This is a genomic window from Kitasatospora sp. NPDC101108 (genome assembly GCF_055584725.1).
Map to the genome: position 1 here is coordinate 613,219 of NZ_JBVJLM010000002.1, position 55,911 is coordinate 669,129.

The following is a 55,911-nucleotide window of genomic DNA, read 5'->3' on the forward strand; positions in this document are numbered from 1 at the left end:
GGCGATCTGACCGGCGGTCACCGCGGCGCGCGGCAGCTCGATCATGGTGCCGAGCTTGATGTCCAGCGTGACGCCGGTGGACCGGGCGACCTCGGCGAGCACCCGCTCGCACTCGTCGCGGACCAGCTCCAGCTCCTGGACGGTGCCGACCAGCGGGATCATCACCTCGGGGCGCGGGTCCCCGCCGGCCAGCTTGCGCTCGGCCGCGGCCTCGGCGATGGCCCGGACCTGCATGCCGAACAGGCCGGGGATGACCAGGCCGAGGCGCACGCCGCGCAGGCCCAGCATCGGGTTCTGCTCGTGCAGCTTGTGCACCGCCTGGAGCAGGCGCAGGTCGTTCTCGTTCGGGTCCTTGCGGGCCTCGGCGAGGGCGACGCGCACCGACAGCTCGGTGATGTCGGGCAGGAACTCGTGCAGCGGGGGGTCGAGCAGGCGGACGGTGACGGGCAGGCCGTCCATCGCCTGGAAGAGCTCCAGGAAGTCGCCCTTCTGCAGCGGCAGCAGGGTGGAGAGGGCGAGCTCGCGGTCCTTGTCGTTGTCCGCGAGGATCAGGTGCTCGACCTCCTTGCGGCGCTCCTCACCGAGGAACATGTGCTCGGTGCGGCACAGGCCGATGCCCTGGGCGCCGTAGCGGCGGGCGCGCGAGCCGTCCTCGGCGTTGTCGGCGTTGGCGCGCACCGCGAGGCGGCGGCGGCCGTCGGCGTGCGACATCAGCCGGTGGACGGCCTGGACCAGTCCGCCCTGGACGTCGGCGCCGGCGTGCAGGGTGCCCTCGAAGTACTCGACCACGGGGGACGGCAGCACGGGTACCTCGCCGAGGTAGACCTTGCCGCTGGCGCCGTCGATCGAGACGACGTCGCCCTCGTGGACCACCAGGCCGTCGGCGGTGGTGAACTTGCGGCCCTTGGTGTCGACCTCCAGCTCCTCGGCGCCGCAGACACAGGTCTTGCCCATGCCGCGGGCGACGACGGCGGCGTGCGAGGTCTTGCCGCCGCGCGAGGTGAGGATGCCCTCGGCGGCGATCATGCCGTCCAGGTCGTCCGGGTTGGTCTCGCGGCGGACCAGGATGACCTTCTCGCCGGAGCGGGACCACTTGACGGCGGTGTAGGAGTCGAAGACGACCTTGCCGATGGCGGCGCCGGGCGAGGCGGCCAGGCCCCAGCCGATCTGCTTGGACTCGGCGGTCGGGGCGAAGCGCGGGAACATCAGCTGGGCCAGCTGGCCGCCGGTGACGCGCATCAGGGCCTCGTCCAGGTCGATCAGGCCCTGGTCGACCAGCTGGACGGCGATCCGGAAGGCGGCCGCGGCGGTGCGCTTGCCGACGCGGGTCTGCAGCATCCAGAGCTTGCCGCGCTCGATGGTGAACTCGATGTCGCAGAGGTCGCGGTAGTGGTTCTCCAGCGTCTGCATGATCGCCATCAGCTCGTCGTACGACTTCTTGTCGAGCTTCTCCAGCTCGGACAGCTGCAGCGTGTTGCGGATGCCGGCGACGACGTCCTCGCCCTGGGCGTTGGACAGGTAGTCGCCGTAGACGCCCTGGGTGCCGGTGGAGGGGTCGCGGGTGAAGGCGACGCCGGTGCCGGAGTCCTCGCCGAGGTTGCCGAAGACCATGGTGCAGACGTTGACCGCGGTGCCCAGGTCGTTCGGGATGCGCTCCTGGCGGCGGTACAGCCGGGCGCGGTCGCCGTTCCAGGAGTGGAAGACGGCGTGGATGGCGAGGTCCATCTGCTCGCGCGGGTCCTGCGGGAAGGCCCGGCCGGTCTCGCGCTCGACGATGCCCTTGAACACCTCGACCAGTTCCCGGAGGTCGGAAGCGTCCAGGTCCAGGTCGTTGGCGGTGCCCTTGGCGTGCTTGGCCTCGTCCAGGGCCTCCTCGAACAGCTCGCCGTCGACGCCCAGCACGGTCTTGCCGAACATCTGGACCAGGCGGCGGTAGGAGTCCCAGGCGAAGCGCTCGTTGCCGGACTGGGCGGCGAGGCCGACCACCGAGGCGTCGGAGAGGCCGATGTTGAGGACGGTGTCCATCATGCCGGGCATGGAGAACTTCGCACCGGAACGGACGGAGACCAGGAGCGGGTTGTCGGCCTGGCCGAGCTTCTTGCCCATCTCCTGTTCGAGGGCGTCCAGATGGGCGCTGATCTCCTCGTGCAGCGAGGTGGGCTCGCTACCCGTCTCCAGGAAGACCTTGCAGGCCTCGGTGGTGATGGTGAACCCGGGAGGGACAGGGAGCCCCAGATTGGTCATCTCGGCCAGGTTCGCGCCCTTGCCGCCAAGAAGATCCTTGAGGTCCTTGTTTCCTTCGGTGAAGGAGTAAACAAACTTCTGCTGGGACGGCACGGGTCGGTCTCCTCGTACGCGGTTGCCCTGACGCCGGAGAACATACCCATTTCGAAGGCACTTCTCTGCCCTGAATAGGCCACACGAGGCCGGTACCGAGGGGTAACCCGCTAGATCGAATGCACATAAAGGCGTTCACCTCTGTTGGTGAAATCGTCCCCCTGACGCGAGGTGGCGTTCAAGTCTTGAAGACAACGACACGGGAAGATCGCCCGATCCGGACGCTGGGTAGCGGCCGTGGGTCGCCCGCGTTGCCCCGGCTTGATTTCCTGCAACCGGATCGGCCGATCCGCGGTGAACCGGCTTCGGGAAGCGATCCACCCTCGACCTGTCCATTTCGTCCACTGACCCGCCGTCAGCCCCGGCCGCGTGTGGCAAGCGTCACCAGCCCGCCTCCCGGCTCGAACGTAGGGCGCCTGCGCCAATCGTCGCACTGTGTCCAGAACCGTGCTCACCGAGTGAGGTCGATGGGCCGAAAAGGAGCCCTCTTGTCCAGGATGGACAAGAGGGCTGCGACCTGGTGGCCAGGGGGCCCGAAGGGCCCATTTAGCCGCTTCGGCTAGATCATCCGCCGGAGGTGTCCGATTCGGCGTCCTCGCCCGGACGGGCGCAGTCGTACGGATCGTCCAACCAGCCCTCGGGCAGGACGACCCGGCCGTTGCCGCTGGTGCGACCGCGCGGGCCGTCCGCACCGATCGGCCAGGTCTGGGTCTGCTCCACCTGGTCGAGGGTTTCGGCCAGTTCGGCCAGCGAGGAGGAGTTCGCGAGCTTCACCCGCAGCTCGGAGCCGACCGAGAAGCCCTTGGTGTACCAGGCGACGTGCTTGCGGAAGTCGATGACGCCGCGGGTCTCGTCCCCCAGCCACTCGCCGAGCAGCTGGGCGTGGCGCACCATCGCCCGGGCCACGTAGCCGAAGTCGGGACGGGCGTAGTCGACGTCGCCCTCGAAGATCGACACCAGGTCCTTGAACAGCCACGGCCGGCCCAGGCAGCCGCGGCCCACCACGACGCCGTCGCAGCCGGTCCCGCGCATCATCCGCAGCGCGTCGTCGGCCGACCAGATGTCCCCGTTGCCCAGCACCGGCACGTGGGCCGGGACGGCCTCGCGCAGCCGGGCGATCGCCGACCAGTCGGCCGTCCCCCCGTAGTGCTGGGCGGCGGTGCGGCCGTGCAGGGCGATCGCCGCCACGCCCTCCTCGGCGCCGATCCGGCCGGCGTCCAGGTAGGTGAGGTGGTCGTCGTCGATGCCCTTGCGCATCTTCATGGTCACCGGAAGGTCGCCGGCGTTGGCGACGGCCTCGCGCAGGATCTCGCGCAGCAGGTTGCGCTTGTACGGCAGCGCCGAGCCGCCGCCCTTACGGGTGACCTTGGGGACGGGGCAGCCGAAGTTGAGGTCGATGTGGTCGGCCAGGCCCTCGTCCGCGATCATCCGGGCCGCCTTGCCGACGGTCGCCGGGTCCACCCCGTAGAGCTGGATCGAGCGCGGCTTCTCGCTCGGGTCGAACTTGATCAGCTGCATGGTCTTGGCGTTGCGCTCGACCAGCGCCCGGGTGGTGATCATCTCCGAGACGTACAGCCCCTTGCCGCCGCTCTGCTCCCGGCACAGGGTGCGGAACGGGGCGTTGGTGATGCCGGCCATCGGCGCCAGCACGACGGGCGGCCAGACCTGGATCGGGCCGATGTCCAGCGGCGCGAACTCGGTCTCGGGCGCGGTGGGTGCGGGCGTGGCTGTCATGCGCGGCTGACCTCGGGTAGGGGGACGGGACTCTCCATTGTCCCCCACCCGGGTGAGCGGCCGCCGCCCCGGCCGCGGGGCGGCCCGCTACGGAGCCGGATTGATCGCGAGCGAGCCCGAGGTGACCTCGGCGTGGATGGTGTCCGGGCTCGTCGCGTCCGCCAGCGCCGGGTCGATCTGGCCGCTGCCGCTGCCGACGTCGCTGGAGAAGGAGTAGCGGCTGTTCCTCGGCACGCTCACGATCACCGAGCCGGAGGTCGCCCGGGCGTCCACCGCGTGCGGGGCCTTGGCGAAGTGCAGCTCCACCGAGCCCGAGCCGGTCGCCGCGGTCACCCGCGGGGCCCGCAGGCCGGTACCCAGCAGCTCACCGGAGCCGCTCCGCGCCCACACCTCGCCCGAGGTGCCCACCAGCGACAGCTGCCCGGAGGTCAGCTCCATCCGCACGCTCCCGCTCAGGCCCTCCACCGACACCGAGCCCGAGCCCACCGACCCGGTCACCTCGGTCGCGGCGGGCACCTCCAGATCGATCTCGGCGCCGCAGCCGAAGTCGGAGAACGGCAGCAGCACCTGCCGGCAGCGCATCCCGACGGTGAGCACGTCGCCGACGACGGTGCTCGACACCACCGGCTTGCGGACCGTCCAGTCCAGCCGCTGCGTGACCACCACGCGGCCCTCCCGGCCCGCGTGCACCCGCACCGCGGCGCTGCCGGTCTCCAGCCTGAGCTGGTGGACCACCACGTCGTACGGCTTGGTCGAGGTGGTCTGCTGGTGCACCACCAGCGACCAGGTCTGCAGCCCCGCGGCGAGCATCACCAGGACGACCGCGAGCGTCCCGGTGACCCGCCAGGCCTTCGCGCCGTCCACGGCTACCCGACCTCCAGGAACCGCAGCACGGCCATCACCCGGCGGTGGCTGTCGTCGGCCTGCGGGAGGTCCAGCTTGGTGAAGATCGAGTTGATGTGCTTGGCCACCGCGCTGTCGCTGACCACCAGCGCCGCCGCGATGGCCGCGTTGGAACGCCCCTCCGCCATCAGCGCCAGCACGTTCCGCTCGCGCGGGGTCAGCCGCTCCAGCGGATCCCGGTGGCGGCGCACCAGCAGCTGGGCCACCACCTCCGGGTCCAGCGCGGTGCCGCCCTCGGCGACCCGCTGCAACGCGTCCACGAAGTCGTCCACGTTGGCCACCCGCTGCTTGAGCAGGTAGCCGACGCCGCTGGTGTTGGTCGCCAGCAGATCCGCGGCGTAACGCTCCTCCACGAACTGGGAGAGCAGCAGCACCGCGACCTCCGGCCACTGCCGGCGGATCACCATCGCCGCCTTGACGCCCTCGTCCGAGAAGCCCGGAGGCATCCGGACGTCCGCGACCACCACCCCCGGGCGGTGCTCCTCAACGGCGGCCAGCAGTTCCTCGGCGTCCCCGACGGCGGCCACCACCTCGTATCCCACCGCCTCCAGGACCTTGACCAGGCCGACCCTCAGCAGGACCGAGTCCTCGGCGATCACAGCACGCACGGCAACTCCACGGTGATGGTGGTGGGACCCCCGAGGGGGCTGAGAACGGACAGCGTGCCGTCGACCGAGGCCGCGCGCTTGCGCAGACCGGTGAGCCCGGTGCCGCGCGAGGGGTCCGCGCCGCCCACGCCGTCGTCGCTGATGATCAGGCGCAGCCGGTCGCCGATGGTGCGCACCGACACGTCGACCTGCTCGGCCCTGGCGTGCTTGGCCACATTGGTGAGCGCCTCGGAGACGGTGAAGTAGGCGACCGCCTCGACCGTCGGGGCGATCTGCCCGGACAGCTCGACGTCCAGGCGCACCGGCAGCGGGGCACGGGCGGCGATCCCGGACAGCGCCGCGTCCAGACCGCGGTCCTCCAGGACGGCCGGGTGCAGGCCGCGGACCAGGTCGCGCAGCTCGTCGATGGCCGCCTGGGCCTCCTCGTGCGCCTCCACGATCACCTGCATCACCTCCGGCGGCACGTCCTTGAGGGTGCGCCGGGCCAGGCCCAGGTTCATCGCGAGGGAGGTCAGGCGCTGCTGGGCGCCGTCGTGCAGGTCGCGCTCGATCCGGCGGCGCTCGGCGTCCACCGCGTCGACCAGGCCGGCCCGGCTCTCCGCGATCTCCTCGACCCGCTGCTCCAACTGCTCCGCCCGGTTGGGACCGAGCAGCCGCCGCGCCGCCCACACCTCCAGCCAGGCCGACAGACCCGCCAGCCAGGGGGCCGCCGCCGCCAGCCCCAGGCCGGCGACGGTGAGACCGAGCAGCACGGGCCACTCCCCGCGCAGCCCGCTGGCGGGCGGCATCAGCCAGCTCCAGCCGAACACCGTGCTCAGCACCAGGGCCGCGCCCCAGGCGTACACCGTCGCCAGCGCGCAGAGCGCCAACAGCGGGCCGACCGCCAGGTGGTACACGGCCTGCCGCCAGGTCACGACCAGGCGCAGCCGGTCCAGCAGCCGGCTCGGGGACTCCCCGGGGCGCGGCGGCGGCACCTCCACCCCGTACAGGGAGCGCAGCCGGCCGCGCTGGGCGGCGGTCAGCGGGCGGGTGCAGACCAGCGCCGCCGCGAGGACCGGGAACAGCAGCTTGGATTCGGTGACGGCCAGCCAGACCGGCACGGCCATGGGCATTCCGGCGGCCGTGAACCGGGTGTCCCGCCAGGCCGCGGCCGACCACGGTGGCCGCCGGAGGCTCCTGACGAGCGCTCGGCGCAACGTGGTGGAGGGCATGCCGGACAGCGTAGGGCCCGGTGATCAACGTCCACCATGAAGGGGGGTACCGGGCGGGGGTGTAGCTGGATACACCCTCGATTCGGTGTGGAGCACCACCGACAACGGCCCCCTCCCGGCGGAAAGCTGGGGGGCATGACGAGCACCGCATCGCACTCCGCCACTCCGCCGCACGGGCGGCCCGTCCCCGGGGACCACGGGGGTGTTCCCGGGGGCGCGCTCCGCCCGGCGCCGGGGCCGGAGGGGACGCTGTCCACCGGGGCCGGCCCCTGGTCGGTCCGCAGCGTCGGCTCCGGTCGCGGCCGGGCCGCGTTGGAGCTGTACCAGCACGGCGAGCTGGCCGACGTCCTGGTCGCCGCCCGGCTCGCGCCGCAGCTGCTGCGCGGCGCGCGGCGCAGCCCGTCCGCCGGGCGCGACTCGCACGTGCTCGCCTGGGGGCGGCTGCCCGCCGACGGCGCGGCGCCCTCGGTGCTGTTCACCGGCGGGTGGCGGCCGTTCCGCACGTCCCGGGCGGCGGCGGGCGAAGTGGTCACGGTGGCCGGGGTGTTCTGGCTGGCCCGGGCCGAGGGCCCGTACGACACGGTGCTGGTCGAGCACCCGGCGGGCGGCGGCGTCGAGCGGCTGGCGCTGCAACGGGTGCGGGTGCCGCGGGTTCGGGTGCGGCGGGTGGCCGCCGTCGGGGGTGCGGCATGACCACGGCCGTCGTCTCCGGCGCTCCGGCGCTCGCGCTGCCGGAGCGGTTCCGGCAGCTGCCCCGGCTGGCGGCCTTCGGACTGCTGCCCTGGCTGATGGTCCTGGCCGTCAACCACGAGACGCCCTGGGTGGTGCTGGACCTCGCGGAGTTCGCCGCCCTGCTGTCGCTGGACTCGCTGCTGCGCCGGCGCAGTGGCGCCGCCCCCTGGCTGGGCGGGGCGGCGGCACTGCTGCTGGCCGGGGACGCGCTGGTCGACATCGCCTGCGCCGGGCCGGGGCACGCGGTGCTCGCCGCGCTGCTGATGGCCTGCTGCGTCGAACTGCCGCTGGCGGCGGTGTGCGTGCTGCTCGGGCGCGAGGTGATACGCGGCTGACGGCGCGGCCGCCCGGCAGGATCCGCTGGGCAGGCAGGCTCTAACGCCGAGCCGGGAGCTTGTCCATCAGGACGCGGGTCTCCTCGTCCAGCGGGGTGTAGCTGATCAGGCGCGTGCCGAGCCGGGGGCCGAGCCAGAAGTTGGTGTACTCGCAGCGCAGCAGGCCCACGCCCGGCACCTGGAAGCGCTTGATCCCGTTGCCCGGCCGCATCACCTCGTGCCGCTGCCACTCCTCCTCGAAGTCCGGCGAAGCCTTGCGCAGCCGGGCCAGCAGCGCCTTCCAGGCCGGCTCCGCGGAGTGGTCGGCCATCGCGGCGCGGAACCGGGCCACCATGCCGAGGCGTTCCGTCCGGTAGTCGATCAGCACCTCGCGGAAGCGCGACTCGGTGAACGCCAGCCACATCAGGTTCCGCTCCTCCGGCGGCAGTTCGCGGAGGTCGCCGACCACGGCGGTGTACGGCACGTTGTGCGCCAGGATGTCGTAGCGGGAGTTGACCACCGCGGCCGGGTACGGCGCCAGCTGCTCCAGCACCAGCCGCACGCTCGGGGTCACCGAGGGGCACTCCGTCACCGGCGCCGGGTCCTCCGCGCCGGCCAGGGTGAACAGGTGCGCGCGCTCGCTCGGATCCAGCAGCAGCGCCCGGGCCACCGCGTCCAGCACCTGGGCGGACACCTGGATGTCCCGTCCCTGCTCCAGCCAGGTGTACCAGGTCACCCCGACGGCGGCCAGCTGCGCCACCTCCTCCCGGCGCAGCCCCGGGGTGCGGCGGCGGCCGGTCATCGGCAGGCCCACCTGCTCGGGCGCGATGCGCTCGCGGCGGCTGCGCAGGAACGCCGCCAGGTCGTGCCGGCGGGCCTCGTCCGGGGTGCCGCGGTGCGGTCCGGCGAATGCGGGACGGCCTTGCGCGGCCGGGGTCATCAGGCTCATGCTCCCCAGCATGCGGCACGCCGCAGCCTGTTGCCAGGTACTTCTTATACCTGGATAACCACACTCTGGTACCAGGGTACGAAGCGGCGGATCGTATGACCCGTGACTCAACAACTCGCCGTCGCCCAGGCCCCGACCCGGACCGTCCCCGAAGCCGCTCCCCACACCCCCACCCTCGGCACCGCCGGGCTGGTCACCGTCCTGCTCGGCGCGTTCCTGCCGATGCTCGACTTCTTCATCGTCAACGTCGCCCTGCCCACCATCGACAAGGACCTGGCCGCCGGACCCGCCGTCCTGGAACTCGTCGCCGCCGGCTACGGCATCGCCTTCGCCGTCCTGCTGGTCCTCGGCGGGCGGCTCGGCGACATCTTCGGCCGCCGCCGGCTCTTCGTCGCCGGCGCCGCCGCCTTCGCCCTCACCTCGCTGGCCTGCGGACTCGCCCCCGACGCCTGGTCCCTGGTCGCCGCCCGGGCCGCCCAGGGCGCGTCGGCCGCACTGCTGATCCCGCAGGTGCTCGGCACCATCACCGCCGCCACCGACGGCGCCCGGCGCGGCCGCGCGCTCAGCGTCTACGGCGCGGTCGGCGGCATCTCCGTGGTGATCGGGCAGGTGCTCGGCGGGATGCTGGTCGCCGCCGACCTGTTCGGCACCGGCTGGCGCTCGGTCTTCCTGCTGAACGTGCCGTTCGCGCTGCTCGCCGTCCTCCTCGCCGTCCGGTACGTGCCGGAGAGCCGGGCCACCCAGGCCGCCGCAGTGGACGTGCCCGGCACCGCTCTGCTCACCGCCACCCTGCTCGCCCTGCTCGTCCCGCTGATGGAGGGCCGCGCGGCCGGCTGGCCGCTCTGGTCCTGGGTGCTGCTCGCGCTGTTCCCGGTGTTCGCCGCCGCCTTCGCCCTGGTCGAGCGGCGCGCCGAACAGCGCGGAGCCGTCCCGCTGGTGCCGCCCACCCTGCTGCGGATCCCCGAGATGCGGCGCGGCCTCGGCATCGCCGTCCCCTACTTCGCGGGCTTCGGCGGCTTCATGTTCGTCATCGCCGTCGCCCTCCAGCAGGGCCTCCGGCTGGGCGTGGTCGCGGCCGGCTGGGCGCTCGTCCCGATGGCCGTCGGCTACTTCACCGCCTCGCTCTCCGGCCCGCGGCTGATCGGCCGCTGGGGCAGCCGGGTGCTCAGCGCCGGCGCCGTCGTCCAGGCCGTCGGCCTCACCACCATCGCGCTGACCGTCCTCGCCGACGCGGACCACTTCTCCCCGCTGCGGATGGCGCCCGGCGTCGCCCTCGCGGGCATCGGCCAGGGCCTGATCGGCACCCCGCTGTTCCGGGTCGTCCTCTCCAAGGTGCCCGCCGCCCGGGCCGGCGTCGGCAGCGGCGTCCTCGCCACCAGCCAGCAGTCCAGCCTCGCCCTCGGCGTCGCCACCCTCGGCACCCTCTACCTCTCCCTCTCCCCCAGCCTCGGCATGGGCCGCGCGCTCGCCCTGTGCCTGGGCATCCAGCTGCTCGGCTCCTTCACCGTCCTGTACCTGACCACCCGCCTGCCCCGCTCCATCGGCTGAGCCCCCGGGCCCACGGGGCCCCGGGCGACGGCGAACGGCCCCGCGACCGGTTCCTCCGGTCGCGGGGCCGCTTCCTTCGGTGTCCCCTTCTTCGTACGGGCAACCCGTCGAGCCGGCGGCCGACGAACGCGACCTGCCGGTCACCGCGCCGGGCTCGCTGCCGGGCGCCGAGCCCGGCGGAAGTCCGGCACGGCAACCATCAGCCCGGTGTCGGGCCGTCGCCGCCCGCCAGCGAGCCGATGAAGCCATCCAGTCGTGCGACGACCTCGCGCAGGGTGTCGAGCGAGCCGATCGGGTCGTGGGGCAGCTCCAGGCCGTGGTCCGCGGCGGGGAGTTCCAGCACCTGGTGGCCGGTCGAGTCGGCGGTGGCGCGGTTCCACAGCTCGTCGGCGCCGCCGCCGATCAGGAGGGTCGGGGCGGAGGCGCGGCGGAGGGCCCGGGTCACGTGGTCGAGGGTCAGTACGGGGGTCAGCCAGGCGGCCGCGAGGTCCCGGTCGGCGGCGAGGCCGGCGGCGAAGCTGCCCAGTGACTTGCCGACCAGCAGTCGGCAGGCGCCGTGTTCGGCGTCGACCGCTTCGGCGACCTGCCGTTCGACCCAGTCGATCCGATCGTCCGTCGTGAACTCGCGGAAGGCGTCCGGAACTTGCCACCACAGTTCCTGGACCGTCCAGCCGTGCCGCTGGAGCACGGAGCCGGCGAAGTGCAGCAGCGGGCGGGCGGGCGAGTAGCCGACACCGGGGATGACCAGGGCGACCCGGTCGGGGTCGCCGTCCAGACGGGTGGGAAGGCCGAGGGCGGCGGGAGCGGACATGGGCGCAGGCTACCCGCCGAACCTTCCTGCCAGGCAAGCCTTTTGGCCCGTCACGCCCGACTGGCCCCGGGCAGGGCCGACCGGGGCCGGGTGGCGACCACCGCGAGGGTGCCGGCCAGGGCGATCGAGGCGAAGACCGCCAGCGCGCCGGTGGTACCGACCGCGCCGGCCAGTGCACCACCCAGCAGCGCGCCGACCGGCACGACCAGTTGGCCGATCGACCGGGAGAGGCCGAGCACCCGTCCCAACTGCTCCGGCGGGGCGAGCTGTTGCTGCAGGGTCACCCAACTGACGCCCCAGACCGTCGCGCAGAAGCCGAACACCAGCTGGTAGGCGATCAGCACCGGGAGCGCGGCTCCGAGCGAGGCCAGCGGGATCAGGAACAGGGCGCCGGCGGCGAGCGGGCCGAAGACCGGGATCACCCTGGTCAGGCCGACGCGCCGGATGACCCGCTTGGCGGTGAACACGGCTGTCACCGCGGCGACGCTGTAGACGGCCTGGGTCAGCCCGAGTTCGCCGGGGCCCAGGTCCACGACCTGGTAGGCGTAGTAGGCGAAGAGGCCGCCGAGCCCGGCCCCGCCGAGGTTGAGGGCGGCCGCGGCGACGGCGAGCCGGGCCAGCAGCGGCCGGTCGCGCAGGACGTCGATCCCCTCCCGCAGTGACTCGACGATCCCGGGGCGCGCGGCCGGCCGATCCGGTTCCTCGTCCCGCCGGAGCCGGGGGAGGCTCATGGCCAGCGCGGACAACCCGTAGCTGACCGCGTCCGCCACCATCGCGGTGGCCGCGCCCACCGCCTGCACCAGGGCGGCCGCCAGCCCCGGTCCGGCGATCTGGCCGACCGAACGGGCCCCGGCCAGCCTGGCGTTGACCGCCACCAGGCCGTCCTTGGGCACGAAGTCCGCCACCACGGTCGGCACCGCGATGGCGGACACCCCGCCCAGCGCACCGGAGACGGCCGCGACCGCGTAGAGCTGGACGAGCGTGAGCGCACCGGCGGCGTGGGCCAGCGGGACGGTGGCGATCAGCAGCAACTGGACGACGTCCACCGCGACCAGCAGCCGCCGACGGGAGGCGACCCGGTCGACCAGCACCCCGGCGAACGGCCCGGTCAGGCCCTGGATCCCGTACTCCAGGGCGAAGACCAGCGAGGCCGCCGGCGGCCCGGCGTCCAGCAGGAGGATCGCCAGCGTGGGCAGGGCCAGAGCCGTGACCTGGGTGCCCGCCACGCTGACGCCCTGGGAGAACAGCAGGGCGGGCACGGCGCCGCGGGAGGACGGAGGAGTGGCTCCGGGGCCGGCTTCTGAGCTCTCATCTGCCATGCGCCTCAAGCTACTTCATCCGCGCGAGACGCCGCAGGCCGTACCGCACCGCACCGGTTCGTGCAATGATCAGGCCCGGAGGAAGGCGAAGGGGGATTCCATGGGCCTCGTTCTGGTGTTCCTGGTCGCCCTCGTGGCCACCGTCGTCGGCACCACCCTGTTCCTGGTGCGCCGGGAGCGGGCCCGCCGGCGCTGGGCGGGCGAGACCGAGGGCCTGTCGGTCGAGCAGCACCGGACCGCCCAGGCCGCCCTGATGCGCAGCACCTACACCAGCGTGGCCGTCCACAACGGCCACGGCCTGTACACCGACGACCTGCACAAGCACCACCACTGAGGGCGCGCGCGGGGCACGGCACGGGGCCCGGCGCGGGCGGGCGGAAACCCGCGTGCGGTGGGCCGGTCGGCCCGGGGACACTGTCCGCATGACCTCCGAAGCCGTCCGGACGCCGCAGCAGCGGGCCCTCGCCCACGTGGCCGCGCTGTCCTCGGGCCCGCCCGTCGATCCGACCCTGCGGGTGACCCTCAACTTCCACCCGGACCGCTCCTCCCGCGGCAGGTCGATCCTGGACGCCCTCGCCGAGGGCGGCGTCTACCTCTCCCAGTTCGCCACCGGCACGAGCAACGGCGGCCTGACCGCTCACCCGGGCGGGGACCGGTGGCGGTGGGAGAGCAGGATCTTCGACGGCGCCTACGACGAGGCCCTGCCCGCCGAGCGGCCCGCCTACGGGGCGCTGAACTACCGCCGCAACCCGGTCGGCGCCGCGCCCCGCTTCGGCTCCGCCCACTTCCGGCTCACCGCCCCCGCGCTGGGGCGCACCACCTTCTGCTACCCGGACAGCTTCCTGGAGCCCATGGACTTCGGCACCTCGGGCCGCATGCGGCTGGTCGAACTCGCCCTGGCCGACCACCAGGACGCCCTCGACGACTACATCGAGGCGCAGGTCCACGGCCCGGTTCGGCTCGCCCACGACATCGAGGCGCTGGTGCTGGACCCCTGCTACCGGGGCACCACCGTCGAGGAGGCCGCCCGCCGCCTCCCCTGCCCGGTGGAGTGGCACCCCGGCTTCCGGCTCACCGTGCAGGAGCTCCGCCGCCATCCCGACTACCGCGGGCGGGAGTTCGTCGACCTGGGCGCCGCGATCGCCGTGGACGGCGTGCTCGATCCGGGCATCGTGGGCGCCGCCGCCGAGACGGGCCGCCACGACCCGCAGGCCGTCAAGAAGGTCTGGCACTACCTCGCCCGCTTCGGCTCTCCCGCGGCGCGCACCGCCGCACCGAGCTGAGCGGGCTCCACGGCGCGAGCGGGCTCCACGGCGCGAGCGGGCTCCACGGCGCGAGCGGGCTTCACGGCGCGAGCGGCGAAAGCGCCGCCGGGCGGACCGCGCCGGCGGCGGCCGAGCCGAGCAGCAGGGCGGCCAGGTCGTGCGGGGGCGCCGGTTCGCCGGTCGGGGCCGCCGCCGCGATGCGGTCCAGCCGGAAGCCCCGGCCGGCCTGCCGGGTGCGGCACCAGGCGATCAGGTACCACTTGCCCTCCGCGGTGAGCAGCCCGGCCGGTTCGACCATCCGGTCGCTCTCCCGCCCGGCCGCGTCCAGGTAGGACAGCCGCAGCACCGTGCTCTCGGTGAGGGCCCGCTCGACGGCCGTCCGGATGGACTCGGCGGTGCGGGTCGGCAGGGCGACGATCCGGGCGGCGAGCTGCTGGGCCGCCGTGGAGGCGGGGCCGGTCATCGAGGCCGCGATCTTCTGCGAGGCCGTACGGGCCGCCCCGGCGTACGGGGCGGAGGCGTCGGCCGCGGCCAGTGCGGCGACCAGGGCCGAGGCCTCGTCGGGGGTGAAGCGGATCGGCGGGAGGGTCATCGCCGGGTCGATCGACCAGCCGCCGCCGCGCCCGGTGGTGGCACGCACCGGGACGCCGGCCTCCATCAGCGCCTGGAGGTCGCGCTGCACCGTACGGGTGCTCACCTCGAAGCGTGCGGCCAGCGCGCCGACCGTCAGTGACCGGGGCGCCGCCGCGCGCAGTTCCTCCACCAGTGCGTAGAGCCGAGGGGTGCGGTCCATGCGGCCGACGCTACCGTCCCGCAGCGGCCAGGAAGTTCCGCTCGCGCTGGTGCTCGCGCTCGGTGACGGTCAGCGGGAACAGGGTGAAGCCGTGCATCGCGCCGGCCACGATATCCAGCCGGACCGGCGCGCCGGTCGCCTGCCACCGCTGGGCGAGGAAGCGCGAGTCGTCCAGCAGCGGGTCCTCGGTGCCGACGACCATCCGGGCGGGCGGCAGGCCGGTCAGGTCCGCGTACAGCGGGGAGACCTCCGGCTCGCGGCGCTGCTCGGGGGTCATTCCGGGCGTGAAGAGCTCGTAACTCCCGCGGATCGACTCGGTGTTGCTCAGCAGCTGCCGGGAGCCGAACAGCCGCTGGCTGGGCGTCATCGACAGGTCGTACGACCCGAAGGCCAGGTGGGCGGCCCGAAAGGCACCGGTGATGCCGTGCCGGTCGCGCAGGCGGAGCAGGGTCAGGACGGTGAGGTGGGCGCCGGCCGACTCGCCGCCGATCAGCAGCCGCCGGGTACCGAACTCGGCCTCCGCGTGCTCCACCAGCCAGCGGGCGGCCGCCTCGCAGTCGTCGGGTCCGGCGGGGAAGGGGTGCTCGGGCGCCAGCCGGTAGTCCACGCTCACCACGGCCAGCCGGGCTTCGGCGGCGAGGCGCCACAGCTTCTCGTCCTGTCCACCGGCCGAGCCGAAGGTCCAGCCGCCGCCGTGGATGTGCAGGTACACACCGTCGACGCGCTCGGGCACGAAGGTCCGGAGCCCGACCCCGTCCGGCAGGACCCGGTCGCGGCCCTGCGGCAGTCGCACCGGGGGCGTGTCGCCGCCGAGGCGGTTGGTCCGCAGGCGTTCGAGCGTGGCGGCGTCCACGGTCCGGGCGCGGGTCGGGCGCAGTGCGGCGGCGGCCTCGAACCGCTCGTTGAAGGCCAGGGTCTCGGCGAGACAGTCCTCGTCGGTGATCGTCATGGGTCCATCCTGGCGACCGTCCGAGACAACCCCGTGTCACCCTTTTCCGGTGACCCGCGTCACAGCGACCCCTTCGACTCCCCCGCCGGACTTTCGGCCACGCGCCGGAGCACGATCCGTCGCCGCCACCCGTCACCACCGCCCGTCACCACCGCCGTGGCCGCCGCCGCCACAGCCGACAAAGGGTTGGCGGGCGCCCGACCCTTCGTGTCAGAATGACGATTATGAGCAAGCAGCATGTGGGGGACTTCGCCGACGTCCGCGACCGCGAGGAGCTGGCGGCCCTGATGGCCACCGGGGCGCGGCCGAAGTGGGTGATGTTCTGGGGGCACACCGTCCGCAAGGGCGGCGCGGTGCGGCACGAGTGCCTGAGCCAGTGGTGGCCCGGGCGGTTCACCGTCGACGGGGTGACGTACGCCTCCGCCGAGCACTGGATGATGGCCGGGAAGGCCCGGATGTTCGGCGACGAGGACGTCGAGCAGCGGGTGCTGGAGGCCCGCACGCCCGCCGAGGCGAAGAAGCTGGGCCGACTGGTCAGGGGCTTCGACAACGAGGCCTGGGTGGCGGGCCGGTTCGACCTGGTGGTCGAGGGGAACGTCGCCAAGTTCGGCCAGGACCAGGCCCTGCGGGAGTACCTGCTGAGCACCGGCGGCCGCGTCCTGGTCGAGGCCAGCCCGGTGGACCGGATCTGGGGCATCGGGCTCGCCGCGGACGACATCCGCGCCGAACGCCCGCTGGAGTGGCGTGGGTTGAACCTGCTCGGCTTCGCCCTGATGGAGGCGCGGGCACGACTGGCCGGCTGAGGCCGCTCGCCGCACCGCCGGACCGCACCGCGGCGCCGCACCGTCGTTGGAGCGCGCGACCGGCGCACTTCGCTCAACGTCCGCCCCCTGCACGCTCCTTGACACCACTCGGGCACCGCTGGTCGCGCTGCCGTAACTCCTTCGCCACATTCCGACGCCAGGATGGCCCGCAGTCAGGGTTGAGATGGACAGGTTGGGGCGATCATGCGCATGCGGTCGACGGAAGAAACCGCAGGCCGGCAGTCGGAGGGCGAGCAACGGGCCGCCGAACTCCGGGCAGAACTGGACGAGTTGATCAACGCGAGCCGCTACGCGAGCCAACGCGAACGGCGACTGAACGAGGCGATACGGGCGGCCCCCGGTCGCCGGCGCCCGGACGGCGACCTGCTCCGGCAGCTCGCCCAGGCCCGCACCCTCCGCGAGGGCCTGGGCGCACGCTGCCTCCAACTGAGCGACGAACTCCACGCGTTGGAGGCCGAGCTCAGACAGCGGCAGCACCCGCAACCCCCACCGGAGCCGCACCCCCACCACACCCCGCCGCCCCCACCGCCGCCGCCCGCCCGGCCCGACCTCGGCGCCCTCACCGAGCGGATCACCGGCCTCCACCGGCGCGGCGCCTTCCCCGAGGCCGAGGAGCTGCTGAACCAGGCCGCCGCCCGCCTCGCCCCCGCCGACGCCGCGCTGCTGGTCGGGATGCTCTCCCAGCGCGGCCCGACCGGCGCCTCGCTCCACCTGGCCCGAACCGCCGCCGACGGCACCCCCGACCACGCGGTCGCCGTACTGACGGAGCTGCGCGAACTCGGCCTGGCCGAGGAGGCCGCCGAGCTGTTCCACGCGTTCTGGACCTACCCGGCGTCCGCCGTCCCGGCCCTGCTCACCGCCCTGGAGCGGGCCGGCCAGCACGCCGACTGCGCCACCCTGCTCTGGGAGTGGGGCTCGGCCCCGACGCCGGAGCTGACCTCCCTCACCGCCCACCTCCAGCAGCACGGCCGCCCCGCCGACGTCCGGACCCTGCTGCGCCAGGCCGCCGGGCGCCCGACCGCCGACCTCGCCGACCTCGCCACGGAGCTGCCGCCCGGGCTCGCCACCCAGCTGCTGCACGAGCTGGCCCCCCTGCGCCCGCCGCTCGAACTGGTGCGCCTGGCCACCGCGCTGGACGGCCGCCCGGACCTCTACGGGCAGCTGCTGGGCGCGCTGCTCGCCGACGGCTCCCGCCACCGCACCACCCTGGCCGCCCTGCGCAGCGCCGGACTGCCGACCGCCCCGCCGGGCGCCCAGCGCTCCCGCTGGGGCCGGCGCTGAGGCCCCGCGAAAGCAGGGAGCCCCCGCCCGTCCCCACGGAGGGGACGGCCGGGGGCTCCCGGAGCTCCGGACTCAGCAGCCGATCAGACGGGCCGCCAGGTAGCCCTTCACCTGGTCCAGCGACACGCGCTCCTGCGACATGGTGTCGCGGTCGCGGACGGTCACCGCGTTGTCCTCAAGGGTGTCGAAGTCGACCGTGACGCAGAACGGCGTGCCGATCTCGTCCTGGCGGCGGTAGCGCTTGCCGATCGCGCCCGCGTCGTCGAACTCGACGTTCCACGCGGTGCGCAGGTCGGCGGCCAGGCCGCGGGCCTTCGGGGAGAGGTCGGCGTTGCGCGACAGCGGCAGGACGGCGACCTTGACCGGGGCCAGGCGCGGGTCGAGCCGCATGCCGACGCGCTTCTCCATGACGCCCTTGGCGTTCGGCGCCTCGTCCTCGAAGTAGGCGTCGATCAGGAAGGCCAGCATGGCGCGGTTGAGGCCGGCCGCCGGCTCGATGACGTACGGGAAGTACCGCTCGCCGCTCTCCTGGTCGAAGTACTTGAGGTCCTGGCCGGAGGCGTTGCTGTGCACCGTCAGGTCGTAGTCGGTGCGGTTGGCGATGCCCTCCAGCTCGGAGAACTCGCTGCCGCCGAAGTTGAAGCGGTACTCGATGTCCACCGTGCGCTTGGCGTAGTGGGAGAGCTTCTCCTTCGGGTGCTCGAAGAAGCGCATGTTCTCGGTGCGCAGGCCGAGGTCCACGTACCAGTCCCAGCGCTGCTGGAGCCAGTACTCGTGCCACTGCTCGTCCTCGCCCGGCTTGACGAAGAACTCCATCTCCATCTGCTCGAACTCGCGGGTGCGGAAGATGAAGTTGCCGGGGGTGATCTCGTTGCGGAAGCTCTTGCCGGTCTGGGCGATGCCGAACGGCGGCTTCTTGCGCGAAGTGGTCTGGACGGCCTTGAAGTTGGTGAAGATGCCCTGGGCGGTCTCCGGGCGCAGGTACGCCAGGCCGGCGGCCTCCTCGGTGACGCCGAGGTGGGTCTTCAGCATGCCCGAGAAGTCCTTGGGCTCGGTGAACTGGCCCTTGGTGCCGCAGTCGGGGCAGTTGACGTCCTTGAGGCCGTTCGGCGGCGGGAAGCCGTGCTTGGCCTCGTACTTCTCCTCCAGGTGGTCGGCCCGGTGGCGCTTGTGGCAGGACATGCACTCGGTCAGCGGGTCGTTGAAGGTGGCGACGTGGCCGGAGGCCTCCCAGACCTCGCGGGCCAGGATCACCGACGAGTCGAGTCCGACGACGTCCTCACGGGCCTGGACCATCGCGCGCCACCACTGGCGCTTGATGTTCTCCTTGAGCTCGACACCCAGCGGTCCGTAGTCCCAGGCGGCACGCGTGCCGCCGTAGATCTCGCTGCAGGGGTAGACGAAGCCACGGCGCTTGCTCAGGCTGACGATCGTGTCGATCTTGTCGGCGGCCACAGTGCTCTCTTCAGTACGTACGGCACGGTCAGGGCACGGCTGGTTGCGCGTACCCGAATACCTCAGGTTACCGGCCAGACGGGTACGGGGTTCAAATCGGTATCGTCCGGCTCCCTCCAGCCCCGGCCACCTCCCGTTCACCCGTCCGAGTGATTTGACAATCATTTCCACTTCAGTTGAGAATGATTGTCATGATGATCGGACTGACTGGACGCCGGGCCCGTACCACCGCCGCCCTGACCGCCACCGCCATCGCGGCCTCGCTGGCCCTCACGGCCTGCGGCGGGAGCAGCAGCGCCAAGGGCGCGGACGGCAAGCTGAACGTCGTCGCCTCCTTCTACCCGATGGAGTTCCTGGCCCAGCAGATCGGCAAGGACCACGTCTCGGTCACCGACCTCACCGCGCCCCACGTCGAGCCGCACGACCTGGAGCTCACCGCCAAGCAGGTCGCCGGCGTCCAGAAGGCCGACGCGATCGTCTACCTCAAGGGCCTGCAGCCCACCGTCGACCAGGCCGTCGACCAGTCGTCCGCCAAGGCCAGGATCGACGCCGCCACCGCCAGCCCGCTGGTCGACCACCACCTCGACGAGGGCGCCGAGGGCGGGGACGCCCACCAGGCCAAGGGCCCGGCCGGCGACCCGCACATCTGGCTCGACCCGGCCCGCTACGCCGCGATCGCCAAGAGCGTCGGCGACGGCTTCGCCAAGGCCGACCCGGCCCACGCCGAGGACTACCGGAAGAACACCGACGAGCTGGTCACCAAGCTCACCGCCCTGGACCAGGAGTTCCAGGCCGGGCTGAAGGACACCAGGACCAGGACCTTCGTCACCAGCCACGCCGCCTTCGGCTACCTCGCCGACCACTACGGCCTCACCCAGGTCGCCATCAACGGCGTCGACCCGGAGTCCGAGCCCACCCCGGCCCGCCTGGCCGAGGTGCAGAAGGCCGCCAAGGACAACGGCGTCACCACGATCTTCTTCGAGACCCTGGTCAGCCCCAAGCTCGCCGACACCGTCGCCAAGGACCTCGGCCTCAAGACCGCCGTGCTGGACCCGCTGGAGGGCGTCGCGGACCCCTCCAAGGACGACTACCTCACCGTCATGAAGCAGAACCTGGCCAACCTCCGGGCCGCCCTCGGCGCACCGAGCACCACCCCCACCCCCGCGAGCTGACGGGACACACCGCCATGACCGACCCGATACCCCCGGCCGTCCGCCTCCGTGACGCCGTCGCCTCGCGCGGCGGCCGGCCGGTGCTGCGCGGTGTCGACCTCACCGTCCGACCGGGCGAGGTCGTCGCCCTGCTCGGCGCCAACGGCTCCGGCAAGTCGACCACCGTCAAGGCCGTGATCGGCTCCGTGCCGCTGGAGCAGGGCACCCTGGAGCTGTTCGGCACCCCGTACGGCTCCTTCCGCGCCTGGCACCGGATCGGGTACGTCCCGCAGCGCACCACCGCCGCCTCCGGCGTCCCGGCCACCGTGCGCGAGGTGGTCTCCACCGGACGGCTGGCGCAGCACCGGCTGCTGCCCTTCCGCCGCAAGGACCGCGCCGCGGTCGACCGCGCCCTGGACGCCGTCGGCATGCTGGACCGGGCCGGGGACGGCGTCGCCGACCTGTCCGGCGGCCAGCAGCAGCGGGTGCTGATCGCCCGCGCCCTGGTCGGCACCCCCGACCTGCTGATCATGGACGAGCCGATGGCCGGCGTGGACGCCGCCAGCCAGCAGGTGCTCGCCGACACCCTGCGCACCGAGGTCGGGCGCGGCGCCTCCGTCCTCCTGGTGCTGCACGAACTCGGGCCGCTGGAGCCGCTGATCGACCGCGCCGTGGTGCTGCGGGACGGCTGCGTCGCCCACGACGGCCCGCCCGTGCCCAACACCGGCCTGCACGCGCTGCCCGGCCACGACCACGTCCACCCGCACGCCGACCTCACCCCGCCGAGGCTGCTCGCATGACCGAGATGCTCTCCTACGACTTCATGCAGCGCGCCCTGCTCGCCGCCGTGCTGGTCGGGATCACCGCCCCCGCCGTCGGCATCTACCTGGTGCAGCGCCGCCAGGCCCTGATGGGCGACGGCATGGGCCACGTCGCGATGACCGGCGTCGGCCTCGGCTTCATCTTCCGGACCAGCCCGGTCTGGATGGCCGTGCTGGTCTGCGTGCTCGGCGCGATCACCATGGAACTCGTCCGTTCGCGCGGCAACCAGCGCGGCGACATCGCCCTCGCGATGCTCTTCTACGGCGGCATGGCCTGCGGCAAGCTGCTGGTCTCGATGTCCGCCCAGGCCGGGGCCGGCTCGCTGGAGAGCTATCTGTGGGGCTCGATCCTCACCGTCGCCCCCGAGGACCTGGTCACCATCGCGGTGCTCGGCGCCGTGGTCATCGCGGTGGCCGTCGGCCTGCGCCGCCAGCTCTTCGCGATCTGCCAGGACGAGGACTTCGCCCGGGTCACCGGCGTGCCGGTGCGCACGCTCAACCTGCTGCTCGCCGTGATGGCCGCGGTCACCGTCACCGTCGCCATGCGGGTGGTCGGGCTGCTGCTGGTCAGCGCCCTCATGGTGGTCCCGGTGGTCGCCGCCCAGCAGCTCACCCGGTCCTTCGCCGCCACCCAGGCCGCCTCGATCGCGCTCGGCGTGGTGGTCTCGCTGGCCGGTGTGACCGGCTCCTACCAGCTCGACGTGCCCTCCGGGCCGGCCATCGTGCTGCTCGCCATCGCGGTCTTCGCGGTGTTCAGCGTGATCGCCGCCCCGCTCGCCCGCCGCCGCCACCGCCGCGGCGGCGACACCGAGCCGGGACCGCAGGTCTGCGACGTCCGGCTCCCCGATCGCGCCCGAAGCCGAATCCCCGGCCAAATTCCCGGCCAAATCCCCGGCCAAGCCCCGGAAAAGACTTCCTCCGACACGACCACCCCGGAGCGGCGGGCCGGGCTGGCACAATGAGGTGCGTGACGCCCACGACCCCAGGAGGACCCACGGTGACCACCGCAGGCCCGTCGCCGCGCGCCCGCTCGACCCGGCAGCGTGCCGCCGTCTCGGCGGCCCTGGACGAGATCGCGGACTTCCGCAGCGCGCAGGAGCTCCACGACCTGCTCAAGCACCGCGGGGACTCCGTCGGTCTGACCACGGTCTACCGCACCCTGCAGTCGCTCGCCGACGCCGGTGAGGTCGACGTGCTGCGCACCGCCGACGGCGAGGCCGTCTACCGCCGGTGCAGCAGCGGGCACCACCACCACCTGGTCTGCCGGCACTGCGGCGCCACCGTCGAGGTCGAGGGCCCGGCGGTCGAACGCTGGGCCAACACGGTCGCCGCCGAGCACGGGTTCAGCGACATCGCCCACACCCTGGAGATCTTCGGCACCTGCGCGGACTGCGCGAAGAAGGACTGAGGCCCGTACCGGGGCAGCCGGTACGGACGAACGGGAGGGGCCCGCAGGAATCGTTCCTGCGGGCCCCTCCCGGTGCCTGGGTGGCCGTCAGCGCCGGCCGGCCGTCAGCGCTGGGCGGGCAGCGCGCCGGGCGCAGGCAGCTCGTTGGGGATGGCCCCGCCGAAGCGGCGGTCGCGCATCGCGAACTGCTCGCAGGCGCGCCACAGGTCGCGGCGGTCGAAGTCCGGCCAGAGCACGTCCTGGAACACGAACTCGGCGTACGCGGACTGCCAGAGCAGGAAGTTGGAGGTGCGCTGCTCGCCGCTGGGGCGCAGGAACAGGTCCACGTCCGGCATGTCCGGGTGGTACATGTACTTGGCGAGGGTCTTCTCGTTGACCTTCTTCGGGTCCAGCTTCCCGGCCGCGACGTCCCGCGCGATCGCCTGCGCCGCGTCGGCGAGTTCGGCCCGGCCGCCGTAGTTGACGCACATGTAGAGCGTCACGGCGTCGTTCTCCTTGGTCTGCTCCTGGGCGATCTGGAGCTCCTGGACGACGCTCTTCCACAGCTTCGGCATCCGGCCGGCCCAGCGGATCCGCACGCCCATGGCGTCCATCTCGTCGCGGCGGCGGGCGATGACGTCCCGGTTGAAGTTCATCAGGAACTTCACCTCGTCGGGGGAGCGCTTCCAGTTCTCGGTGGAGAACGCGTACAGCGAGATGTTCTTGACGCCGAGCTCGATCGCGCCCCTGAGGACGTCCAGCACGACGGACTCGCCCACCTTGTGGCCCTCGGTGCGGGGCAGCCCGCGCTCCTTGGCCCAGCGGCCGTTGCCGTCCATCACGATGGCGACGTGGTCGGGGACCAGCTCGCCGGGGATCTTCGGGGGCTTGGCGCCGCTGGGGTGCGGGGTCGGGGGTTCGTAGACCCGCTGCTTGCCGCCGCCGAAGAGCCGTCGCGCTGCCATGTGCTCACTTCTCCACGTATCTCATCGAGCGGATGCCCCGCTCCAGGTGCCACTGCAGATAGGCCGCGACCAGGCCGCTGCCCTCCCGCCAGTACCGCGGCTCGCAGGCGTCGGCCGTCCGCCAGTCCCCTGACAGCAGCGCCCCGAGCAGTACCAGTGTCTCAGGGGAGGGTACGGCACATCCGGGCACTCGGCAGTCCGAGCAGAGGACCCCCCCTGCGGGGAGGGAGAAGAAACGGTTCGGCCCGTCCAGGCCGCATTTGGCGCAGTCGGTGAAGCTCGCGCCGTACCCGTTCACCGCGAGCGAGCGCAGCAGGAAGGCGTCCAGCACCAGGTGCGACTCGTGCAGCCCGGCCGCCAGCGTGCGCAGCCCGCCCACCAGCAGCAGGTACTGCTGGACGGCCGGCTCGCCCTCGTTCTCGGCGAAGCGCTCGGCCGTCTCCAGCATCGCCGTGCCGGCGGTGTACCGGCCGTAGTCGGTGACGATCGAACCCCCGTACGGGGCGATGGTCTCCACCTGGGTGCACAGCGGCAGCCCGCGGCCGACCAGCTCGCTGCCCCGGCTGAAGAACTGCACGTCGACGTGCGAGAACGGCTCCAGACGGGCGCCGAACTTGGACTTGGTCTTCCGCACCCCGCGCGCCACCGCGCGCACCTTGCCGTGCTGGCGGGTCAGCAGGGTGATGATCCGATCGGCCTCGCCGAGCTTCTGCGCCCGCAGCACGACGCCGTCGTCCCGGAAAAGACTCATGGGAACCATTGTCCCCCAGCCACGGACAGCCGGGGACGGCCCCGCACGCCGCCGGACGGCCACGGACAGCCGTGTTGCCCGCACCGGGGGCCGTGGGGGAGGACCACTGCGGTGCGGGTCACGGCGGGCCCGGAGGGGGGATCGGACCCGTTTGTGGGGGATGCGGAAGGTCTAGGGGCGCCCGGGCGCCGGGTCCTACAGGTTCTCGTACGGCGCCCGGGTCGCCGCCTCCAGCAGCGCCGGCACCTGGCTCTTCGGCAGGTCCAGACAGCTCCCGACCGCGGCCAGCGCCTCGCGCTCCTGCGGCAGGTAGTGCCCGTCGGCCAGGGCGATCGCGGCGCCCTGCAGCAGCAGCCGCTCCCGGCCCTGCTGGGCCAGGTGCGGCGCGAGCGGTTCGAGCACCGCGTGCAGCTCCACGGCCAGGCCGCCGGCCTCCCCCAGCCGTTGGCCGGGAGGTGCCCCCAGTTCGCGGGCGTCGTGGAGCTCTCCGCCGAGCCCGGACAGCGCGGCGAGCGCGGCCAGCACCTGGGCCTCGCCCCAGTCCTCGAACCCGGCCTCGCGCACCGCCGTGCAGGCCGCCTCGCGGGCCGCCCGGTGGGCGGTGCCGCCCGCCGCCAGCAGGGCCAGCGCGATCGTGTACTGGGCGTCCCGCAGCATCGCGCCGAGGCGCACGCTGGTGGGCTGCTCCAGCGCTTCGACGCCGTAGCGCCCGTGGCAGCTGGTGCACTGCACGCTGCCGATCACCGGCCCGAGCGGGAGGACGGGCGTCCCCAGCAGTCGCAGCCACCGCCGGCCGTGCTGCCGCCGGTAGTTGCGGTCCCCGCCGCAGCCGGGGCAGAAGAAGTCACCGAGAACGTCAGTCCGCCACCTCGGGCGAACACCCCACAACCTGGTCACGGCGCCACTCCCCAGACATGGCAGGCGGCCTGCACAACTATGGGCAGGTCACGCGTCCGGACACCGGGCCGTCCCACCGACCCCGGCTTTCCGGTGGATCGATGTTGCCATGGTTACCGGCACGTGTCAGTACCTCGAACGGCTTCCGATCGAAAAAGTGTGGCGCAGGCCACAATCGGCGCCGGGCAGGGCGAAGGGCCGCCCGGGGGGACGGCCCTTCGCGTACCACCCTTACGAGTTAGCCGCGCTGCGAGCGGTTGACGGCACTGATCATCGCCTTCAGCGAGGCCAGCACGGTGTTGCCGTCGATGCCCACGCCCCACAGCACCTTGCCGTCCACGGCGCACTCCACGTACGCGGCGGCCTGGGCGTCGCCGCCCTCGCTCAGCGCGTGCTCGGCGTAGTCCAGCACCCGTACGTCCACACCGATCCGGGCCAGCGCGTCCGCGAAGGCCGAGACCGGGCCGTTGCCCGCGCCGGACAGGGTCACCGGGGCGCCGTCCACCACGGCCTCGGCGGTCAGCGCGTCCCGGCCGTCCTCGGTGGTCAGGCTGCGCGAGCCGGTCAGCGACAGCCGGCCCCACGGGTTGTCCGGGGTCGGCAGGTACTCGTCCTCGAAGACCCGCCAGATCTCGGCCGGAGTGACCTCGCCGCCCTCGGCGTCGGTCTTGGCCTGGATGATCCGGGAGAACTCGATCTGCATCCGGCGCGGCAGGTCCAGCTTGTGGTCGTTCTTCAGGACGTACGCGACCCCGCCCTTGCCGGACTGGCTGTTGACCCGGATGACCGCCTCGTAGGTGCGGCCGACGTCCTTCGGGTCGATCGGCAGGTACGGCACGCCCCAGGTGTGCTCCTCCACCGGGACCCCGGCCGCCCGCGCGTCCGCCTCCAGGACCTCGAAGCCCTTCTTGATGGCGTCCTGGTGCGAGCCGGAGAAGGAGGTGTACACCAGGTCACCGGCGTACGGGTGGCGCGGGTGCACCTCCATCTGGTTGCAGTACTCGGCGGTGCGGCGCACCTCGTCGATGTCGGAGAAGTCGATCTGCGGGTCGATGCCCTGCGAGAACAGGTTCATCCCCAGCGTCACCAGGTCGACGTTGCCGGTCCGCTCACCCTGCCCGAACAGACAGCCCTCGATGCGGTCGGCGCCCGCCATGTACGCCAGCTCGGCGGAGGCGACGGCGGTGCCGCGGTCGTTGTGCGGGTGCACCGACAGGCAGACGAACTCGCGGCGGGACAGGTTGCGCGACATCCACTCGAACTGGTCGGCCTGGACGTTCGGGGTGGCCCGCTCGATGGTGGCCGGCAGGTTCAGGATGATCTCGCGGCCCTCGCCCGGCTGCCAGACGTCCATCACCGACTCGCAGACCTCCAGCGCGAAGTCCAGCTCGGTGTCCACGAAGATCTCCGGCGAGTACTGGTAGCCGAAGACGGTGTCGTCGCCCAGCAGCTTCTCCGCGTACTCCATCACCAGCCGGGTGCCGTCCACGGCGATCGCCTTGGTGGCCGCCCTGTCGTTGCGGAACACCACCCGGCGGAACAGCGGCGCGGTCGCGTTGTACAGGTGGACGGTCGCCCGCGGGGCGCCGACCAGCGCCTCCACGGTCTTCTCGATCAGCTCCTCGCGGGCCTGGGTCAGCACCGAGATGGTGACGTCCTCCGGGATCGCCCCCTCCTCGATCAGCGACCGCACGAAGGCGTGGTCGGTGGCGCCGGAGGACGGGAAGCCGACCTCGATCTCCTTGTAGCCCATGGCGACCAGCAGGTCGAACATCTTCCGCTTGCGGGCCGGGGACATCGGGTCGATCAGCGCCTGGTTGCCGTCCCGCAGGTCGGTGGAGAGCCAGCGCGGCGCCTTGGTGATCACCTTGTCCGGCCAGGTGCGGTCCGGCAGGTCGACGGTGCCGAACGGCAGGTAGCGCCCGTGCCGCATGCCCGAGGGCCGCTGGCGGACGGAGGCGGCGGTGATCGGGGTCGGCCGGTCGACGAAGGCGCGAGCGGCGGGGACGGACGCGGCGGAGGTCTGCTCGGTCATGGAGGTGACTCTCGGCTTCCTGTGGATGCGTGGTGCGGGCGGGTCGGGAGGGGTCAACACCGACTGGCCGGCCTCTGCTGCCGCTCGCGATACGCCGTTGCATCGCCGATTCCGCGCACAGCTCGTTCCCCGCGGCGAGGGAGCCGGCCCCAGTGGACTACAGGCCCTCGACGCGGCAGCTAAGAAGAAGCAGCCCGTTGCGCATGATGGGACCCAGCGTAACCCAGGGCCGCGCGCCCCCGAAGTGATCCGGGCTTCCGTTCCACTCCTTGAGACGTCGACCGGTCACGCCGAACCTGGTGACAAAGCGTCATCGAAGCCTCACCCTGGGCCACATGACTGCAGCAGTACCGATCTGCACGATCGTCCCGCCGTACGTCCTGGACCGCCTCGCCGAGGCCGGTCACGAGCCCGCCGTCCGCTCCCTCGCCCTGGACACCGCGCACCGCGCGGCCCGTCTCGCCGCTCCCCCGCCGGCCGCCGGCGCCCCCGGGCTGAACCGGGTGATCTCCGACGCCGGGCACGGCCAGCGGCTGCCCGGGCGCACCGTCCGCACCGAGGGCCACGCCCCGGTCACCGACGCCTCCGTCAACCACGCCTACGACGGCCTCGGCGACACCTTCACGCTGTACTCCCAGGTCTTCGGCCGCGACTCGATCGACGGCCGCGGGCTGCGCCTGGACGCCAGCGTCCACTACGGCCGGAACTACGACAACGCCTTCTGGAACGGCCGGCGGATGGTCTTCGGAGACGGCGACGGCCAGATCTTCGGCGACTTCACCGCCTGCGTCGACGTCATCGGCCACGAACTCACCCACGGCGTCACCCAGTTCACCGCCAACCTGGACTACCAGGACCAGCCCGGCGCGCTGAACGAGTCCGTCTCCGACGTCTTCGGCTCGCTGGTCAAGCAGTACGCGCTGCACCAGAGCGCCGCCGACGCCGACTGGCTGATCGGCGCCGGGCTGCTCGCCCCCGGCATCCAGGGCGTGGCGCTGCGCTCGATGAAGGCCCCCGGCACCGCCTACGACGACCCCCAGCTCGGCAAGGACCCGCAGCCCGCGCACATGCGGGACTACGTGGACACCACCGAGGACAACGGCGGGGTGCACATCAACTCCGGCATCCCCAACCACGCGTTCTACCTGCTGGCCACCGCCCTCGGCGGCCAGGCCTGGGACCGCGCCGGGCGGATCTGGTACGACGCCCTGACCGGCGGCGGGCTGTCCACGGCCGCCGACTTCACCGCCTTCGCCCGGGCCACCGTGGCCGCGGCCAGGGCCCGTTACCCCGACCAGTCCTCGATCGCGGACACCGTGACGGCCTCCTGGGCCCAGGTCGGCGTCAGTCCCGGTTGAGAGCGGGTCGGGTCGCCCCCAAGGTCACGGTCCGGAAAAAGTGCCGCAAAAGCCTTCTCTGCGGAGCACCATGGACACCATGCGCATCCAGGTGACCCGGACCGGCGGCCTCGCCGGAATCGTCCGCCACGCGGAGCTCGACACCGTCGACCGCACGGACGCCCCGCACGTCCACGCGCTCGCCCGCGAAGCCGTCGCGGGCGGGCTGCGCGCCCCCTCGTACGGGGTGCCGGACGGCTTCCACTACGAGATCACCGTCGACGGGCGGACGGTGCACTGCGCCGACCCCAAGCTCACCGACTCCCAGCGGGAGCTGGTGTCGCTGGTGCTGCGCGAGGGCGCCTGACCCCCGCGCGGCACCGGCCGCTCCGCACCGGGCTCCGAGGCCTCCCGACCCGTCCGCCGGGAGGCGGAGTCCGTCAGAAGCCGAGCTTGCGCAGCTGCTTGGGGTCGCGCTGCCAGTCCTTGGCCACCTTGACGTGCAGGTCCAGGTAGACCGGCGTGCCGAGCAGCGCCTCGATGTGCTTGCGGGCGGTGGTGCCGACGTGCTTGAGCCGCGCGCCCTTGGCGCCGATCACGATCGCCTTCTGGCTCTGCCGCTCGATGTAGACGTTGGCGTGGATGTCCAGCAGCGGGCGGTCGGCGGGGCGGCCCTCGCGCGGCAGCATCTCCTCGACCACGACGGCCAGCGAGTGCGGCAGTTCGTCCCGCACGCCCTCCAGGGCGGCCTCGCGGATCAGCTCGGCGACCATGATCTGCTCGGGCTCGTCGGTGAGGTCGCCCTCGGGGTACAGCTGGTCGCCCTCGGGCAGCAGCTTGGTGAGCAGGTCGGCGACCAGCTCGACCTGCTTGTCGCCGACGGCGGAGACCGGGATGATCTCGGCCCACTCGAAGCCCAGCTCCACGCCGAGCTGCTGGATGGCGATCAGCTGCTCGGCCAGCCGCTTGGAGTCGACCAGGTCGGTCTTGGTGACGATGGCGACCTTGGGGGTCTTCTTGATCCCGGCGATCTCCTTGGCGATGAACTTGTCGCCGGGGCCGATCTTCTGGTCGGCGGGCAGGCAGAAACCGATCACGTCCACCTCGGCCCAGGTGGTGCGGACCAGGTCGTTGAGGCGCTCGCCGAGCAGGGTGCGCGGCTTGTGCAGACCGGGGGTGTCGACCAGCACGAGCTGGGCGTCCGGGCGGTGCACGATGCCGCGCACGGTGTGCCGGGTGGTCTGCGGGCGGTCGGAGGTGATCGCGACCTTCGTCCCCACCAGGGCGTTGGTCAGGGTCGACTTGCCCGCGTTCGGACGGCCGACGAAGCACGCGAACCCGGAGCGGTACGAGGAGGAAGGGGCATTCATGGGCTCCATTCTCCCTGATCACCGGAGCCCCGCCGTCCCGGGCCGGTCGTCACGCTCCGCTCACCCCTTGTCGCCGCCCCGGCCGACCAGGGAGAACAGCACCAGCAGCGCCAGGAAGGCGAGCGAGCCCCAGAGCCAGTAGACCGTGCCGGTCTCCTGCCACTTCCCCATCCCCATCACGAACAGCACCAGCCCGGCGACGAACGCCAACGCCCCCATGCCCCAGCCCCTCACCGAGTCCACTCCCCCGGTGAGATTATCGGCTGAATGCATGGGGGCAAGGGCCGTCGTGGCCCCTCAGCGGGCCTCGGCCGACAGCCGCAGCGTCCCGTCCGGACCGGCCAGCAGCACCGGCGTCCCGGCCCCGCCCAGGTCCCGCACGGCCGCCAGGTCGGCCTCGGCCGGCTGCTCGGCCTCGCTCACCACGGCGGCCGCCTCCAGCGACTTCGCGCCGCTGGCCACCGCCATCGCCACCGCCGTCTGCAGCGCGCTCAGCCGCAGCGACTCCAGCGCGACCGTCCCGGCCACGTAGGTGCGGCCGGTCTCGTCACGCACCGCGGCCCCCTCGGCCACGCCGTTGCGGGCGCGGGCCGAGCGGGCCAGGGTGATGATCTTCTTGTCCTCGGGGTCGAGTTCGACGATGTCACTCATGCGCCGAGCATAGGCGGCGCCGGCGAGGCACCACTCAGTGGCCGACCGGGTGGGTGCGCCCCGGGTTCGGACGGAGCACCTTGACGAAGGTCTTCGCGGCCCCGGACGGCAGCGGCTCCTCGTCCGCGATCCGCTTGCGCCAGAACGGGTTGTCGTGCGGCAGGTGGCTGCTCACCCGGCCGTACATGCCGAAGGTGGTGATGACGATCCCGAAGACGAACGCGAACAGCACGTTCGACATCCGGAAGTTCAGGATGTTCGCCTCCGGCCGGCCGAGCACCGTCAGTCCGTAGAAGCCGGACAGGACGAACAGCACACCGACGATCATGTTGAGGTTGGACGCGAAGTTCCCGCCGATCACCGCCCCGAGCACCAGGACCGCGCCCGCCACGATGGACAGGACGGCCAGCGCCCCGTTGGTGGACAGCCCGGCGATCCGGTCGCCGTGGGTGGCCAGGAAGCCGGGGTGGTCGGCCAGTCCGAGGATCCCGAACACGATCAGGAAGATCCCCCCCAGCCCCGCCCCGACCCGCCACACCAGGACGAGTCGGCGATCGACGGTCGGCAGTTCGTCTTGCAGCTTCATGGAGACCTCCAGAGCTTCAGGGCTTCGGCGACTCGCCAGCCGTACGGACGGCTAGCTGTACGGGTGGCTCCCCTGCAGGTGCGGCGTCTCGTGCATGTAGAGCGAGCCGCACTGCTGGCAGCAACGCAGCCCGGTGCCCCACTCCTGCTCGGGCCGCGTCTCGGCGTCGTCGGGCATGGTCCGGCCGCAGAGGGCCGTCGCCGGGTCCTCGTCCCGCACCACGTGCCAGGACCTGACCCCGCCGGCCGGCCCCTGCGGGCCGTACTCCGCGCGCAGTTTGTGCGTCATGCCCTCCATGGTCGCGCGGCGGCCGCCCACCCGCTACTCGCCCGGGGCCTGCGCCGCCTCCGCCCCGCGCACCGGCGAGGCGACCATCGAGCCGATCCGGTTGCGGCGCCCGGCCGAGGACTCGGCGGTCAGCATGATGCCGGTCAGGCCGTCCGCGACCGGCTCCGGCAGCGGGATCTCGCAGGAGGAGCCGGGGATCGGCACCCGGCCCAGGTGCTTGGCCAGCAGCCCGCCGACGGTCTCGACGTCCTCGTCCTCCAGCTCGATGCCGAACAGCTCGCCCAGGTCCTCCACCAGCAGGCGGGCGGTGATCCGGTACGAGCCGTCGCCGAGGTCCTCGATCGGCGCGATCTCCCGGTCGTACTCGTCGGTGATCTCGCCGACGATCTCCTCCAGGACGTCCTCGATGGTGACCAGGCCCGCCGTGCCGCCGTACTCGTCGATCACGATGGCGACGTGCGAGCGGCGCTGCTGCATCTCGCGCAGCAGGTCGCCGGCCGGCTTGGAGTCCGGGACGAACACGGCCGGGCGCATCACCGCGCCGACCTCCTCGGCCTCCGCCTCGCGGTTGATGTGGGTGCGGCGCACCAGGTCCTTGAGGTAGACGATGCCGACCACGTCGTCCTCGTTGTCGCCGACCACCGGGATCCGCGAGAAGCCCGAGCGCAGCGCCAGGGTCAGCGCCTGCCGGACGGTCTTGTGCCGCTCGATCATCACCAGGTCGGTGCGCGGCACCATCACCTCGCGCACGATGGTGTCGCCCAGCTCGAAGACCGAGTGCACCATCCGGCGCTCCTCGTCCTCGATCAGGTCGTCCTTCTCGGCGAGGTCGACCAGCGCCCGCAGCTCCGCCTCGGAGGCGAACGGCCCCTCCCGGTAGCCCTTGCCCGGGGTCAGCGCGTTGCCCAGCAGGATCAGCAATCGCGGGATCGGGCCGAGCACCGCGGCCAGCGGCAGCAGCACGAAGGAGGCCGCGGTCGCGGTGGAGATCGGGTGCTGGCGCCCGATCGTGCGCGGCGAGACGCCCACCGCGACGAAGGACACCAGCACCATCACGCCGAAGGCCAGCAGCACGGCCTGCCAGGTCGGGTGGATGTTGCGCACGGACACCGCGGTGACCAGCACCGCGGCCGCCATCTCGCTGGCGACCCGGATCAGGGTCGCCAGGTTGAGGTAGCGGAACGGGTCGGAGGCGACGGCCAGCAGCCGGGCGGAGCCGCGCCGCCCGTTGCGCACGGCCTCCTCGGCCCGGAACCGGGAGACCCGGGAGATGCCCGCCTCGGCGCACGCCGCCAGCCAGCCGAGCACGACCAGGGCGACGGCACCGAGGATGTAGCTCGTACTCTCACCACTCACAGGGGTTCGGGCTCCGCGCTCAGTGGGTGGTGGGGGCCGGCGAGATGCCGCCGAGGCCGCGGCCCGCCCGCCAGTCGTCCAGGATGCGCTTCTGGAGGGCGAACATCTCCTCCTCCTCCTCCGGCTCCTCGTGGTCGTAGCCGAGGACGTGCAGCACGCCGTGGACGGTGAGCAGCTGCAGCTCCTCGTCCATCGAGTGCTTGGAGGGGGCCGCCTTGCCCTGCTGCTCGGCGACCTCGGGGCAGAGCACGATGTCGCCGAGCAGGCCCTGCGGCAGCTCCTCGCCCTCCTTGCCGGGACGCAGCTCGTCCATCGGGAACGACATCACGTCGGTCGGGCCGGGCAGGTCCATCCACTGGATGTGCAGCTCCTCCATCGCCGCACCGTCCACCAGGATCACGGACAGTTCGGACTGCGGGTGGATCCGCATCTTGTCCAGGGCGAAGCGGGCGACGTCGAGGATGGCTTCCTCATCGGCGTCCCAGCCGGACTCGTTGGCGATGTCGATCGACATGACGGGCTGTGTGCTCAGCTTTCGGTGCGGTGGGACTGTCGGGGTGCGCGCGCCGCGGCGGTCTTGCCGGGGCGCCGCTGGGCGGGCTTGCGGGCGGCCGGGGCGTTCTCCTCGGCCTCCTGCCGGGCGTCCCAGCGCTCGTAGGCGTCCACGATCCGGCCGACCAGCTTGTGGCGGACCACGTCGGTGCTGGTGAGGACGGAGAAGTGGATGTCCGGGACGTCGGCCAGGATCTCCTGGACGACCTTGAGGCCGCTGCGGGTGCCGCCCGGGAGGTCGATCTGGCTGGTGTCGCCGGTGACCACCACCCGGGAGTTGAACCCGAGGCGGGTGAGGAACATCTTCATCTGCTCGGGCGAGGTGTTCTGGGCCTCGTCGAGGATGATGAAGGCGTCGTTGAGGGTGCGGCCGCGCATGTACGCGAGCGGGGCGACCTCGATGGTGCCGGCCGCCATCAGGCGCGGGATGGAGTCCGGGTCCATCATGTCGTGCAGCGCGTCGTACAGCGGGCGCAGGTACGGGTCGATCTTCTCGTAGAGGGTGCCGGGCAGGAAGCCCAGCCGCTCGCCCGCCTCGACCGCGGGGCGGGTCAGGATGATCCGGTTGACCTCCTTGGCCTGGAGGGCCTGGACGGCCTTGGCCATCGCCAGGTAGGTCTTGCCGGTGCCGGCCGGGCCGAGGCCGAAGACGATCGTGTGCTTGTCGATCGCGTCGACGTAGCGCTGCTGGTTGAGCGTCTTGGGGCGGATCGTGCGGCCCCGGTTGGACAGGATGTTCGCGGTGAACACCTGGGACGGCGCCGGGCTGTCCGGGTCCTCCTCACGGAGCATGGCGATGGAGCGCTCCACGGAGTCCTCCGTCAGGGGCTGGCCGGTGCGCAGCACCAGCATCATCTCGCTGAAGAGCTTCTGCACGAGGGCGACCTCGGCACGTTCCCCGGTGGCGGTCACCTCGTTGCCGCGGACGTGGATGTCGGCGGCGGGGAAGCCCTGCTCGATCACGCGCAGCAGCGAGTCCGCCGTGCCGAGCAGGGTGACCATCGGGTGCTTCTCGGGGATCACGATCCGGGCGCTCACCCGGCCGTCGTCGGCCGGTTCGGGGCGCGACTGCCCGTCGGTACGGGTCTGCGATGTGTCACTCATAGGTCGGCGCTGGGGCCTGCCTCATCCCATCCGTGGTCTCGTGTGCCGCTCGGTCTCCGGGGCACCAGGGTACGCCGCGAGCGTGATCGCTGCGGCGGGCGGCGGGGCCGCACCCGACGATGCTGCGGCAGATCGCGGAGCGGCGCGAACCCTTTTTCACGGGTGGCGGCGGGCCGGGACGGGGACCCGGGCGAGGTCCTCGGCGAGCACCAGCTCCCCGTCGAAGTGCTTGCGGGCGTCGGCCAGGTGCTGGCCCAGGTCCGGGTAGCGCTGGGAGAAGTGGGTCAGCACCAGGGTGCGCACCCCGGCCTCGGCGGCGGCCTTGGCGGCCTGGCCGGCGGTGAGGTGGCCGTGGTCCTCGGCGAGCCGGGCGTCGGCGTCGGTGAAGGTGGCCTCGACCACCAGCAGGTCGGCGCCCTCGGCGAGTTGGTGCACCCCCTCGCACAGCCGGGTGTCCATCACGAAGGCGAACCTCTGGCCCGGCCGCGGCTCGCTGACCTCGTCCAGGGTGACGGTGCGGCCGTCCACCTCGATCGCGCCCTCGTGCTGGAGCCGGCCGACGGCCGGGCCGTGCACGCCGGCCGCGGCGAGCCGCTCGGGCACCAGGCGGCGGCCGTCCGGCTCGGAGAGCCGGTAGCCGAAGGACTCCACCGGGTGGTCCAGCCGGACGGCGTCCAGCGCGAAGCGGGCGCCGGGCGCGGGCAGCGGGCCCGGCTCGTCGATCGGCCGGGGCCGCAGCACGGCGGTCTCGTGGTAGGCCGTGGCGTGCCGCAGCCGCTCGAAGTAGACCTCGCCGGAGGCCGGGAAGTAGACGTCGACCGGGTGCGGGACCCGGTCAAGGTTGATCCGCTGGATCACCCCGGCGAGGCCAAGGCAGTGGTCGCCGTGGAAGTGGGTCACCGCGATCCGGGTGATCTGGGTGGCCGAGACCCCGGCGTGCAGCATCTGCCGCTGGGTGCCCTCGCCAGGGTCGAACAGCAGGCCCTCGCCGTCCCAGCGGAGCAGGTAGCCGTTGTGGTTGCGGTGCCGGGTGGGCACCTGGCTCGCGGTGCCCAGGACGACGAGTTCGCGCTGCGACACCTGGGATCAGACCATGCTCTCGGTCATGCGCTTGCCGCCGAGCACGTGCACGTGGGCGTGGAAGACGGTCTGGCCGGCGCCCGCACCGGTGTTGAAGATCAGCCGGTAGTCCTCGACGCCCTCGTCCCTGGCCACCGCGCCCGCCTCGGCGAGCAGCTCACCGGCGATCTCCGGCTCGGCGGCGGCCAGCGCCGCGGCGTTCGGGTAGTGGACGTGCGGGATGACCAGGACGTGCACCGGGGCCTTGGGCGCGATGTCCCGGAAGGCGAGGACGCGGTCCGTCTTGCGCACCACGGTCGCCGGGATCTCGCCCGCCACGATCTTGCAGAACAGGCAGTCGGGCTGCGGCTCGCCGGCCATCGGCTTCTCCTCGGGTCACTGGGTCTTCGTTGACGTGGGCCGTACTGGCGGCAGCCTAGCCGAGCCGCCCGACCGCCTGCTGGTACTCCTGCAGGTGCTTCCAGCGCACCGAGCGCATCCCGACGACGTCCCCCTCGGACAGGTCGAAGTCCTCGGAGATGAGGACCACCGCCAGGAAGACGAAGCCGACCAGCCAGCGCCGGGTCAGCCGCCATGTGTTGGGACGCATCACCCGCTTGCGGCGCACCACCCGCATCGCCAGGATCCCCTTGCCCACACTGAAGCCGGTCAGCCGTGCCAGCACCACCTGGTTGAGGAAGGAGGCGAGCAGGCCCGCTCCCAGGAACGCCACCCAGAACGGCACCACCGGGCTCTGGACGGCGGCGTGGCCGGCCGCGTGCACGACGGGCTTGGCGTGCTTCGCGGTGTTGTCGTCGGCGATGGCGGTGGCGAAGCCGAGGCCGAAGGCGAGGACGAAGTCGAGCACGATCGCCAGGAACCGCCGTCCGGCGTACGCCTCCGGGGGGCACGGCGGCAGTGCGGGCTGCGCCTGCGGGTAGGGGTCCTGCCCGTGCGGCTGCTGGGCCTGCGGGTACGGCTGCGGTTGCGGGTACGGCTGGGGCTGGGGCTGGGGCTGGGCGTACGGCTGGGGCTGGGCGTAGGGCTGCTGGGCCTGCGGGTACGGCTGCGGAGGCTGGGCGTACGGCCCCTGGCCGTACGGGTTCGCCCCGTAGCCGTTCGGCGGACCTTGCGGGTGCTGCGGATCCTGCGGGTACTGCGGGTACTGCGGCGGCGGGTAGCCCTGGGCCATGGTGTGCTCCCCCGTGAGCTGTCGGTCAGATCAAGATCGCGATCAAGGACAGCCCCGCATCCTACCCACGCCCCGGGGCGGGAGGTCGGCCCCGACCTCCCGCCCCGGGCACCGCCGCTACGCCCAGGGCAGCCGCGGCCCCGAGCGGGCCGGGGTGCCGGCCAGGGTCTCCAGGGCGATCCGCACGCCCTCGGCCAGCTGGGGGTCCTCGCCGGCCGCCCAGTGGTGCGGGGCGAACGGCACCTCGACGTCCGGGTCGACGCCGTGGTTCTCCAGGCCCCAGCCGTAGTTCTCCAGCCACATCGCGTACTTGGGCTGGGTGACCAGGGTGCCGTCGACCAGCTGGTACCTGCTGTCGATGCCGATCACCCCGCCCCAGGTGCGGGTGCCGACCACCGGGCCGATCCCGAGCGCCTGGATGGCGGCGTTGACCACGTCGCCGTCCGAGCCGGACAGCTCGTCGGCGAGCGCGACCACCGGCCCGCGCGGGGCGTCCATCGGGTAGGGCACCGGGTGGTCGGTGTCCCGGATCGCGTACCAGCCGACGATCCGCCGGGCCAGCTTCTCGATCACCAGCTGCGAGGTGTGGCCGCCGCGGTTCTCCCGGACGTCCACGATCAGGCCCTCCCGGGCCATCTCGGTGGACAGGTCGCGGTGCAGCTGGGCCCAGCCGGCCGTCTGCATGTCGGGGATGTGCAGGTAGCCCAGCCGGCCGCCGGACAGCTCCCGCACCGCGGCCCGCCGCCCGGCCACCCAGTCGTGGTAGCGCAGCGCCTCCTCGTCGGCGAGCGGGACGACCACGGGGTGGCGCTGGTCGGTGCCGTCCTTGCCGGCCACGGTCAGCTCGACCGGCTGCCCGGCGGTGCCGGCCAGCAGCGGGGCCGGGCCGGTGACCGGGTCCACCGGGCGGCCGTTGACGGCCAGCACGGCGTCGCCCGGCCGGACGGCGGCGCCGGGAGCGGCCAGCGGCGAGCGGGCCCGGGGATCGGAGGACTCGCCGGGTAGGATCCGGACGATCCGCCAGCGATCGCCGTCCTTGACCAGGTCGGCGCCCAGCAGGCCCTGGCGCCGGGCGGGTTCGGTGTAGCGGCCGTAGGGGACGACGTAGGCGTGCGAGGTGCCGAGTTCGCCGTGCACCTCCCAGAGCAGGTCGACCAGTTCGTCGTGCGAGCCGACCCGCTCGACCAGCGGCCGGTAGCGGTCCAGGATCCCGGCCCAGTCGAGGCCGCCGAGGTCCGGGCGCCAGAAGTTGTCCCGCATCAGGCGGCCGTTCTCGGCGTACATCTGCCGCCACTCGGCGGCCGGGTCGACGGTCACCCGCAGCCGGGTGAGGTCGACGGCGGTCTCGTCGTCCTCGCCGCCCGCCTTGTGGCCGGCCGGGACGATCCGCAGCTCGCCCTCGTCCAGCACGGCCACCCGGGTGCCGTCCCCGCTGACCGCGAAGCCGTCGACCCCGTGCACCAGTTGCTCGGCCCGGCGCTTCCTGAGGTCGAAGCGCTCCAGCACCGGGCGGGGCCGCTCGTCCTCCAACGAGGCCGCCTCGTCGCCGAGTTCGCCCAGCAGCGGCGCCCTGGTCCACAGCACCCCGTCCTTGGCGGCGCGCAGCGTGTGGAAGCGGCCGCCCTCGACCGGGAACGGCAGGATCCGGTCGACGATGCCGTCCAGGTCCACCCTGGTGGCCGGCGCGGCCCCGTCCGCGCCCTCCTCGCCGTCCGCCTTGCGGGCCCTGGGCTCGTCCTCCTCCCCGCCCGGCGGGCGACCGGCCCGCTGCGGCCCGAACGGGGACGGCGTGTCCGCGGCGAGGGTGACCAGGTACGGGCGGCAGCCGTTCGGGAAGGACAGGTCGAAGGCGTGCGCGTCGTAGACCGGGTCGAAGTTGCGCACCGACAGGAAGGCCAGGTAGCGGCCGTCCGCGGTGAAGGCCGGCGAGGTGTCGACGAAGCGCTGCTGGGTGACCTCGCTGACGGTGCGGGTGGCCAGGTTCGCCAGCACGATCTGGCGCAGCGAGTACGGGCCCATCCGGTGCACCGGGCGGGACCAGGCCAGCCAGGCCGAGTCCGGGCTGAACGCCAGCCCGCTGACCTCGCCGTCGGTGCTGCGGTCCAGCTCGTGCACGGCACCGTCGGCCAGCGCGACCAGCAGCACCCGGCCGTCGTGCACGCCGAGCGCCGCCTGCTTGCCGTCCGGGGAGACCACCAGCGAGTTGACCCGGCCCAACCGCCCGGCGGCCAGCCGGCGCCGCTCGGGCTCGTGGACCGCGGGGGCGTACTCCAGGGCGTCCTCGCCCTCGGCGTCGGACACCCACAGCACGCCCTGGCCGCCGTCCTCCCCCGGCACCACCCGGACCAGCCGGGCGCGCACGCCCGGGGTCTCGTCCAGCACCCGGGCCGGGCCCTCCCGGTGGGTCAGCCAGTGCACGCTGCCGCGCACCACCACGGCGCTGGCCCGGCCGGTGCGGTCGGGGGCGGCGGACTCCAGCCAGTGCGCGGCGGGCACCGGGCGGGGGCGGCGGCCGGTGCGCGGCCCGGCCAGCCGGATGTCCAGGCGGCGGGGCACGGCGGTGTCCAGGTCGTCCAGCAGCCAGAGGTCGCCGGCCCGGTGGAAGACCACCCGGGTGCCGTCGGTGGCGGCGTTGCGGGCGTAGAAGCCGTCCGGGTCGGTGCTGTGGCGGCGCAGGTCGGAGCCGTCCGGGCGGCTGGACCACAGCTCCCCGACGCCCTCGTGGTCGGACAGGAAGGCGATCCGGCCGCCCGGCGCCCCCTCGCCGGCGACCCACAGCGGGGAGTCGAGCTGCCCGTCCAACTCCTCGTGGACACGGGTGAACCGGTCCCGCCCGATCCACAACTTGCCCGCCCGGCCGCCCCGGTAGCGCTTCCACCAGGCCGGCTCGCGGTTGTTGACGGTCACCAGCAGCGCGCGCTCGCCGTCCGGCTCGAAGGCCAGGCCGCCGACCGGCCCGTACGGCAGCCGCGCCGCCTCGCCGCCGTCCAGCGGGACGGCGTGCGCCCAGGTGCGCCGCACGCCGGAGCCGCCCGCGCCGGTGGTGGCGATCGGGCGTCCGTCCGCGGTCCAGCCCTGCACCCGGGTCTCGCCGTTGCCCCAGTACGTCAGCCGCCGGGACGGCCCGCCGTCGACCGGCACCACGTGCACCTCGGGGGCGCCGTCCCGGGTGGAGGTGAAGGCGATGAGCCGCCCGTCCGGGGAGAACCTGGGGTGGTGCACCGGCAGGTGATCGGCGGTCAGCCGCCAGGCCCGGCCGCCGTCCAGCGGGGCGAGCCACAGGTCGTCCTCGGCGACGAAGGCGACCAGGTCACCGTGCAGATGGGGATGGCGCAGATAGGCGCCCGGGGAGGTGCTCACGGAGTCCGTCACCCGGTCAGCGTAAGCAGGTGCGGGTACGAGCCGCTCCGATTTCCCGAGAACTCCGGTCGGGCGCGCGGGAGTTACGCCCAGCGGCCGGTGCGCCCCAGCAGCAGCGCCCCGGCGGCCACCCCGGCGGTCGAGGTGCGCAGCACCGAGGGACCCAGCCGGTACGGCGCGGCGCCCGCCTCGGCGAAGGCGGCCAGCTCCTCCGGGGAGACCCCGCCCTCCGGGCCGACCACCAGCACGATGTCCCCTTCGGCGGGCAGCGCGGCCTGCGCCAGCGGCTCCGCGCCCTCCTCGTGCAGCACGGCGGCCAGGGCGGCCTGGGCCAGCAGCGGCGCCAGCTGCCGGGTGGTCATCGGCTCGCGCACCTCGGGGAAGCGCAGCCGGCGGGACTGCTTGCCCGCCTCCCGGGCGGTGGCCCGCCACTTGGCGAGCGCCTTCGCGCCGCGCTCGCCCTTCCACTGGGTGATGCACCGGGAGGCGGCCCAGGGGACCACCACGTCCACGCCGACCTCGGTCATGGTCTCCACGGCCAGCTCGCCGCGGTCACCCTTGGGCAGCGCCTGGACCACCACGATCCGCGGCACCGGCTCCGGCTCCCGCCGCACGGCCTCCACGGTGACGTCGATCGCGTCCTTGCCGAGCACCTCGGCGACGGTGCCGTCCACGCCCAGGCCCAGCCCGTCCGCCAGGGTCACCGCCTCGCCGGCCGTCAGCCGCTTCACCGCCGCCGCGTGCCGCCCCTCCGCGCCGTCGAGCCGCACCACGGCCCCGGGCGCGGCGGCGGCGATCCGCTCGGTCTCGACGACGAAGACGGGCGCGGTCATGAGGGGGACCTTTCCGGAAAGGGGCCTGCGGCCGAATGGGGACAACACGGAAGGGGTGCCGGGGAACCGCCCCCGGCACCCCTTCCGGGACGGCTACCGGCCGTTGAAGGCGTCCTTCAGGCGCGAGAACAGGCCCTGCTGGCCCGGCGCGAACTGGCCGGACGGCCGCTCCTCGCCGCGCAGCATGGAGAGCCGGCGCAGCAGCTCCTCCTGCTCGGCGTCGAGCTTGGTGGGCGTCTGCACCTCGACATGCACTATCAGGTCGCCGCGGCCGCCCCCGCGCAGGTGGGTGATGCCCCGGCCGTGCAGCGGGATCGACTGGCCGGACTGGGTGCCGGGCCGGATGTCGACCTCCTCCAGCCCGTCCAGGGTCTGCAGCGGCACCTGGGTGCCGAGCGCGGCCGCCGTCATCGGGATGGTGACGGTGCAGTGCAGGTCGTCCCCGCGCCGCTGGAAGACGCTGTGGGAGGTCTCGGCGATCTCGACGTACAGGTCGCCGGCCGGGCCGCCGCCGGGGCCGACCTCGCCCTCGCCGGCCAGCTGGATCCGGGTGCCGTTGTCCACACCGGCCGGGATCTTGACCGTCAGGGTGCGGCGGGCCCGCACCCGGCCGTCGCCGGCGCACTCGGGGCACGGGGTCGGCACGACGGTGCCGAAGCCCTGGCACTGCGGGCACGGACGGGAGGTCATGACCTGGCCCAGGAAGGACCGGGTGACCTGGGAGACCTCGCCCTTGCCGCGGCACATGTCGCAGGTCTGGGCGGAGGTGCCGGGGGCCGCGCCCTCACCGTTGCAGGTGGTGCAGGTGACGGCGGTGTCGACCTGGAGTTCCTTGGTGGTGCCGAAGGCGGCCTCCTCCAGGGTGATCTCCAGCCGGATCATGGCGTCCTGGCCGCGGCGGGTGCGCGAGCGCGGGCCGCGCTGGCCGGCCGCGGCGCCGAAGAAGGCGTCCATGATGTCGGAGAAGCCGAAGCCCGCCGCGCCGGCGCCGAAGCCGCCCGCGCCACCGCCGCCGCCGGGCGACAGCGGGTCGCCGCCGAGGTCGTAGACCTGGCGCTTCTGCGGGTCGGAGAGCACCTCGTAGGCGGCGTTGATCTCCTTGAACCGCTCCTGCGTCTTCGGGTCCGGGTTGACGTCCGGGTGCAGTTCGCGTGCCAGGCGCCGGAACGCCTTCTTGATCTCGTCCTGCCCCGCATCCCGTCGGACGCCGAGTACCGCGTAGTAGTCCGTGGCCACCAAATGCTCCGCTTGTTCCGCCTGTAGTAGTGCGACTGGACACCGCCGCCGGACATCCGGCGACGGCTGTTTGCTACGACTCGGCCAGGATCTGGCCCACGTACCGTGCCACCGCTCGCACCGCCCCCATTGTGCCCGGGTAGTCCATCCGGGTCGGACCGATCACACCCAGTTTGGCCACGCTCTCGTCGCCCGAACCGTAGCCGACCGAAACGACCGAGGTGGAATTCAGCCCTTCGTACGCGTTCTCCCGCCCGATCCGGACCGTCATCGCGGCGTCCGCGGTCTCACCCAGGAGGCGGAGCAGGACGACCTGCTCCTCCAGTGCCTCCAGCACCGGCTGGATGGTGAGCGGGAAGTCGTGCCCGAAGCGGGTCAGGTTGGCCGTGCCGGCCAGCATGATCCGCTCCTCGTTCTGTTCGGCGAGCGCCTCGAACAGCGTCGCCAGGACCGTACTGACGGTCGGCCGGTCGGCCTGCTCGAAGGCCGCCGGCAGCTCCTCCAGCAGGCCCGGGACGTCCGGCAGCCGCTGGCCGGCCGCCCGCGCGTTGATCCGCGACCGCAGGTCCGCCAGCACCGTCTCGCCGACCGTGCCCGGGCAGTCGATCATCCGCTGCTCGACCCGGCCGGTGTTGGTGATCAGCACCAGCATCACCTTGGCCGGGGCCAGCGCCACCAGTTCGATGTGCCGGACGGTGGAGCGGGTGAGCGAGGGGTACTGCACCACGGCGACCTGCCGGGTCAGCTGGGCGAGCAGCCGCACCGTGCGTCTGACCACGTCGTCCAGGTCCACGGCGCCGTCCAGGAAGTGCCGGATCGCCCGGCGCTCGGGGGAGCTCATCGGCTTGATCTCGGCGAGCCTGTCGACGAACAGCCGGTAGCCCTTGTCGGTGGGGATGCGCCCGGCGCTGGTGTGCGGCTGGTGGATGTAACCCTCCTCCTCCAGCGCCGCCATGTCGTTGCGGACCGTGGCCGGGGACACCCCCAGGTTGTGCCGCTCCACCAGGGCCTTGGAGCCCACCGGCTCCTCGGTGCCCACGTAGTCCTGGACGATCGCGCGCAGCACGGCGAGCTTGCGGTCGTCCAGCTGGCGGACCTCACCGGCCATGGGGCACGCACCTCCGTCTTCGCACGTTGTCCGTCTGTGATGCTGCGAGCCGCTCCTCGGACGGCCCCGACCTTGGCACTCTGCACGGACGAGTGCCAAAACCGTACCTGCCAGTGTACGGCCCGGGTCCTACCGCAGGAACGGCCCGGCCGGGGTGATCCTCCCCGCAGTTCCGGACGGCCGCCACGACACTCCGCGTGCGGGGGTGGTGCCCCGGGGCCGTCCGGGTGGCAGCATCGAAAGCGACGGTGAACGGAGGAGCAAGAGATGTCGAGCTCGGGCCAGCACACCCGCTTCGCACCCGACCGCGGCCTGACCAGCCGCATGGTCGCGACGATGTTCGTGATCGGGCTGCTGTACGTCGGTTTCACGGGCCTGCTGATCGCGCTGCTGCGCGGGGCCTGGCCGCTGATCGTGCTGATCTCCGGCGGGCTGTTCGTGGCCCAGTTCTGGTTCAGCGACAAGATCACCGAGCGGGCCATGGGCGCCCGGCCGGTGACCGAGGAACAGTTCCCCCAGCTGCACGGCACGATCGACCGGCTCTGCGCCCTGGCTGACATGCCCAAACCCCGCGTGGCGGTCGCCGACAACGACATGCCCAACGCCTTCGCCACCGGCCGCAACCCGCAGAACGCCGTGGTCTGCGTCACCACCGGCCTGCTGCGCCGGCTCGAACCGGAGGAGCTGGAGGGCGTCCTGGCGCACGAGCTGTCGCACGTCGCCCACCGGGACGTCGCGGTGATGACCATCGCCGGCTTCCTCGGGGTGCTCGCCGGGGCGATCACCCGGATCGCGATGTACGGCGGGTTCATCGGCGGCAACCGCAACAGCAACGACCAGAACGCGGCCATCGCGGCGCTGGTCATCCCGCTGGTGTCGATGGTCGTCTACGCCATCAGCTTCCTGCTCACCCGGCTGCTCTCCCGCTACCGCGAGCTGGCCGCCGACCGGGCCGCCGCCCAGCTCACCGGCCGGCCCAGCGCCCTGGCCTCCGCCCTCACCAAGGTGACCGGGCAGATCGCCGCCATCCCCACCGAGGACCTGCGCCGCTCCCAGCCCTACAACGCCTTCTACTTCGCCCCGGCGCTGAGCGCCCGGGAGACCGCCTCCCAGCTGTTCTCCACCCACCCGACGCTGGAGAAGCGACTGGCGCAGCTGGCGAAGATCTCCGAGCAGCTCGGCCGCTGACCCGTTCCGACCCCGTTCACGAAAGGACCGACGTGGGATTCCTGGACGCCCTGTTCGGCCGCACCAAGCCCGTCAAGCCCGACCTCGACCAGCTGTTCGGCGTACCGTCCGCCGCGCTCACCCTGGAGGCCGGGGCCGGGTTCCTGCCCACCGGGCTCGGCTCGGTCTGCTTCGCGGCCGTCGAGGGCGCGGCCTTCGTCCAGGTGGAGCAGCAGGTCCGGGCGCTGCTGGACGCCGACACCGAGCGCGGCGGCGTGCCGGTGGAGGCCTCCAAGGACGGCTACGGCTACTCCTGGCTGCTCGCCCGGCACACCCCCGAGGAGCTGCCGGAGCTGGTGAACGACCTGCACGCGGTCAACAGCGAGCTGGAGGCGAACGGCTTCGGGCCGCAGCTGCTCTGCTCGCTGGTGGGCTTCCGCAACGGGGAGGGCCAGTCGCTGGCCCTGGTCTACCTCTACAAGCGGGGCACCTTCTACCCCTTCGCCCCGATGCCCGGCGGCGGGGAGCGGCGCAACAGCCCGCTGGAGCTGCAGGTCAACGCGATGCTGGCGAACGACCTGCGGCTGGAGAAGGACCTCGGCCGCTGGTTCCCGGTCTGGGGCGCGCCGGGCCTCTGACGGACCGTCCTATAGTCGCCCCCATGCGCAGCCACCAGTACGGACCCGACCTCACCCCGCCGTGGAAGAAGCAGCAGCCGGCACCCGAGGTGCCCGCCGAGCGGGACCTGGTGGTCGAGGAGGCGGCCACCGGCTACTGCGGGGCGGTGGTGCGCTGCGAGAAGACCGCCGAGGGCTTCACCGTCACCCTGGAGGACCGGTTCGGCAAGCACCGGGTCTTCCCGCTGGTGCCGCGCGGCTTCCTGCTGGAGGGCCGGGTCGTCACCCTGGTCCGCCCCGCCGCCCCGGCCCCCTCCCGCGGCCCGGGCCGTACGGCCTCCGGCTCGGTCGCCGTCCCCGGCGCCCGGGCCCGGGTCGCCCGGGAGTCCCGGATCTACGTCGAGGGCCGGCACGACGCCGAGCTCGTCGAACGGGTCTGGGGCGACGACCTGCGCGTCGAGGGCGTCGTCGTCGAGTACCTCCGGGGCATCGACGACCTCCCCGCGATCGTCGCCGACTTCGCCCCCGGCCCGGGTCGCCGCCTGGGCGTCCTGGTCGACCACCTGCTCCCGGGCACCAAGGAGCACCGCATCGCCGCCCGGGTCACCGGCGAGAACGTGCTGGTCGTCGGCCACCCCTACATCGACATCTGGCAGGCCGTGAAGCCGTCCAGCGTCGGCATCCCCGCCTGGCCCGCCGTCCCCCGCGGCGAGGACTGGAAGGAGGGCACCTGCCGCCGCCTGGGCTGGCCGGTGGACACCCCGGCCGCCTGGAAGCACATCCTGTCGAAGGTGAACTCCTACAAGGACCTGGAACCCGAACTCCTGGGCCGGGTCGAGGAGTTGATCGACTTCACGGCCCTGCCGGGCCAGGAGTAGGTCTGGAACTCCGAGGTGTCCATGGTGATGTCGAGCAGGTCCACCCGAATCGGGTCACCTCTCGAAGATCCCGGTCATCCGATCATCGATGGCGGTCATCGCACGCTTCCTCCGACGGCTGACGCCCACGTCGACGGATGTCAGTCCACCAGGTCACGCACGACCGCGTCCGCCAGCAGACGGCCCTGGAGGGTGAGGGCGGCGCGGCCCCGCTCGTAGGACTCCTCGGCGAGGAGGCCGTCGGCCAGGGCCTTGGCGGCGGCCTTGCGGCCCACGTCGGTCAGCAGGTCGAGCGGGACGCCCTCCACCAGGCGCAGTTCCAGCAGGATGCGCTCCACCCGGCGGTCCTCGTCGCTGAGCACCTCGCGGCCCTGGGCCGGGGTGCGGCCCTCCGCCAGGGCCCGGGCGTAGGCGGCGGGGTGCTTGGCGTTCCACCAGCGGACGCCGCCGACGTGGCTGTGGGCGCCCGGGCCGGCGCCCCACCAGTCGGCGCCGGTCCAGTACAGCTCGTTGTGGCGGCAGCGGCCCTCGGGGGTGGTGGCCCAGTTGGACACCTCGTACCAGGAGTAGCCGGCCGCGGCGAGGGCCTGCTCGGCGATCAGGTAGCGGTCGGCGTGCACGTCGTCGTCGATCATCGGCAGCTCGCCGCGCTTGACCCGGGCGGCCAGCTTGGTGCCCTCCTCGACGATCAGGGAGTACGCGGAGACGTGGTCCGGCCCGGCACCGATCGCGGCGTCCAGGGAGGCCCGCCAGTCGTCGTCGGACTCGCCGGGGGTGCCGTAGATCAGGTCGAGGTTGACGTGCTCGAAGCCGGCCGCGCGGGCCTCGGCCACGCAGGCCTCGGGGCGGCCCGGGGTGTGGTGGCGGTCGAGCAGCTGCAGGACGTGCGGGCGGGCGCTCTGCATGCCGAAGGAGATCCGGTTGTAGCCGCCCTCGCGCAGCTCGGCCAGGTACGCCGGGTCGACGGACTCCGGGTTGGCCTCGGTGGTGACCTCGGCGTCCGGGGCGAGTCCGAACTCCTCGCGCAGCGCGGCGAGCATCTTCACCAGGTCGCGGGCCGGCAGCAGGGTGGGGGTGCCGCCGCCGAGGAACACCGTGCGCACCGGCAGGTCGACGTCGCCCAGCACCCTGCGGGCATGCCGGATCTCGGCGACCACGTTGTCCGCGTAGGTCTCCTGCGAGGCGACCGCCCCGGAGGAGCGCAGCTCGGTGGCGGTGTAGGTGTTGAAGTCGCAGTAGCCGCAGCGGCTGGCGCAGTACGGCACGTGCAGGTAGAAGCCGAACGGCCGCCGGCCCAGCCCGGCGAGGGCGTCGGTGGGCAGGGAACCGTCGGACGGCACCGGTTCGCCGTCGGGGAGTGCGGAGGGCATGACCCCATTGTCCCGTACGGCCCGCGAACCCCGCGCGGACCGTACGGGAACGGGGATCAGGCCTCGTTGGCGCCCGCGTACATGGCCGCCACGGCGTCCGCGTAGGTCCGCTCGACCACCGGGCGCTTGATCTTCAGGCTGGGGGTGAGCTCGCCGTGCTCGATGTCGAGGTCGCGCGGCAGCAGGTGGAACTTCTTGATCGTCTGCCAGCGCTGGAGGTCGCCGTTGACCCGCTTGACGAAGCCCTCGATCAGCTGGTGCACGGCCGGCTCGACGGCCAGCTCGGCGTAGCTCTTCCCGGCCAGGCCGTGCTCGGCGGCCCACGGCAGCAGCACCGACTCGTCCAGGCCGATCAGCGCGGTGCAGTAGTTGCGGCCGTTGCCGATCACCAGGATGTTGCTGACGAACGGGCAGACCGCCTTGAACTTGCCCTCGACCTCGCTGGGCGCCACGTACTTGCCGCCGGAGGTCTTGAACAGGTCCTTCTTGCGGTCGGTGATCCGCAGGAAGCCGTCGGGGCTCAGCTCGCCGATGTCCTCCGTGTGGAACCAGCCGTCCGGCTCCAGCACCTCGGCGGTCTTCTCCGGCAGGTCGTGGTAGCCGCGCATGACACCGGGGCCGCGCAGCAGGATCTCGCCGTCCTCGGCGATCCGCACCTCGGTGCCGGGCAGCGGGCGGCCGACCGTGCCGATCCGCACGTCCTCCTTGCGGTTGACGCAGGAGCCGGCGCTGGTCTCGCTCAGCCCGTAGCCCTCCAGGATCGGCACCCCGGCGCCGAGGAAGAAGTAGCCGATCTCGGGGGCGAGCGCGGCGCTGCCGGAGACGGCACCCCGCAGCCGGCCACCGAAGGCCGCCCGGATCTTCGCGTACACCAGCTTGTCGGCGAGCGCGTGCTGCAGCCGCAGGCCGAGCGGGGCGCTCTCGGCGCCGGTGGCGATCCGGCTCTCCTGGACCACCCGGGCGTACTCGCGGGCGACCTGGGCGGCCCACATGAAGATCTTGTACTTGGCGCCGCCCTCGGCCCGGGCCCGGCCGGCGATGCCGTTGTACACCTTCTCGAAGATGCGCGGCGCCGAGGCCATCACGGTGGGCCGGATGACCGGCAGGTTGTGGATGATCCGGTCGACCCGGCCGTCCACCGCCATCACGTGGCCGGTGGCGATCTGGCCGGAGATCAGCGTCTTGCCGAAGACGTGCGACAGCGGCAGCCACATGAACTGCACGTCGTCGGGGCCGAGCAGGCCGCTGGCCTCCTGGGCCCGGCCCTCGTACGCCCAGCAGTCGTGCACCAGGCGCACGCCCTTGGGGCGGCCGGTGGTGCCGGAGGTGTAGATGAGGGTGGCGAGCTGCTCCCGGTCGAGCGCGGCCACGGCCTTCTCGACGGCGTCCGGGTGCTGCTCCAGGTACTCGGCGCCGCGCCGTTCCAGCTCGGCCAGGGTCATCAGGTCGAGACCGGCCGTCTCGGGGGCCTCGGCGGGGGCGTCGAAGAGGATCACGGTGCGCAGCTCGGGCAGCTGGTCGATGTGGTCGACGGCCTTGGCCAGCTGGGCGGCGTTCTCGGCGAACATGGCCCGGGAGCCGGAGTTGGAGAGGATGAAGGCCGTCTCGTCCGCGTTGGTGCTCGGGTAGATCGTGGTGATGGCCGCGCCCGCGCACATCGCGCCGAGGTCGGTGAGGATCCATTCGAGCCGGGTGGAGGCGGCCAGTGCGACCCGGTCCTCCGGCTGGATGCCGAGCGCCATCAGGCCGGCGGCCACCGCCTTCACCCGGACGGCGGTCTGCGCCCAGGTGAGCGAGCGCCACTGCTCGGCGCCCGGCGCGCCGTCCGCGGCCTGGTCGTCGACCGCCACGGGGTGGCGGTAGGCCTCGTGGTTGGGCGTCGCGGCGACGCGTTCCAGGAACAGGTGGGCGACGGAGGCCGGACGCCCGGCGACGATGTCGGCTTTGCCGGAGTCGATCAGGGACTGCGCGGAACTCAACGAGGACCTCCGGGGGCGGGTGGCCGTCTGAGGGATTGTCGCGGCGTCCGTGGGGGCGGCCGCCGGGCCCGTTAACGTGAGCGGTACCGGTCAGTAACAAGGGCGTAGTCAGCAGCCTAGGGGGAAACCGGTCATTCCGTAAGGGGGCGAATCCAGCTGGCACGCCCCCGCGGGGCCGGTGCCCGGACCCGCCGCGACAATGGCAAAGGCCCGGCAAACCTCAGCCGGACAGCCCCGGAATCGTCTGTACGACGCCACGGAACACCGAGAATTGGGGTGCGAACCCGACCGGCGACGACAAGAGTGGGCCAGTGCTGATCAGACTGCTCCGGGCGTACCTGCGCCCGTACTCCCGACCGATCACCATGCTGGTGGTCCTCCAACTGGTATCCACGCTCGCGGCGCTCTACCTGCCGACACTCAACGCCGACATCATCGACAAGGGCGTGGTCAAGGGCGACACCGGCTACATCCTGCGCCTCGGCGCCGTCATGATCGGCGTCACCCTGGTGCAGGCGCTGTGCTCGATCGGCGCCGTCTACTTCGGCGCCCGCACCGCGATGGCCTTCGGCCGCGACGTCCGCGCCGCCGTCTTCGAGCGGGTGCAGAGCTTCTCCGCCCGCGAGGTCGGCCAGTTCGGAGCCCCCTCCCTGATCACCCGCACCACCAACGACGTCCAGCAGGTCCAGATGCTGGCCCTGATGAGCTTCACCCTGATGGTCGCCGCCCCGATCATGTGCGTCGGCGGCATCATCATGGCGCTCAACCAGGACGTCCCGCTCTCCGGACTCCTGCTCGCCGTCATCCCCGCGCTCGGCGTGGTCGTCGTCCTGCTGGTGCGCGCCCTGCGGCCGAAGTTCCGCAGCATGCAGGTGAAGATCGACACCGTGAACCGGGTCCTGCGCGAGCAGATCACCGGCATCCGGGTCATCCGCGCCTTCGTCAAGGACGGCCACGAGCAGGCCCGCTTCGCCGACGCCAACGAGGACCTCACCGACACCGCCAGCCAGGTCGGCCGGCTGATGTCCGTCATGTTCCCGGCCGTGATGCTGGTCGTGAACGTCTCCAGCGTCGCCGTGCTCTGGTTCGGCGCCCACCGCATCGACAGCGGCGACATGGAGATCGGCGGGCTCACCGCCTTCCTCTCCTACCTGATGCAAATCCTGATGAGCGTCATGATGGCCACCTTCATGTTCATGATGGTGCCGCGCGCCGAGGTCTGCGCCGAACGCGTCCAGGAAGTCCTCGGCACCTCCTCCAGCGTCGTCCCGCCCGCCGCCCCCGTCACCGAACTGCTGCGCCGCGGCCACCTCGAACTGCGCGACGTCGACTTCCGCTACCCCGGCGCCGAGGCCTCGGTGCTGCGCGGCATCGACCTCACCGCCCGCCCCGGCGAGACCACCGCCATCATCGGCTCCACCGGCAGCGGCAAGTCCACCCTGCTCGGCCTCGTCCCCCGGCTCTTCGACGCCACCTCCGGCCAGGTCCTGCTCGACGGCGTGGACGTGCGCGAACTCTCCGCCGACGCCATCGCCGACAGCATCGGCATCGTCCCGCAGAAGCCCTACCTGTTCACCGGCACCGTCGCCAGCAACCTCCGCTACGGCCGCCCCGACGCCACCGACGAGGAACTCTGGCACGCCCTGGAGATCGCCCAGGCCAAGGAGTTCGTCGAGAAGCTCGCCGAGGGCCTGGACGCCCCCATCGCCCAGGGCGGCAGCAACGTCTCCGGCGGCCAGCGCCAGCGCCTGGCCATCGCCCGGGCCCTCGTCCGCAGGCCCGACGTCTACCTCTTCGACGACTCCTTCTCCGCGCTCGACTACGCCACCGACGCCAGGCTGCGCAAGGCCCTCGCCCGCGAGACCGCCGACGCCACCGTCCTGATCGTCGCCCAGCGCGTCTCCACCATCCGCGACGCCGACCGGATCATCGTCCTCGACGAGGGCGCCGTCGTCGGCACCGGCACCCACCACGAACTGATGGCCGACAACCCGACGTACCGGGAGATCGTGCTCTCCCAGCTCACCGAGCAGGAGGCGGCGTGACCACCCAAGGAAAGCCCGCCGCGAGCCCCGACGGCAAGCCCGCCGGAAAGCCGCAGGACCGGCTGCCCAGCGACTCCCAGGCCGCCGCCGCCCGCCGCGGACCGGCCGGACCGGGCCGCTTCATGGGCGGCCAGGGCGCCGAGAAGTCCATGGACTTCAAGGGCTCCGGCAAGCGCGTCCTCGGACTGCTGCGCCCCGAGCGCAAGCTGCTGATCGGCGTCCTGGTGCTCGGCGTCCTCGGCATCGGCTGCGCCGTCACCGGCCCCAAGATCCTCGGCGACGCCACCGACCTGATCTTCGCCGGCGTCATCGGCGCCCGCTTCCAGCCCGGCACCTCCAAGACCGAGGTCATCGAGGGCCTGCGCGCCCACGGCCAGGGCGGCATCGCCGACCTGCTCTCCGCGGTCGACTTCACCCCCGGCCACGGCATGGACTTCGGCGCCATCGGCTCCGTCCTGCTCTGGGTGCTCGGCATCTACGTCGCCTCCGCCGGCTTCGGCATCCTCCAGGGCCGCCTGGCCACCAAGGCCATCCAGTCCGCCAGCTACCGGCTGCGCCAGGACGTCGAGGCCAAACTCGCCCGCCTGCCGCTCAGCTACTTCGACAAGCAGCCGCGCGGCGAGGTGCTCAGCCGGGTCACCAACGACATCGACAACATCGGCCAGTCCATGCAGCAGACCATGGGGCAGGTCGTCAACTCGCTGCTCACCGTGGTCGGCGTGCTGGCGATGATGTTCTGGATCTCCTGGCTGCTGGCGCTGATCGCCCTCGTCTCGGTGCCGCTGTCGGTGGTCGTCGCCGCCAAGGTCGGCAAGCGGGCCCAGCCGCAGTTCGTCCAGCAGTGGAAGTCCACCGGCCAGCTCAACGCCCACATCGAGGAGATGTACACCGGCCACACCCTGGTCAAGGTGTTCGGGCGCCAGCGCGAGTCCGCCGAGACCTTCCGCGAGCACAACGACGCGCTGTTCCACGCCAGCTTCCGCGCCCAGTTCATCTCCGGGATCATCCAGCCCGCGATGATGCTGATCGGCAACCTCCAGTACGTGCTGGTCGCGGTCGTCGGCGGCCTGCGGGTGGCCAGCGGCTCGCTGTCCATCGGCGACGTCCAGGCCTTCATCCAGTACTCCCGGCAGTTCAGCCAGCCGCTCACCCAGGTCGCCAGCATGGCCAACCTGGTGCAGTCCGGCGTCGCCTCCGCCGAGCGCGTCTTCGAACTCCTCGACGCCCCCGAGCAGAGCCCCGAGCCGGCCATGCCCGAGAAGCCCGACGCGGTCCACGGCCGGGTCGCCTTCCAGGACGTGTCCTTCCGCTACGACCCCGACAAGCCGCTCATCGACGACCTCTCCCTCAAGGTCGAACCCGGCCAGACCGTCGCCATCGTCGGCCCCACCGGCGCCGGCAAGACCACCCTGGTCAACCTGCTGATGCGGTTCTACGAGGTCAGCTCGGGCCGGATCACCCTCGACGGCGTCGACATCGCCGCGATGTCCCGCGAGGACCTGCGGTCCGGCATCGGCATGGTCCTCCAGGACACCTGGCTGTTCGGCGGCACCATCGCCGACAACATCGCCTACGGCGCCGGGTCGGCCACCCGCGAACAGGTCGTCGAGGCCGCGAAGGCCGCCCACGTCGACCGCTTCGTCCGCACCCTCCCGGACGGCTACGACACCGTCATCGACGACGAGGGCACCGGCGTCAGCGCGGGCGAGAAGCAGCTGATCACCATCGCCCGGGCCTTCCTCGCCCAACCGTCGATCCTGGTCCTGGACGAGGCCACCAGCTCGGTCGACACCCGCACCGAGGTGCTCATCCAGCGGGCCATGGCCCGGCTGCGCACCGGCCGCACCAGCTTCGTCATCGCGCACCGCCTCTCCACCATCCGCGACGCCGACGTCATCCTGGTGATGGAGAACGGCTCCATCGTGGAGCAGGGCTCGCACGACGAGCTGATCGCCGCCGGCGGCGCCTACGCCCGGCTCTACCAGGCGCAGTTCGCGGAGGCCGTGGCCGAGGTCGACTGACCGGGTCCGGACACGCGGAAGGGCCCCGGGGCGATCGCCCCGGGGCCCTTCCGTCGTCGCCACGACTCCGTCGTCGCTACTTCTTGTCCTTCGGAGACTCGGCGTCGGTGGACAGCGCCGCGATGAAGGCCTCCTGCGGGACCTCCACGCTGCCGACCATCTTCATCCGCTTCTTGCCTTCCTTCTGCTTCTCCAGCAGCTTCCGCTTGCGGGAGATGTCACCGCCGTAGCACTTGGCGAGGACGTCCTTGCGGATCGCGCGGACCGTCTCCCGGGCGATCACCCGGGAGCCGATGGCGGCCTGGATCGGCACCTCGAACTGCTGGCGCGGGATCAGCTTCTGCAGCTTGCCGGCCATCATGACACCGTAGCTGTAGGCCTTGTCCTTGTGCACGATCGCGGAGAAGGCGTCCACCGCGTCGCCGTGCAGCAGGATGTCGACCTTGACCAGCTGGGCGCTCTGCTCGCCGATGGGCTCGTAGTCGAGCGAGGCGTAGCCGCGGGTCTTGGACTTCAGCTGGTCGAAGAAGTCGAAGACGATCTCCGCGAGCGGCAGGGTGTAGCGCAGCTCGACCCGGTCCTCGGACAGGTAGTCCATGCCCTGCAGGCTGCCGCGGCGGGACTGACAGAGCTCCATGATCGCGCCGACGAAGTCGTTGGGCGCCAGGATGGTGCCGCGCACGACCGGCTCGAAGACCTCGGAGATCTTGCCGGACGGGAACTCGCTCGGGTTGGTGACGGTGTGCTCGGTGCCGTCCTCCATCACCACCCGGTAGACCACGTTCGGGGCGGTGGAGATCAGGTCGAGGTTGAACTCGCGCTCCAGGCGCTCCCGGATGATCTCCAGGTGCAGCAGGCCGAGGAAGCCGCAGCGGTAGCCGAAGCCCAGCGCGACCGAGGTCTCCGGCTCGTACACCAGGGCGGCGTCGTTCAGCCGCAGCTTGTCCAGGGCGTCGCGCAGCAGCGGGTAGTCCGAGCCGTCCAGCGGGTAGAGGCCGGAGAACACCATCGGACGCGGGTCCTTGTAGCCGCCCAGCGGCTCGGTCGCGCCCTTGTGCTGCGAGGTGATCGTGTCACCGACCTTGGACTGCCGGACGTCCTTCACACCGGTGATGATGTAGCCCACCTCGCCGACACCCAGGCCGTCGGCGACCTTCGGCTCGGGCGAGATGACGCCGATCTCCAGCAGCTCGTGGGTGGCGCCGGTCGACATCATCTGGATGCGCTCGCGCTTGTTCAGCTGGCCGTCCACGACACGGACGTAGGTGACCACGCCGCGGTAGGCGTCGTACACCGAGTCGAAGATCATCGCGCGGGCCGGGGCGTCCGCGACGCCGACCGGGGCCGGGACGGTGTTGACGATGTGGTCCAGCAGGTCCTCGACGCCCAGACCGGTCTTGGCGCTGACCTTGAGCACGTCGCCCGGGTCGCAGCCGATGATGTGGGCGATCTCCTCGGCGTACTTCTCCGGCTGGGCGGCCGGCAGGTCGATCTTGTTGAGGACCGGGACGATCGTGAGGTCGTTCTCCAGCGCCAGGTACAGGTTGGCGAGGGTCTGCGCCTCGATGCCCTGGGCGGCGTCGACCACCAGGACGGTCCCCTCGCAGGCCGCGAGGGAGCGGGACACCTCGTACGTGAAGTCCACGTGGCCGGGGGTGTCGATCATGTTGAGGATGTGCGTCGTGCCGGCGTTCGGCCCGGTCAGCGGGGCCCACGGGAGGCGGACCGCCTGCGACTTGATGGTGATGCCGCGCTCGCGCTCGATGTCCATGCGGTCGAGGTACTGGGCACGCATCTGCCGGGGGTCGACGACGCCGGTGATCTGCAGCATCCGGTCTGCGAGCGTCGACTTGCCGTGGTCGATGTGGGCGATGATGCAGAAGTTGCGGATCAGCGCCGGGTCGGTACGGCTGGGCTCTGGCACATTGCTGGGGGTCGCGGGCACCTTGGTCCGATTCTCCGTTGGTCCGGGGCCGGGGGTGTCCGGATCATCGCTGACCGGCTATCCCGGGGACCGGACAGTCTCGTCCGATCGAAATAGTTCCTCCCATCTTCCCACGACCGCGGCACCGGACACCGTTCGGGCACCTCGCAGGGCTCCGCGGGGGCGTTCCGTCCCCGGTCGTGGAGGGGCAGGATGGCCTCCCATGATCCTGGAAAGCGCCCTGCTCGACGTCCTGCCCGGCCGGGAGGAGGAGTTCCTCGCCGCCTTCGCCGAGGCCCGCCCGCTGATCGCCGTCCAGCACGGCTTCCGCTCCCTCCGGCTGCACCGCTGCGTGGACGAGGGGCGCGGCTCGCGCTTCCTGCTGCAGGTGGAGTGGGAGACCCTCGCCGACCACACCGAGGGGTTCCGCGGCTCGGCCGAGTACCAGCGGTGGCGGGAGCTGCTGCACCGGTTCTACCGGCCGTTCCCGGAGGTCGAGCACTACGGGGAGCCGGTGCTGAGCGCCTGACCCGTCCGCGGGCCGTCCGCCCGACCGCCCGACCGACCGCGGGCCCGGCGGCCGGTTTGGGGAGGGCGGCGGGCCCCTGGTAGCGTGGTCAGCTGCACCTGGCCCCGGCATGCCCTCTCAGCTGGTCCGGCGGCCTGCGGGTGCAGCCCGTTCAAACCTTTTAGACAAGACTGAGGCTCCTTCGTGGCGAACATCAAGTCCCAGATCAAGCGCAACAAGACCAACGAGAAGGCGCGCCTGCGCAACAAGGCCGTCAAGTCCTCGCTGAAGACCGCTCTGCGCAAGGCCCGCGAGGCCGCTGCCGCCGGT

53 protein-coding genes (2 of these 53 cut by a window edge) are annotated in these 55,911 nt (G+C 72.5%); 20 read left to right on the forward strand and 33 right to left on the reverse strand.

Annotated elements, in window-relative coordinates; genetic code table 11:
* The 5 genes from ppdK to ACZ6Z8_RS07640 all read right to left on the reverse strand — a co-directional run.
* On the reverse strand, positions 1-2,337 hold the 5' portion of the coding sequence (ppdK, locus tag ACZ6Z8_RS07620) for a pyruvate, phosphate dikinase (protein WP_465607263.1). The gene continues 372 nt to the left of window position 1, outside the view; the window shows 2,337 of its 2,709 coding nt (coding positions 1-2,337); its start codon is at positions 2,335-2,337; the stop codon falls past the left edge of the window.
* A gap of 564 nt (positions 2,338-2,901) precedes the next feature.
* The gene (gene dusB / locus ACZ6Z8_RS07625) at positions 2,902-4,071 is read right to left on the reverse strand and encodes a tRNA dihydrouridine synthase DusB (protein ID WP_465607265.1); all 1,170 of its coding nucleotides are present in this window, start codon (positions 4,069-4,071) and stop codon (positions 2,902-2,904) included.
* 87 nt (positions 4,072-4,158) lie between these two features.
* Positions 4,159-4,935 (reverse strand): DUF4097 family beta strand repeat-containing protein, encoded by a 777-nt coding sequence (locus tag ACZ6Z8_RS07630; protein WP_465607266.1) that lies wholly within the window; start codon positions 4,933-4,935, stop codon positions 4,159-4,161.
* A gap of 2 nt (positions 4,936-4,937) precedes the next feature.
* On the reverse strand, positions 4,938-5,582 hold the full coding sequence (locus tag ACZ6Z8_RS07635) for a response regulator (RefSeq protein ID WP_465607268.1): 645 nt from the start codon (positions 5,580-5,582) through the stop codon (positions 4,938-4,940).
* Positions 5,570-6,793, reverse strand: coding sequence for a sensor histidine kinase (locus tag ACZ6Z8_RS07640; protein WP_465607270.1), 1,224 nt, complete (start codon positions 6,791-6,793; stop codon positions 5,570-5,572). Before ACZ6Z8_RS07640 ends, ACZ6Z8_RS07635 begins: the two co-directional genes overlap by 13 nt.
* 135 nt (positions 6,794-6,928) lie before the next feature.
* Here ACZ6Z8_RS07640 and ACZ6Z8_RS07645 point away from each other — a divergent pair, with 135 nt between their 5' ends.
* Complete coding sequence (locus ACZ6Z8_RS07645) at positions 6,929-7,486, forward strand: hypothetical protein (protein WP_465607272.1); 558 nt, start codon at positions 6,929-6,931, stop codon at positions 7,484-7,486.
* The gene (locus ACZ6Z8_RS07650) at positions 7,483-7,860 is read left to right on the forward strand and encodes a hypothetical protein (RefSeq protein WP_465607274.1); all 378 of its coding nucleotides are present in this window, start codon (positions 7,483-7,485) and stop codon (positions 7,858-7,860) included. Before ACZ6Z8_RS07645 ends, ACZ6Z8_RS07650 begins: the two co-directional genes overlap by 4 nt.
* A gap of 40 nt (positions 7,861-7,900) precedes the next feature.
* Here ACZ6Z8_RS07650 and ACZ6Z8_RS07655 read toward each other — a convergent pair whose 3' ends face one another.
* Positions 7,901-8,779, reverse strand: coding sequence for a helix-turn-helix transcriptional regulator (locus tag ACZ6Z8_RS07655; protein WP_465607505.1), 879 nt, complete (start codon positions 8,777-8,779; stop codon positions 7,901-7,903).
* 111 nt (positions 8,780-8,890) lie between these two features.
* On the opposite strand from ACZ6Z8_RS07655, the gene ACZ6Z8_RS07660 reads away from it, so the two are divergent.
* Complete coding sequence (locus ACZ6Z8_RS07660; RefSeq protein WP_465607276.1) at positions 8,891-10,336, forward strand: MFS transporter; 1,446 nt, start codon at positions 8,891-8,893, stop codon at positions 10,334-10,336.
* A gap of 199 nt (positions 10,337-10,535) precedes the next feature.
* On the opposite strand, the gene ACZ6Z8_RS07665 is transcribed toward ACZ6Z8_RS07660, so the two are convergent.
* Entirely contained in the window at positions 10,536-11,147 is a 612-nt protein-coding gene (locus ACZ6Z8_RS07665) for an alpha/beta hydrolase (protein ID WP_465607277.1), read from the reverse strand.
* A 50-nt stretch (positions 11,148-11,197) separates the two neighbouring features.
* Entirely contained in the window at positions 11,198-12,466 is a 1,269-nt protein-coding gene (locus tag ACZ6Z8_RS07670) for an MFS transporter (RefSeq protein WP_465607279.1), read from the reverse strand.
* Positions 12,467-12,566: 100 nt separating this feature from the next.
* Between ACZ6Z8_RS07670 and ACZ6Z8_RS07675 the strand changes: the two genes are divergently transcribed.
* Positions 12,567-12,800 (forward strand): hypothetical protein, encoded by a 234-nt coding sequence (locus ACZ6Z8_RS07675; RefSeq protein ID WP_465607281.1) that lies wholly within the window; start codon positions 12,567-12,569, stop codon positions 12,798-12,800.
* Positions 12,801-12,888: 88 nt separating this feature from the next.
* Positions 12,889-13,749, forward strand: a complete 861-nt coding sequence (locus ACZ6Z8_RS07680; RefSeq protein ID WP_465607283.1) for a DUF3626 domain-containing protein — start codon at positions 12,889-12,891, stop codon at positions 13,747-13,749.
* 61 nt (positions 13,750-13,810) lie between these two features.
* Here the strand turns inward: ACZ6Z8_RS07680 and ACZ6Z8_RS07685 are convergent, their stop codons facing one another.
* The gene (locus ACZ6Z8_RS07685; RefSeq protein WP_465607285.1) at positions 13,811-14,524 is read right to left on the reverse strand and encodes a helix-turn-helix transcriptional regulator; all 714 of its coding nucleotides are present in this window, start codon (positions 14,522-14,524) and stop codon (positions 13,811-13,813) included.
* Between the two features lie 10 nt (positions 14,525-14,534).
* Positions 14,535-15,473 (reverse strand): alpha/beta hydrolase, encoded by a 939-nt coding sequence (locus ACZ6Z8_RS07690; RefSeq protein WP_465607286.1) that lies wholly within the window; start codon positions 15,471-15,473, stop codon positions 14,535-14,537.
* A gap of 224 nt (positions 15,474-15,697) precedes the next feature.
* On the opposite strand from ACZ6Z8_RS07690, the gene ACZ6Z8_RS07695 reads away from it, so the two are divergent.
* Together ACZ6Z8_RS07695 and ACZ6Z8_RS07700 are read left to right on the forward strand one after the other, a co-directional pair.
* Positions 15,698-16,276, forward strand: coding sequence for an NADAR family protein (locus ACZ6Z8_RS07695; RefSeq protein ID WP_465607288.1), 579 nt, complete (start codon positions 15,698-15,700; stop codon positions 16,274-16,276).
* A gap of 210 nt (positions 16,277-16,486) precedes the next feature.
* Positions 16,487-17,578, forward strand: coding sequence for a hypothetical protein (locus tag ACZ6Z8_RS07700; RefSeq protein ID WP_465607290.1), 1,092 nt, complete (start codon positions 16,487-16,489; stop codon positions 17,576-17,578).
* 72 nt (positions 17,579-17,650) lie between these two features.
* On the opposite strand, the gene ACZ6Z8_RS07705 is transcribed toward ACZ6Z8_RS07700, so the two are convergent.
* Positions 17,651-19,033: a glycine--tRNA ligase gene (locus ACZ6Z8_RS07705; protein ID WP_402816132.1), complete on the reverse strand. Its 1,383-nt coding sequence runs from the start codon at positions 19,031-19,033 to the stop codon at positions 17,651-17,653.
* Between the two features lie 194 nt (positions 19,034-19,227).
* Between ACZ6Z8_RS07705 and ACZ6Z8_RS07710 the strand changes: the two genes are divergently transcribed.
* The 4 genes from ACZ6Z8_RS07710 to ACZ6Z8_RS07725 are packed head-to-tail and all read left to right on the forward strand — an operon-like array spanning position 19,228 to position 22,413.
* Positions 19,228-20,205, forward strand: coding sequence for a metal ABC transporter substrate-binding protein (locus tag ACZ6Z8_RS07710; RefSeq protein ID WP_465607507.1), 978 nt, complete (start codon positions 19,228-19,230; stop codon positions 20,203-20,205).
* A 14-nt stretch (positions 20,206-20,219) separates the two neighbouring features.
* A complete protein-coding gene (locus tag ACZ6Z8_RS07715) occupies positions 20,220-20,984 on the forward strand; it encodes a metal ABC transporter ATP-binding protein (RefSeq protein ID WP_465607292.1) in 765 nt (254 codons plus the stop codon).
* Positions 20,981-21,967: a metal ABC transporter permease gene (locus ACZ6Z8_RS07720; protein WP_465607294.1), complete on the forward strand. Its 987-nt coding sequence runs from the start codon at positions 20,981-20,983 to the stop codon at positions 21,965-21,967. The genes ACZ6Z8_RS07715 and ACZ6Z8_RS07720 overlap by 4 nt, the downstream gene beginning before the upstream one ends.
* Before the next feature lie 35 nt (positions 21,968-22,002).
* A complete protein-coding gene (locus ACZ6Z8_RS07725) occupies positions 22,003-22,413 on the forward strand; it encodes a Fur family transcriptional regulator (protein WP_402816135.1) in 411 nt (136 codons plus the stop codon).
* A 104-nt stretch (positions 22,414-22,517) separates the two neighbouring features.
* On the opposite strand, the gene ACZ6Z8_RS07730 is transcribed toward ACZ6Z8_RS07725, so the two are convergent.
* The 4 genes from ACZ6Z8_RS07730 to leuA all read right to left on the reverse strand — a co-directional run bounded on the left by ACZ6Z8_RS07730 (position 22,518) and on the right by leuA (position 27,040).
* Complete coding sequence (locus ACZ6Z8_RS07730; protein ID WP_465607297.1) at positions 22,518-23,357, reverse strand: isoprenyl transferase; 840 nt, start codon at positions 23,355-23,357, stop codon at positions 22,518-22,520.
* Positions 23,358-23,361: 4 nt separating this feature from the next.
* Entirely contained in the window at positions 23,362-24,108 is a 747-nt protein-coding gene (gene recO / locus ACZ6Z8_RS07735; RefSeq protein WP_380414114.1) for a DNA repair protein RecO, read from the reverse strand.
* Positions 24,109-24,303: 195 nt separating this feature from the next.
* On the reverse strand, positions 24,304-25,005 hold the full coding sequence (locus ACZ6Z8_RS07740) for a TerB family tellurite resistance protein (protein ID WP_465607299.1): 702 nt from the start codon (positions 25,003-25,005) through the stop codon (positions 24,304-24,306).
* A 238-nt stretch (positions 25,006-25,243) separates the two neighbouring features.
* Positions 25,244-27,040, reverse strand: coding sequence for a 2-isopropylmalate synthase (gene leuA, locus ACZ6Z8_RS07745; protein ID WP_465607301.1), 1,797 nt, complete (start codon positions 27,038-27,040; stop codon positions 25,244-25,246).
* 335 nt (positions 27,041-27,375) lie between these two features.
* On the opposite strand from leuA, the gene ACZ6Z8_RS07750 reads away from it, so the two are divergent.
* On the forward strand, positions 27,376-28,398 hold the full coding sequence (locus ACZ6Z8_RS07750) for a M4 family metallopeptidase (RefSeq protein WP_465607303.1): 1,023 nt from the start codon (positions 27,376-27,378) through the stop codon (positions 28,396-28,398).
* Positions 28,399-28,477: 79 nt separating this feature from the next.
* Positions 28,478-28,744, forward strand: a complete 267-nt coding sequence (locus tag ACZ6Z8_RS07755; RefSeq protein ID WP_030290773.1) for a protealysin inhibitor emfourin — start codon at positions 28,478-28,480, stop codon at positions 28,742-28,744.
* Between the two features lie 73 nt (positions 28,745-28,817).
* Here ACZ6Z8_RS07755 and era read toward each other — a convergent pair whose 3' ends face one another.
* The 15 genes from era to hrcA all read right to left on the reverse strand — a co-directional run bounded on the left by era (position 28,818) and on the right by hrcA (position 43,072).
* Complete coding sequence (era, locus tag ACZ6Z8_RS07760) at positions 28,818-29,747, reverse strand: GTPase Era (RefSeq protein ID WP_396236059.1); 930 nt, start codon at positions 29,745-29,747, stop codon at positions 28,818-28,820.
* 60 nt (positions 29,748-29,807) lie between these two features.
* Positions 29,808-29,990, reverse strand: coding sequence for a hypothetical protein (locus ACZ6Z8_RS07765; RefSeq protein ID WP_141763866.1), 183 nt, complete (start codon positions 29,988-29,990; stop codon positions 29,808-29,810).
* Between the two features lie 54 nt (positions 29,991-30,044).
* A complete protein-coding gene (locus ACZ6Z8_RS07770; RefSeq protein ID WP_465607306.1) occupies positions 30,045-30,398 on the reverse strand; it encodes a cytidine deaminase in 354 nt (117 codons plus the stop codon).
* A 34-nt stretch (positions 30,399-30,432) separates the two neighbouring features.
* A complete protein-coding gene (locus tag ACZ6Z8_RS07775; RefSeq protein ID WP_465607307.1) occupies positions 30,433-30,984 on the reverse strand; it encodes a DUF4383 domain-containing protein in 552 nt (183 codons plus the stop codon).
* A gap of 51 nt (positions 30,985-31,035) precedes the next feature.
* A complete protein-coding gene (locus ACZ6Z8_RS07780) occupies positions 31,036-31,272 on the reverse strand; it encodes a hypothetical protein (RefSeq protein WP_402816143.1) in 237 nt (78 codons plus the stop codon).
* 33 nt (positions 31,273-31,305) lie between these two features.
* Positions 31,306-32,628: a hemolysin family protein gene (locus ACZ6Z8_RS07785; protein WP_465607309.1), complete on the reverse strand. Its 1,323-nt coding sequence runs from the start codon at positions 32,626-32,628 to the stop codon at positions 31,306-31,308.
* Positions 32,629-32,647: 19 nt separating this feature from the next.
* A complete protein-coding gene (gene ybeY / locus ACZ6Z8_RS07790; RefSeq protein WP_030061268.1) occupies positions 32,648-33,142 on the reverse strand; it encodes an rRNA maturation RNase YbeY in 495 nt (164 codons plus the stop codon).
* A gap of 14 nt (positions 33,143-33,156) precedes the next feature.
* The gene (locus ACZ6Z8_RS07795) at positions 33,157-34,284 is read right to left on the reverse strand and encodes a PhoH family protein (protein WP_465607312.1); all 1,128 of its coding nucleotides are present in this window, start codon (positions 34,282-34,284) and stop codon (positions 33,157-33,159) included.
* A gap of 156 nt (positions 34,285-34,440) precedes the next feature.
* A complete protein-coding gene (locus tag ACZ6Z8_RS07800) occupies positions 34,441-35,364 on the reverse strand; it encodes a ribonuclease Z (RefSeq protein WP_465607314.1) in 924 nt (307 codons plus the stop codon).
* Positions 35,365-35,370: 6 nt separating this feature from the next.
* A complete protein-coding gene (locus ACZ6Z8_RS07805; protein ID WP_465607316.1) occupies positions 35,371-35,724 on the reverse strand; it encodes a histidine triad nucleotide-binding protein in 354 nt (117 codons plus the stop codon).
* A 55-nt stretch (positions 35,725-35,779) separates the two neighbouring features.
* Positions 35,780-36,535 carry an RDD family protein gene (locus ACZ6Z8_RS07810; protein ID WP_465607318.1) on the reverse strand — a complete coding sequence of 252 codons (756 nt, stop codon included), beginning with the start codon at positions 36,533-36,535 and terminating at the stop codon, positions 35,780-35,782.
* Positions 36,536-36,652: 117 nt separating this feature from the next.
* Complete coding sequence (locus tag ACZ6Z8_RS07815; protein WP_465607319.1) at positions 36,653-39,907, reverse strand: S41 family peptidase; 3,255 nt, start codon at positions 39,905-39,907, stop codon at positions 36,653-36,655.
* A gap of 71 nt (positions 39,908-39,978) precedes the next feature.
* Positions 39,979-40,728, reverse strand: a complete 750-nt coding sequence (locus ACZ6Z8_RS07820) for a 16S rRNA (uracil(1498)-N(3))-methyltransferase (protein ID WP_465607321.1) — start codon at positions 40,726-40,728, stop codon at positions 39,979-39,981.
* Between the two features lie 93 nt (positions 40,729-40,821).
* Positions 40,822-41,964: a molecular chaperone DnaJ gene (gene dnaJ, locus ACZ6Z8_RS07825; RefSeq protein ID WP_360462963.1), complete on the reverse strand. Its 1,143-nt coding sequence runs from the start codon at positions 41,962-41,964 to the stop codon at positions 40,822-40,824.
* A gap of 73 nt (positions 41,965-42,037) precedes the next feature.
* Positions 42,038-43,072: a heat-inducible transcriptional repressor HrcA gene (hrcA, locus tag ACZ6Z8_RS07830; RefSeq protein WP_465607323.1), complete on the reverse strand. Its 1,035-nt coding sequence runs from the start codon at positions 43,070-43,072 to the stop codon at positions 42,038-42,040.
* Positions 43,073-43,339: 267 nt separating this feature from the next.
* Here hrcA and htpX point away from each other — a divergent pair, with 267 nt between their 5' ends.
* The 3 genes from htpX to ACZ6Z8_RS07845 are packed head-to-tail and all read left to right on the forward strand — an operon-like array spanning position 43,340 to position 45,734.
* On the forward strand, positions 43,340-44,260 hold the full coding sequence (gene htpX / locus ACZ6Z8_RS07835) for a zinc metalloprotease HtpX (protein ID WP_465607325.1): 921 nt from the start codon (positions 43,340-43,342) through the stop codon (positions 44,258-44,260).
* Between the two features lie 32 nt (positions 44,261-44,292).
* Positions 44,293-44,877, forward strand: coding sequence for a PspA-associated protein PspAB (gene pspAB, locus ACZ6Z8_RS07840; RefSeq protein ID WP_465607327.1), 585 nt, complete (start codon positions 44,293-44,295; stop codon positions 44,875-44,877).
* Positions 44,878-44,900: 23 nt separating this feature from the next.
* Complete coding sequence (locus tag ACZ6Z8_RS07845; RefSeq protein ID WP_465607329.1) at positions 44,901-45,734, forward strand: DUF3097 domain-containing protein; 834 nt, start codon at positions 44,901-44,903, stop codon at positions 45,732-45,734.
* Between the two features lie 140 nt (positions 45,735-45,874).
* Here the strand turns inward: ACZ6Z8_RS07845 and hemW are convergent, their stop codons facing one another.
* Together hemW and ACZ6Z8_RS07855 are read right to left on the reverse strand one after the other, a co-directional pair.
* Positions 45,875-47,104 carry a radical SAM family heme chaperone HemW gene (gene hemW, locus ACZ6Z8_RS07850; RefSeq protein ID WP_465607331.1) on the reverse strand — a complete coding sequence of 410 codons (1,230 nt, stop codon included), beginning with the start codon at positions 47,102-47,104 and terminating at the stop codon, positions 45,875-45,877.
* Positions 47,105-47,160: 56 nt separating this feature from the next.
* On the reverse strand, positions 47,161-49,083 hold the full coding sequence (locus tag ACZ6Z8_RS07855; protein WP_465607333.1) for an AMP-dependent synthetase/ligase: 1,923 nt from the start codon (positions 49,081-49,083) through the stop codon (positions 47,161-47,163).
* Between the two features lie 311 nt (positions 49,084-49,394).
* Between ACZ6Z8_RS07855 and ACZ6Z8_RS07860 the strand changes: the two genes are divergently transcribed.
* Together ACZ6Z8_RS07860 and ACZ6Z8_RS07865 are read left to right on the forward strand one after the other, a co-directional pair.
* Entirely contained in the window at positions 49,395-51,128 is a 1,734-nt protein-coding gene (locus ACZ6Z8_RS07860; RefSeq protein ID WP_465607335.1) for an ABC transporter ATP-binding protein, read from the forward strand.
* 122 nt (positions 51,129-51,250) lie between these two features.
* Positions 51,251-53,149, forward strand: coding sequence for an ABC transporter ATP-binding protein (locus ACZ6Z8_RS07865; RefSeq protein ID WP_465607509.1), 1,899 nt, complete (start codon positions 51,251-51,253; stop codon positions 53,147-53,149).
* A 76-nt stretch (positions 53,150-53,225) separates the two neighbouring features.
* On the opposite strand, the gene lepA is transcribed toward ACZ6Z8_RS07865, so the two are convergent.
* Positions 53,226-55,094, reverse strand: a complete 1,869-nt coding sequence (gene lepA / locus ACZ6Z8_RS07870; RefSeq protein ID WP_465607337.1) for a translation elongation factor 4 — start codon at positions 55,092-55,094, stop codon at positions 53,226-53,228.
* Between the two features lie 202 nt (positions 55,095-55,296).
* Here lepA and ACZ6Z8_RS07875 point away from each other — a divergent pair, with 202 nt between their 5' ends.
* Together ACZ6Z8_RS07875 and rpsT are read left to right on the forward strand one after the other, a co-directional pair.
* Positions 55,297-55,602 carry an antibiotic biosynthesis monooxygenase family protein gene (locus tag ACZ6Z8_RS07875; RefSeq protein WP_402816160.1) on the forward strand — a complete coding sequence of 102 codons (306 nt, stop codon included), beginning with the start codon at positions 55,297-55,299 and terminating at the stop codon, positions 55,600-55,602.
* 183 nt (positions 55,603-55,785) lie between these two features.
* A protein-coding gene (gene rpsT / locus ACZ6Z8_RS07880; protein ID WP_030283880.1) for a 30S ribosomal protein S20 crosses the window boundary here: on the forward strand, positions 55,786-55,911 show its start. Its footprint extends 144 nt past the window's final position; only the first 126 of its 270 coding nucleotides appear in the window; the start codon lies at positions 55,786-55,788; its stop codon lies beyond the right edge, outside the window.

Bases quoted from the DNA above. Each gene is read 5' to 3' on its own strand.
- dusB (WP_465607265.1), bottom strand. From the start codon at position 4,071: ATGACAGCCACGCCCGCACCCACCGCGCCCGAGACCGAGTTCGCGCCG.
- ACZ6Z8_RS07640 (WP_465607270.1), bottom strand. From the start codon at position 6,793: ATGCCCTCCACCACGTTGCGCCGAGCGCTCGTCAGGAGCCTCCGGCGG.
- ACZ6Z8_RS07645 (WP_465607272.1), top strand. From the start codon at position 6,929: ATGACGAGCACCGCATCGCACTCCGCCACTCCGCCGCACGGGCGGCCC.
- ACZ6Z8_RS07650 (WP_465607274.1), top strand. From the start codon at position 7,483: ATGACCACGGCCGTCGTCTCCGGCGCTCCGGCGCTCGCGCTGCCGGAG.
- ACZ6Z8_RS07655 (WP_465607505.1), bottom strand. From the start codon at position 8,779: ATGACCCCGGCCGCGCAAGGCCGTCCCGCATTCGCCGGACCGCACCGC.
- ACZ6Z8_RS07665 (WP_465607277.1), bottom strand. From the start codon at position 11,147: ATGTCCGCTCCCGCCGCCCTCGGCCTTCCCACCCGTCTGGACGGCGAC.
- ACZ6Z8_RS07670 (WP_465607279.1), bottom strand. From the start codon at position 12,466: ATGGCAGATGAGAGCTCAGAAGCCGGCCCCGGAGCCACTCCTCCGTCC.
- ACZ6Z8_RS07675 (WP_465607281.1), top strand. From the start codon at position 12,567: ATGGGCCTCGTTCTGGTGTTCCTGGTCGCCCTCGTGGCCACCGTCGTC.
- ACZ6Z8_RS07680 (WP_465607283.1), top strand. From the start codon at position 12,889: ATGACCTCCGAAGCCGTCCGGACGCCGCAGCAGCGGGCCCTCGCCCAC.
- ACZ6Z8_RS07685 (WP_465607285.1), bottom strand. From the start codon at position 14,524: ATGGACCGCACCCCTCGGCTCTACGCACTGGTGGAGGAACTGCGCGCG.
- ACZ6Z8_RS07690 (WP_465607286.1), bottom strand. From the start codon at position 15,473: ATGACGATCACCGACGAGGACTGTCTCGCCGAGACCCTGGCCTTCAAC.
- ACZ6Z8_RS07695 (WP_465607288.1), top strand. From the start codon at position 15,698: ATGAGCAAGCAGCATGTGGGGGACTTCGCCGACGTCCGCGACCGCGAG.
- ACZ6Z8_RS07700 (WP_465607290.1), top strand. From the start codon at position 16,487: ATGCGGTCGACGGAAGAAACCGCAGGCCGGCAGTCGGAGGGCGAGCAA.
- ACZ6Z8_RS07710 (WP_465607507.1), top strand. From the start codon at position 19,228: ATGATCGGACTGACTGGACGCCGGGCCCGTACCACCGCCGCCCTGACC.
- ACZ6Z8_RS07715 (WP_465607292.1), top strand. From the start codon at position 20,220: ATGACCGACCCGATACCCCCGGCCGTCCGCCTCCGTGACGCCGTCGCC.
- ACZ6Z8_RS07720 (WP_465607294.1), top strand. From the start codon at position 20,981: ATGACCGAGATGCTCTCCTACGACTTCATGCAGCGCGCCCTGCTCGCC.
- ACZ6Z8_RS07730 (WP_465607297.1), bottom strand. From the start codon at position 23,357: ATGGCAGCGCGACGGCTCTTCGGCGGCGGCAAGCAGCGGGTCTACGAA.
- recO (WP_380414114.1), bottom strand. From the start codon at position 24,108: ATGAGTCTTTTCCGGGACGACGGCGTCGTGCTGCGGGCGCAGAAGCTC.
- leuA (WP_465607301.1), bottom strand. From the start codon at position 27,040: ATGACCGAGCAGACCTCCGCCGCGTCCGTCCCCGCCGCTCGCGCCTTC.
- ACZ6Z8_RS07750 (WP_465607303.1), top strand. From the start codon at position 27,376: ATGACTGCAGCAGTACCGATCTGCACGATCGTCCCGCCGTACGTCCTG.
- ACZ6Z8_RS07755 (WP_030290773.1), top strand. From the start codon at position 28,478: ATGCGCATCCAGGTGACCCGGACCGGCGGCCTCGCCGGAATCGTCCGC.
- era (WP_396236059.1), bottom strand. From the start codon at position 29,747: ATGAATGCCCCTTCCTCCTCGTACCGCTCCGGGTTCGCGTGCTTCGTC.
- ACZ6Z8_RS07770 (WP_465607306.1), bottom strand. From the start codon at position 30,398: ATGAGTGACATCGTCGAACTCGACCCCGAGGACAAGAAGATCATCACC.
- ACZ6Z8_RS07775 (WP_465607307.1), bottom strand. From the start codon at position 30,984: ATGAAGCTGCAAGACGAACTGCCGACCGTCGATCGCCGACTCGTCCTG.
- ACZ6Z8_RS07780 (WP_402816143.1), bottom strand. From the start codon at position 31,272: ATGACGCACAAACTGCGCGCGGAGTACGGCCCGCAGGGGCCGGCCGGC.
- ybeY (WP_030061268.1), bottom strand. From the start codon at position 33,142: ATGTCGATCGACATCGCCAACGAGTCCGGCTGGGACGCCGATGAGGAA.
- ACZ6Z8_RS07795 (WP_465607312.1), bottom strand. From the start codon at position 34,284: ATGAGTGACACATCGCAGACCCGTACCGACGGGCAGTCGCGCCCCGAA.
- ACZ6Z8_RS07805 (WP_465607316.1), bottom strand. From the start codon at position 35,724: ATGGCCGGCGAGCCGCAGCCCGACTGCCTGTTCTGCAAGATCGTGGCG.
- ACZ6Z8_RS07810 (WP_465607318.1), bottom strand. From the start codon at position 36,535: ATGGCCCAGGGCTACCCGCCGCCGCAGTACCCGCAGTACCCGCAGGAT.
- ACZ6Z8_RS07820 (WP_465607321.1), bottom strand. From the start codon at position 40,728: ATGACCGCGCCCGTCTTCGTCGTCGAGACCGAGCGGATCGCCGCCGCC.
- hrcA (WP_465607323.1), bottom strand. From the start codon at position 43,072: ATGGCCGGTGAGGTCCGCCAGCTGGACGACCGCAAGCTCGCCGTGCTG.
- htpX (WP_465607325.1), top strand. From the start codon at position 43,340: ATGTCGAGCTCGGGCCAGCACACCCGCTTCGCACCCGACCGCGGCCTG.
- ACZ6Z8_RS07845 (WP_465607329.1), top strand. From the start codon at position 44,901: ATGCGCAGCCACCAGTACGGACCCGACCTCACCCCGCCGTGGAAGAAG.
- hemW (WP_465607331.1), bottom strand. From the start codon at position 47,104: ATGCCCTCCGCACTCCCCGACGGCGAACCGGTGCCGTCCGACGGTTCC.
- ACZ6Z8_RS07865 (WP_465607509.1), top strand. From the start codon at position 51,251: ATGGGCGGCCAGGGCGCCGAGAAGTCCATGGACTTCAAGGGCTCCGGC.
- ACZ6Z8_RS07875 (WP_402816160.1), top strand. From the start codon at position 55,297: ATGATCCTGGAAAGCGCCCTGCTCGACGTCCTGCCCGGCCGGGAGGAG.